We start from the raw sequence: 57,671 nt of genomic DNA on the forward strand, positions 1-57,671 counted from the left end.
AGGTAATGGCCTAGCGCGACATCTCGGTATCCCTATGGATACTAAAGCTGCCATCCAAAAACTCAATCACTGGGAAGACATTCAAATAGACGCTGGTCAGGCCAATGAACATATATTTTTTTGCACAGCGGGACTAGGCTTTGATGCGTGGATAGGTAAAGTTTTCGCAGATATGCCTCATCGTGGCTTGAGTAATTATGTGAAAGCAGTATTGAAGGAGTATCGCTCTTACCAGCCAAGTACTTATCAGCTAAAAATTGCAGATCAGGTATACCAAGAAAATTGCTTGCTGATGACTTTTGCCAATACGACTCAATGGGGCAATAATGCACATATCGCACCTCAAGCCTCTGTGGAAGACGGTATGCTTGATCTCTGTATCATACGCAGTTTCCCCTTATATAAAGCACCCAAACTTGGGCTGGATCTCTTTGGTAAAAAACTAAAACCAAGCACCATTATGGAATATAAATTATTCCAATCCTGTGAGTTATATGAGCTGCCTATGTGCTGGTTTCACACAGATGGTGAAGTGCATCAAGTCACCGATAGACTTCATATAAAGTGTATCGAAAAAGCCCTTCGGGTTATTATTTAAGCTAAATTAATGGTACATTCATTTACGATATGAAAATCCAACTCGGCAAAGGAAAGAAAATATATTTCGCTTCAGACTTTCACCTAGGCGCGCCTAATGCTTCTGAAAGTTTAGAAAGAGAACATAGAATCATTCGTTGGCTAGATCAGGTATCCAATGACGCTGAAGCCATATTTCTAGTAGGTGATATTTTCGATTTTTGGTTTGAGTACAAGCGAGCAATTCCAAAGGGGTTTATCAGATTTCTGGGTAAAATCTCTCAGCTAAAAGATGCTGGAATCAAAATCTATTTTTTTACAGGCAACCACGACCTATGGATGTTTGACTATTTCCCAAAGGAACTGGGTATCCCTGTCTACAAAGAGCCGATCACTTTAGAAGTGAATAAGGCTAAATTTCTAATCGGACATGGTGATGGGCTAGGTCCAGGAGATAATTTTTATAAGTTTCTGAAAAAAATCTTTACTAGTCCTATTGCTCAATGGCTTTTTGCAAGGCTTCACCCCAACTTTGGCATATGGTTGGCTACTTCTTGGTCTCAGAGCAGTAGAGCCTCGAATCTAGAGAAAAACGAAGACAGCTTCAAAGGAAATGATGAATGGCTCTGGGCCTACAGCAAAGAAGTAGAACTCAATGAGCATCATGACTACTATATCTTCGGACACAGGCATCTGCCTCTGGACCTACAAGTAGGTGATACTGCACGCTATGTCAACTTAGGCGAATGGATCAGGTTCAATACCTACGCTGTATTTGATGGTGATCAGCTCAGCTTAGAAACTTTTGAAAAATGAAAGCCTTTCTCTCTCTTTTCTTGATGATTTCCTCCATTGGGAGCTTCGCTCAAGACAGTAGCTGGAAACTATTGAAAACTCATCCCATAGATCGCGTATCTGCCGTATCTATCAGCAATAAAGGCAATGTCTATGCTGCAGATAGTCAGGGAAATATCAAGCAATTTGACGCTAAAGGAGAAGAATTACTCAGTATCTCCCCCCAAAGAGTAGGCAAGGTATCGAGTATAGAAGCTTGGCAAGAGATGAATATTTTTGTCTTCTACAGAGATTTTCAGTCTTATACAGTATATGATCGGTTTTTGAGAGCACTGTCAGAAGTCAATCTCAATCAAAATAATCTCATCGATCTCGCCAGTCAAATCAGTCCCGAGCCTAATGGTAGAATCTGGATGATCGATCAAGTAAGTTTGAGTTTAAAAAAAATAGATCCTCTTTATCAAAGATTGATGGTAGACAATCCACTCAATCTGCAAATCCCTCAAGATGAAATCAATCCGCTCTATATGCGAGTGTATCAAAATTTGATTTTTATAAGTACAGAGGAAAATAATATCTTGATTTTTGATCAGTTTGGCAATTACATCAGAAGTATAGCTACAGAAGCTCCAGTAAGCTACTTCAACTTTGAAGGAAATACACTTTACTTTGCTTTAAAAAATCAACTCATCAAACAAGATATCTACAGTAAAGAAGTAACTAGATTAAACTTTCCTGTAAATGGCATCAACTTCTATCTGCAAAATGGGAAGTTTAGCTATTTATTCACTGAAAAGGCCTTACTAATCTATCAGTTAGATTGATCAAAAAGAAGTCTCTCCAGGCACTTGCATGCCATCAAACAAATGCAGTTTTTTATTAGCCATCAAAGTGTCAGAAGCCGTATGTGCGGTCAATAAGATGGTCATTCCCTCTTCATTTAACTTTACTAAGCTATCTCTCACAAAATTAATTTCAGCCCAACTCAGCTTTTCGAAGGGTTCATCAATGATCAAAATTTGAGGCTTATGAACGATCGCTCTTGCCAAACTAGCTTTTACCAAGTGATCTACAGTCAGATTACTCACCTGCTCATCCGCTTTGTGAGCGATCTTAAAACATTCTAAAACTTCCTTAACGCGATCTACTCTTTGACTTAAAGGCAATCCTGAATAAACCAGTGGTATCTCTATATTTTGGCTGAGTGTCAGTCCTGAAATAAGATTGAAGTTTTGAAATACATATCCAAAATATTGCGATCTAAATCTAGCCAATTCATCTTCACTGTATGTCGTAACATCCCTACCCAAAAACAGTAACTTACCCTGATCAGGGATCTCCAACAAACTCAATAAACTAAGCAAAGATGATTTACCTGCTCCTTCAGCACCTGATATCACTAGAAAATCTCCTTCCTGCAAAGTAAGATTAACTCCTTTGAGATCATGCTGTAAGTGAGCTGTAGATTTTCCCAATCCACGTGCCTCTATGAGTGTCTGCTTAGTGTACATAAACTGTTTTATTCAGATAGCGACAAGCTAAGTGCCAAGATAGCAATCTTCTCTAAATCAGCAGCATGAAGTGAAGCATGAAAATTTAGCGAACGAATACGAACGCTGCACGTACATGTAAACGGGCACTTTATTTGACATGCTTTTTGAAGTCGTTCCTCAAATTTTGTTTAACTTGCGCCTCGATTTGGATAAATGAAACATATTTTAACTCATACTACAACGATTTTTTTTAAATTGGGCGTTTTAATAGCCTGCTTGCTCCTGTTGCAAGTGACTTTATTCGCACAAACCAAGTCAACTAATACGCAAAAACCTGTTACACTCACTGAAAAAGGACTGTATTATCCAAATGAAATGCTAACCACTGAGGTGGATTTCAAACTAAAATCTCAAGGGAAGCGGAAGTTTAGCTTGGAGTTTAATAATACGCAATCTAGACCTATCGTCATTAGAATCTACGACATCATAGGAAATCTCATACATGAAGAAACTGTTCTCAAAAAAGGAGAATTCAAAAAAACCTATGAGATGGACAAAGAAAAGACTGAGCTTTTTGTAGTCAAAGTGAGTAACGGTAAGATAGACAAAGCTAAAAGTATCTTTGCTATACCCGTCAGCTCAGCCAATGTCAAAGATCAGTGAGATTTGGCACTCCAGCTGCCCAGTAAAGCGTAGCCCTCGCTTTTTGATATTTTGTGTTGAGATCTAGAAGCTTCATACGTGCTGATAGCAGATTGTTTTCACGTGTATTGACTAAGAAAAGCGTACTCTCACCATTTCTAAACTTCAAAAGTTCTCCTCTAAGCATTGCTTCATTATTGATTACTACTTGCTGTTGCATCTCCGTCAAGCCCTTCAGTGTCAGCAGCTCATTATATACTGCATTGATCTCGTTGAGGATTTCTCTGTTGAGAATATTACGATCATAGGAAGTCTGCTGTAACTTCACATTGGTGAGTTGCATCTTAGCACGCTCCTTTCTCATAAAAAGCGGTATGTAAACTGAAAGTCCCCATTTATAATCCTCTCTAAAAAAACCTTGATTAGGAAACTCAGGACTTCTAGTATACTCTTGCAGAAAGTTATAGTTTGCCTTAATAGAAGGGAGTAGATTATTCTTAGCCAACTGCCTTTCTATTTCTAACTGCTTCAGTACGGTATTTACTCTGATCAACTCAGGATGGCTGACAGCTGCTTGATTTCTCAAGCGCTCCAGATCTGATAGTGTCAACTCAAAGAAATTAAGACCACTCGGAGCGGGAAATATTTCATTGAGTTCAAGGGGTTCTTGATTTTCTGACCATATAAAGTTAGATACTCTAATGCTCGCATTTTGATACTCCAGCTGTGCTTGCTTGAACTCTATCTCTCTAGTCTGCAAAGTGATAAGTGCCTCCACAGTATCAAGAGGCGCATTATCTCCAGAGATCATATTTTGTCTCAAGAGCTTAAATCGCTCTCTAGCCAAGTTGATTCCTTCCTCTTGTATAGTGAGATTTTGATGCGCAAAATACCAATCCCAATAGAACTTAGTGGCATCTAGCAAAAGTTTGTTAATCAGCTTAATACGATCCGCCTCAGCTAGCTCAGGCAATAGCTGCGCTTGTCTCAAGGCAGCCCTCCTGCCATCAATGATGAGGTCTCTACCTAGTGGGACAGAAAAACCTGCGGTCAGTAGCCCATTGTCAGGAAAAGTTCGCTCATCGCTCAAATAAGTACCATCAGCTCTATCATAACCCAATTTCAAATCAGTCCCAAACCAAACGGGGATCTTTAACTCAGAGCTCAAAATATCCCAATACTCAGTGTTGCTGAAATTTTTATAATCATAATCGCCTCCCAAGACAGGATCAAAAGCACCTCTTGCCAATCTAATCTCCTGTCTTGCGATCTCTTCATATAGCCTCGCTTGTGAAGCCACTGGGTGGTTGGCCAATATGATGGTATAAAAATCCTCTAAACTTAAAGTTAGCTTACCATCTAGATAGACATAATCTAATCCTGCCTTAGTCTGCACAGTATCTCTCTCCTGTGCTTCGATAGCATGGACTAGACTTAGGACTAGAGCCAAGGTCAATAAGATATATCTATTTATCAGTGTCAAAATGGTATTACTTAATAGGTGCTGAATCTGTATAAGCTTTCTTTCCTAAGGCTGATTCGCTAGGCTCCGTCTCTAAGCTTGGAGGGAAGCCATTGAGTTGACGCCAGATCTCGTACCATACAGGCACTTCATCAAGCATCGCCCAGCCATATACTCCTGAGCCAAGTCTTAATTGATTTGGCCATGGTTCTTCCGTAGGATCAGGCCTAACGAGTATTCTGTATTGACCAGCTTTACTATCTACAAAATCGATCACTTCTATTACACCACCAAAAGTACCAACTGCTACTTGTGGCCATCCACTAAACTGTAAGGCTGGCCATCCGTCAAATTCAAGTCTAACTTTTCTTCCTTTAGACAAAAGCGGCACGTCCATAGCCTTCACGTATAGCTCTACAGCCACATCTGGATTTTCAGGCATGATAGTCGCTACCGGCTCGCCTTCTTTGATGGTCTGACCCAAACCTGCTTTCAATGCTTTGACCACATAGCCATCCTGAGGAGCAAGTATCGCATATTGACTGGTTCTTATACGCACATTGGCATACTGGTTAGTTAGCTTTGATAGCTCTGCTTCAGATTCAAAGAGTGTCGAACTAGCCTTACTTTTGTCAGACTCAGCCTTACTGATTTTGTCCATGAACTCAGCCTCAGTAGCAGAAATATCTACTTCTGCGATGACTCTTGCGTTTCGACTAGCGTCTAGATTATTAGCAGCTGTTTCTTGATCTGCTTCCGACTTTTGTCTAGTAAGATTTATTTGTTGGAGCTTATTAAGCGAGATAGTACCAGAGTCATACATCACTTTGAATCTTCGGTACTGATCATTGGCGATTTGGTAATTCAGCTTTGCTGCCTCTAGCGCTGCACTGTCTGTTTGTACTTTGAGTATTGCCTGTTGAAATTTATTGTTTGCTTGCTCAATCTTGAGGACCATACTCCTTCTCATAGCAGTTAACTGCTGCTCTAGCGCTGCTATTTCCGCAGTTTTCGCACTGATTGTCCCTCTTTTAGCAGATATCTGCTCAGAAAGCCTAGTGAGGTACTCAGGATCGAAATAAGCATCCTTCACCTCAGAAATAACCATGATAGTATCTCCTCTAGTCACATACTGACCTTCCGCTATACCCCATTTCTCTATTCGACCTGCGATCACAGTCTCTATAGTCTGAGGCCTATTGGCTGGAGTCAAGGCAGTTAGTGATCCGTATCCTTGTATATTTTGCTGCCAAGGCAGAAAGAGAATAATGAACAATACCAAAAATATTCCTGATAGCCACCTAGCCAAAAGCTTTCCAGCCTTGGGTGTTTTCAACACTTTCAAGGAGTATAGTCTTTCGTTTTCTTTAGACATCTCAGGCGCTACCCTTCTATTAGATAAATTCAGCATAGTTATTTGCTTAAAATAGTATCTGCAAATCTTTCGTTTTTCACTAATTCTTCAAATGCTCCCTCAACAGCTATTTTGCCATCTTCCATAAAGCCAATATGGTCACATGCGGCTAATATCATTGGGTCATTTGTTTCGATCAAGACAGTCCAGTCATACTTTGCATCAAAAATATTACTGATCAGATTGAGTTTTTCTGATTTACCAAATCTGTGGAAGATATCCCCGAGTAATAACAGCTTTGGACGCTGAACGAGACACCTTGCGATGACTATCTTGTAGTTGACTGTAGAAGAAAAATCCTTTCCTGCTCCTACTAATCTAGTCTGTAGACCATCTGGTAATCCATTGACAAAGTCCTTGATACCTACCATCTCCATAGCCCAAAGGATATCTTCATAGTTGACATTTGGTCTGCCGCAAGTAAGGTTTTCTAGGAGTGTGCCTTCGAAAATCTCATACTCTGAAGTAGTCTTCGAGATATGGTCTCTTAGACTCATCAGATTGATATCTCTCAGAGGAAGTTCGTTGATCGATACACCACCCTTATAGTCAAAGTAAATACCTGATAGCACACTTAATAAAGTGGATCTTCCAGAATTAGACCCACCAGCTAAACCTACTCTTTGCCCTGGCTTTAGCTCAAAATCTACTCCATCAAGGGCTATTTTACCGTTTTCTTTGTAGACATAGCGTAAGCCTTGCATTTTGGCTGAGAAACCTTTGGTAGTCATACGCTTTGGCAGCATGATGCCTCGCTTATTTTCAAGCTCTAGATCAGTCACTGCACCGAGCTTTTCTACCGCTGCTAGCATGTCATAGATCACATCCATGTAGTTGATCACCTTTTCTAGCGCATTGAGTATCGTAATGATGATGATCTCAGACGCTACAAATTGCCCTAGTGTGATCTCTCTATTGATCACTAGGATACTACCGATGATCAAAAGCCCCCCAGTTACGATCGTTTTAAAGAGAATAATATAGCTATACTGTCTTACTAGTACATTGAAATGTTCTTTTCTATATTTTAAATAGCCATTGAGTAAAAAATCGGACTTCTTAGTTGGTAGATAGGTACTTCCTGCCATTTTGAAAGACCGTATATTTCTACCTAGCTCTTGTAGCCAATAGGCCATTTTATACTTATAGCTAGACTCTTTGATAGCTGTCTCCTGACCTCTGCGACCTGTGAAGTAAAAAAGTATAAACATCACTAGCAGCAGTAGAATCGCAAAGAAAACGAAAAACTCATGATAGAAGGCTAATAGAATCAAGCCAAATAAGACTTGTAAAAAGCCAGCCAATAGGTCAATCAAAATCTTTGGAAGACCTTTTTGAATAGTCAAAACGTCAAAGAAGCGATTGATCAACTCTGGTGCATAATTTTTCAAAATACCTTCCATCTTGATACGAGGAATTCTGAAAGAAAACTCATATGCTGCTTTGGCAAAAACTCTCCTTTGCAAAATCTCCACTATAGTGATCTGCATGATCTGAAGCCCTCCAGAAACTAGCACCCCGAGTATCACAAAGGCAATCAAAAGACCTACCTGAGTGAACAAAAATCCACTCGAGATCAAATTGATAATCGCCTGAATACCTAAAGGAAGCGAGAGACTGACCAAACCAATAATGATGGCATATACATATATATAGGTGATGTCTCTCTTCTCTAGTGAGAGTATCCTCATCAGTCTTTTGAAAGGTGTCGGCTTAACTCCGTTTTCTATATCCTGCTCGTCTGAAACAAGACTATTGTATCTGAAACTTGTCAAAAATGAGATCCCATCTTCGTCTGCTACCAGATCTTCGAAATTTGGAAATTCACAAGGAACGGAATTCTCTATATCCCTATCAAATTCGTAGGCTTTTACTTCCCCCTTTTTATTAGGAGTCAGGATGATAGGCGCTATACCAGCGTCTGTTTGTTTAAAAACAATAATGGGGAACTCCAGTACTTCTATAAAATCTTCTAAAGACTCTCGACTTGTCTTGTTCTCCAAGATGACAATCTTGAACTTACTGGCTATCTCCGTGATATCATGAAGGAAAGAGTTAAAATCATCTCTCTCATAGACAGTATCATTGAAATCAATATTATTGAGTTCAAATTGACTAAATGGCTGCTCCAGCTCTTCAGAAAGGTGCTTTATGATCCACTTGATCTGCTTTTTATTCATAAAAGTTTGGTCGAAGTGTTATTCGATTTGGCTGTATTAGGTTTGGATAGTTAGCACACCAACTAAGTGCAACTTAACTGCAAACGGACAAAAACGGCATTAGTTTCAAGAATTGGCAATTTAGTCAGTATAAAGCATAAAAAAAATTACATAAAAAAATGCCCCAAATCATACCATTAGGCAGATCGGGGCAAATTACGTTTGGATCTATACCAATAACTTGCTAAAAGCCTTAGTCTACAGACACTAGCTCAATATCAAATATCAGATCTTTCCCCGCAAGAGGATGATTGGCATCCAAAGTGATCTTAGCATCATCTACATGTGTGATCACTACTGGTACTTGCTGTCCATCTGGCTGAGATAGACTAAGCTGCATACCTACTTCAGGCGTGATATCAGCAGGTACCTGCTCTCTAGGTACATCTAAGATCATGTCTGCTCTCGCTTCACCGTAAGCTTCCGCACTTGGGATATTGACTGACTTTTTATCTCCGATAGTCATCCCATTGACTGCAACATCAAAACCTTTGATCATCTGACCGCCACCTACTGTGAACTCTAAAGGCTCTCTGTTGGCAGAACTATCAAATACCGTCCCGTCTTCAAGTCTTCCTGTGTAATGTACTTTTACTTTACTTCCGTTTGTTGCTTTTGACATTGCTTATCTCTTTTGTTGTGATGAATGCTTGAAGGTAAGGCCTTTTGATAAAAATTGAAAAAATAGCCCCTCTATAAAGCTAATTTGTATAAAAACGTGACACTTTTTGTTCACTTCCGAACATTTTTTACTTAAATTTCCTCATCAATCAGCCATCTTATCCATTTCAAGCGCTTGGCATGATTTTGACCTCCATTTTAGAAATTTTATACTCATGGAAAATACGTTAGGTAAAATACTCATCATAGATGACAATGAAGACTTGCTCTTCGCAGCAAAGATGCTCTTGAAAAAGCACGCTAAGGAAGTCATCATAGAAAAGAATCCTAAGAAAATACCTTTTTTGATGAATAATGGCACCTATGACATCATCTTATTAGACATGAATTTCAGCCAAGATACTACCAGTGGCAAAGAGGGCTTTTATTGGCTCAAACAAATTCATGAAATGGATCCAAAAGCAGTAGTGATTCTGATCACAGCATTTGGAGATGTAGAGATGGCTGTACAAGCACTCAAAGAAGGTGCTACTGACTTCATCCTCAAACCTTGGCAAAACGAAAAACTCATCGCGACTCTCTCAGCTGCTATCAAGCTCAAAGACTCTTACAATAAAGTAGATAAGCTGACAAAAGCTAAAAAAGTCTTAGAAGAAGATGTCAATAAGCCCTTCAATGATATCATCGGTTCGAGTGCAGCCATGAAAAACGTCTTCTCTATCATAGACAAAGTCGCCAAAACTGATGCGAATGTTCTGATCCTAGGGGAGAATGGTACAGGTAAAGAGCTAATCGCTCGTGCAATCCATCAGAGAAGCTTAAGAAAAGATAATGTCTTTGTCAGTGTGGACATGGGAGCTATCACTGAGTCACTTTTTGAAAGCGAACTCTTTGGTCATAAAAAAGGATCCTTCACAGATGCTAAAGATGACAGACCAGGAAGGTTTGAAATCGCTAATGAAGGCACCTTGTTTCTAGATGAAATAGGCAACCTTAGCATGCCTCTTCAATCTAAACTTTTGACTGTATTACAAAGGAGAGAAGTCACTCGAGTAGGTGCCAATAAGAGCACCAATATAGATATCCGACTAATCTGTGCTACTAATATGCCTTTGCATACGATGGTGTTAGATAACTCATTTCGTCAAGATCTACTCTATAGAATCAACACAGTAGAAATCTACCTTCCTCCACTCAGAGAGCGCCAAGATGATATCCCTACACTTTGTGATCATTTCTTGAAAATGTACTGCCAAAAATATCGTAAAAATCAAAAGGAATTCTCTGTCTCTGCTCAGAATCTACTGCAAAAGTACCCTTGGCCTGGTAATATCAGGGAGCTTCAGCATGCGCTTGAGCGAGCTGTCATCATGAGCGATGATGATGTGCTAGACAGTCGTGACTTCTTCTTTCTATCTGGAAAACCTGTGGCACAAGACGCCCCAGAAAGTAGTGCCAATAACCTAAACCTAGAAGATGTAGAGCGAAATGTCATCCAAAGAGCTATCGATAAAAATGGTGGCAATATATCCAAAGCTGCCAAAGAACTCGGTCTCACACGTGCTTCTCTATATAGAAGGTTAGAAAAGTATGGATTATAGAGTTGGGCTTTTATTGAGAATTGGCTTTCTTATAGTCAATACCATCATCCTAACTGCTGCTATCAGTGGATCAGCAGGAGTATTCAATATCTCCTTGCTATTGATCATCTTGATTGCGCAGATCGTCTATTTGATCAAGTTTGCAGAAAAATCTTATCGACAAGTAAGGGACTTTGTGAATACGATCAAGTTTGATGACTATGCACAGATGTATCCAGTCAAATTGGATGGATCAGTCGTAGATGAGCTAAACTTAGAGTTTAATAGTATCCTTAAAAAACTAAGAAACTCCAGAGAAGAGAATGAAGCTAACTATCAATATTTTCGTACTATAGTACAGCATCTTAGTATTGGTATCATCACGATCAATAACTCAGGAGACATTCAAATCATCAACTCCTCTGCCAAACAACTGCTAGGCATACAAAAGCTCAGCAATATCCGAGAACTTAAATTCATCAATCAAACGCTTCTAGACACCATACTAAATCTACGAACTGGAGGAAATGAATTGATCTCTATCAAAACTCCCGAAGGTTCTATACAACTATCTGTATATATCATAGAGCTTGCCCTGAGAGATGAGGTCTTTAAGTTAGTCTCTCTACAAAACATCCAAAGAGAGCTTGAGGAGAAAGAAATGGAGGCCTGGCAAAACCTCGTCAGAGTCCTCACCCATGAGATCATGAATAGCATCACCCCTATCTCATCACTTTCAGCGACTGTAGGAGAAGAATTGAGGCAAGCTAGATCAGGAGAACATGTCATGTCAGAGTCTGATATAGAGGATTTCTCCATGGCTATCCAGACTATACAGCGCAGAAGTGAAGGTTTGATTAGATTTGTAAGTGACTTTAGAAATCTAGCGCATATCCCACAACCAAAAATCACGGATGTCTACATCAAAGACCTACTTGACCACGTGGCGGTACTTTTCAGTGCGCAAATGGAGGAAGCTGGCATCACATTGACTTTGCACACTGAGCCAGAAAGCCTTAGAATAGCTGCAGATAAGTCACTTATCGAACAGGTACTTATCAATATGGTTCAAAATGCCATGTATGCAGTAAAGGACAAACCTGAAAAAAACATCACACTAAAAGGTGGCATGGAAGTGAGTGGCAAACTTTTTATCAGTGTGATGGACAATGGTGAAGGCATAGATGATGAAGCACTTTCTAAAATCTTCATTCCATTCTTTACAACCAAAAAAGTAGGCTCTGGCATCGGTCTTTCTCTATCCAAACAAATCATGAGACGCCACAAAGGCAATATCAATGTACGCTCTCAGATCGGGGAAGGAACTACTTTCAAACTTGTTTTCAATGGCTAATCCATGTTAAGCAAGGGTTAAATCCAAGCAAACCTATGCCAATTTCATGTTATTTTGATAATAAGCGCTTCATTATCAAGTAATACCCAGCACCTACCTTGTAGAAAAATTCAGCTATCTTGAAATTTCACTACAAAACTATCGTGATCTCAGACATTCATCTGGGCACTAAAGGATCAAAGGCAAAAGAACTTGTCAGATTTCTCAAACAGTATCAGTGTGAAAATCTCATCCTCAATGGCGACATTATCGATGGGTGGCAATTGAAAAAACAAGGGGCTTGGAAACGTAAGCACACGCGCTTTTTCAATAGAATCCTCAAAATGATCTCTGAGGAACAGACTAAAGTCACCTATCTCAGAGGGAATCATGATGACTTTCTAGATCAGATCCTACCTATCCAGATTGGCAATCTATCCATTCAAAAAGATATGATCTATGAGTCCCATGGAAAAAAATTCTATGTCACACATGGGGATATCTTTGACTCGATCACTACCAACCTCAAGTGGCTTGCTTATCTCGGTGATATGGGCTACACGTTCTTACTTTGGCTCAATGCTCGCGTCAATGCCTACCGCAGAAGCAAAGGTCTACCCTACTACTCACTTTCTCAAAAAGTGAAATCAAAAGTAAAGTCAGCGGTGACTTACATAGATAAATTTGAATCAGAACTAGCTCATGTGGCTCGAATCAAAGGCTGTGATGGCATCATCTGTGGGCATATACACAAAGCAGAAATCAGAGACATAGAAGGTATCAAGTACATGAACTCTGGTGACTGGGTCGAAACGATGAGTATTTTGGCTGAGGATTTTAATGGTGAGTGGAGTCTGATCCACTATGCGGAAATCGATCTCAATAGAACTGTCACTCCTAAGACTGTCAATTTGAAAAAAGGTACTCCTGAGCTAGACTATAAGATCGCCATGTTTAGTCAACTTCCTAATGCTATTGCCCCAAAAGGTTTTACAAGTCTAAATGGTCAATAAATGAAATTTGTCTTCTTAGTTCAAGGCGAGGGTCGAGGACATATGACACAAGCCATCACGCTTTGTCGCATGCTACAGCAGCACGGACATGAAGTATCTACTGTCATCATAGGTAAAAGTGAAAGACGCGTACTGCCCAAGTTTGTTTTTAAAGAAATACAAGCTCCCATCATACAACTAGACAGTCCTAACTTTGTGACTGATAAAAAAGCCAAAACCATCAACCTACCAAAAACCATCGCTTACAATGCATTAAGAACAAAGACTTTCAAGCAGAGCTTGGAGCAAATACACGAGATTATCCAAGCGGATCAACCAGATGTCTTACTCAATTTCTATGATTTTCTTGGAGGACTATACTGTTGGTTGTACAAGCCTGATCTTAAATATTATTGTATTGGACACCAGTATTTAGCTAGTCACCCTGATTTTATATTTGCGGAAAAAAGACACATACAACGTTGGCTTTTTTTATTAAACAATGAAATAACCGCACTACGGGCTGACAAAAGAATTACTCTTTCCTTTCAGTCGTATCATCCAAGCAGGATCAATAAATTAATAGTAGTTCCACCTCTAATCAGGTCTGAAGTCAAAAAGCAAAAAGTCAGCAAAGAAGATTTCTACCTTTGCTATATGGTAAATGCAGGTTATGCTGAGGAGGTGATCACATGGCAAAAAGCTCACCAAGATGTCAATATTATTTGCTTTTGGGATAATAAAGCCTTTCCTAAAGTCTATCAACCACAGCCTAATCTTACTTTTCATCAAGTAGACGATCAGTTATTTTTAGAAAAAATGGCTGCTTGTAAAGCTTATGTAAGTACTGCTGGCTTTGAATCTATCTGTGAGGCCATGTATCTGCAGAAGCCTGTCATGATGATCCCCGTAAAAGGTCAATATGAACAAGCTTGCAATGCACTGGATGCAGTTTCTGCTGGAGCAGGGATAGCTCATGATCAGTTTGACTTTAGCCAACTAACACATCATATAGACACCAAAAGCAATAAGCACTTAGGTTTTTTGAATTGGGAAGGAAAAGCGGAAGCCATCATACTGCATGTGCTGACAGGTCAGTATATACCTATACCTAGTGACGTATCCTTACGCGTGGCTGATTAAACAAATATGAGGCCTTCAGCGGGATTGCCATAGGCGATAGCATGACCATGTAAGTATCGATAGGACGCAAACCAAGCTAGCATAGCATCTACCTCATGCCAAGTTTTGACTTCTTGATCCACAGATATACCATATTTGGCTTTGAGCATGCCTATAAAAGCGGGAATAAGTGATTTATCCTTTTTAGAATAGCCCTCGAGTTGAGCTATCTTCACTAATCCACCTGGATAAACTTCTATCCAATCAACTGAAGAAAAAGATGCTTTGAGCTGCATAGCTCTGGCAGTTAGTCCCCCTAAAAACATTGGAGACATGGCATTGATCGCTTTGTCTGCTTGTCTGTAAAAAAAACTAGCCCCCGATAGGTCTGGCTGCTGATAAACTAATGGTAAACTTAAAGGCGCATCAATCCCTATCAGGCTAGGTCGAAGCTCTTGTATAAGTTGCCCTATAAATGTATCCGCATCAGCATTCTTGCAGGAACAAAAAAACCTAAGTCGCTCAGGGTGGTCTCCCATGGCAATCACTGTTGTCCCCGCCAGCTTGCTCCCGTAGTCTATACCAAAAATCATACAGAGCCATAACCTTGAAGTACCCAAGTAGTTTAGATTTATTTTTCTAAAATGAAAACAATTCACTTCTACAATCTTTGAAAAAAAATAAAATCAAGGACTCGGTCTAATTGAGGGATATTTACTAAAAAATAAAAACTAAATTAATTATTTGATTATCAGACATTTTAGAGCAAACATGATAAATATCTTCCATAAAAGACATCTACTTTAGATATTAATCGTAATATTGCAATGTAACATTTATCAATCATGGGAATTACGAAAACTGCACTCTTCAATGACACTCAAAATGAACTTGCGCTATATGCCAAAGTAATTGGTCATCCAGCTAGAGTAGCCATCCTGCAACACCTAATACAAACCAATCAGTGCATCACTGGAGAACTAGTAGGCGAACTTGGACTCGCTCAAGCAACCATATCTCAACATCTCAAAGAACTCAAAGCACTTGATCTGATTAAAGGAACCGTGGAAGGTACTGCTGTATGCTACTGTATCAATCAAGCCAAATGGCTAGAAGTTCGTGCCTTATTTCTAGACTTCTTTGACACATTCCCTATTAATAACTGCTGTTAATCACATAAATAAACAAGACCATGACTACACGAGATTTTATCCAACTCCTCAAAAATAATCCTGACAAAGCCTTGTACTTTGAATATCAAAAGGGATTTTACGCAAGACCCGATTATCATATCACAGAGATCAAAAATGTATCTTTTGATACAGTCGACTGTGGTGGCCTACAAAACAAATGGGAAGAAACTCATATACAACTTTGGGAAAACGAACTACCTGAACCAAATCATCAAGTAAACACTACCAAAGCCCTTCACATATTTGAAGCTGTGGACCGTGTGAGACCTACTTTCTCTGATACTGAAATCATGTTCGAATATGGCAATTCAAACTTTCATAAAGCTCCTCTAGCCATCTCTAACATTATTAACTCTGATGACAAACTGATTGTTCAGCTATTTGCTACGGCTACTTCTTGTAAAGCACAAGATAGAGCAACTACTCCAGAGGAGAAAGCCATGGCTTGCTGTGCACCAGCGGAAAAGCCAAAAATGAAAATCAATTTGAAAGATTTCAGTACCGAAGGAGCAAGCTGTGCTCCTGGCTCAGGATGTTGCTAAAACTATTAACCATTTGACCATGACACTTCTGCTACCAGCACTCCAAAAAACAGCTAGTCGAATCCAATACGATCAGATCACAGCGGATAGACTAGCTGTAATGGAGCCTTTGATCCACTACATCCAGACTCAAGTAGATTTAGTAAAGCCTATATATCTCAACTTCATCTGCACACATAACTCTAGACGCAGCCAAATCTCTCAAATTTGGGCACAAACGGCTGCCAGTTATTTTGATATTCCAAGTGTTCATGCAGTTTCTGGAGGTACAGAAGCTACTGCATTTCATCCAAATGCTATAGAGGCTATGAGGAGCCTTGGCTACGAGATCACACAGCTTGATCAAACTGAAAATCCAATATACCAAGTGAAGTATAGTGCGGATAGTGCCCCTCTCCTATGTTACTCAAAGGTTTTTTCAGAAGCAGTTCCTAATGACACAAACTTCGCTGCTGTGATGACTTGTGATCACGCAGATGACAATTGTCCTTTCATACCAGAAGCGACAATCAGAGTTCCATTGCGCTACTTAGACCCCAAAGTATCCGATGGTACTGCTGAAGCCAGAGATACATATATAAATCGTGCATTGGAAATTGGCTCTGAAATCATGTACATCTTCTCTAGAATCAAAGTAAATGTCAAGTAGTTTATCTTCATGCACTTTTAAAACTACTTAATACCTAAAAATAGCACCCCTATTCATAAAAAAACCCTACTCATCAGAGTAGGGCTAGTAGTGACCTCGTCAGGATTCAAACCTGAAACCTCTTGAGCCGTAATCAAGTGCTCTATTCAGTTGAGCTACGAGGCCGTCTTTATGACTGCAAATGTAAGTATAAAAATACATTTAGCAAATATTCGCATTTCATCTGTCATGGAAATTATTAACTTTACATCGTTGTTGGAGGAATAAATAACTAACATTTTATCTCTGATTCTTATAAGTTTTTAACATATAAGACGTTAGCGAAAAGAGAGAATTTTAAAAATCAACAACCCGATAAGCAAATTATTTTTGGCCTTTCTAAGCGTTGATTGGCCATTTCAAACACTTTATAGTTAAAAGAACTAATCATAATCAGATGAAAAAACTGAATCTACTTGCCGTATTATTTTTATTACTATCTGTAAGTGCCTGGGCCCAAGAGTCTAGCGAGGATACTGGCGCCCCTGTAAACAGAAATGGAAGAGCTGACATACCAGGCTCACTATATTTTGACCTTGGGTTTAGCCTATTGCAGGGACGTCCTGCTGATATGGAAACCTCATTTTTTGGATCTAAAGTAGTAAATGTATACTACCAAAGAGATTTGAACCTAGGAAAGAATTCAGGTTTTACATTTGCTCCAGGAATTGGTTTAGGTCTAGAAAGGTATGCTTTTGATGGCCAACAGACACTTATTTTTGATCGTACAGAGGGGACATCTTCATTGGGAGAGCTTTCAGACATCTATGGCGCTGGCCTATCTGTCAATAAATCTAAGCTGATAGCAAACTATGTAGATATCCCGGTGGAATTTAAATACCACACTAATAAAAATGACTATTCCAGAGGATTTAGAGTAGCACTAGGCGCTAAGTTTGGTGTATTATATCATTCACATACTAAGTCGAAATTTGAGCAAGACGGTGAATCAAGAACTGTCAAAGATAGACAAGGATACGCACTAAATTCATTTAGATATGGTGCCTATGCTAGACTAGGCTTTAATGGCTTTAACTTCTGGAGCTACTATGGCTTGTCAGAAGTCTTCGAAAGCGGCAAAGGTCCCTCTCAAACAGAAGCTAATACTTTGAGCTTTGGTGTATCGATCGCTTGGTAAAAACATCTAATTTTGCGTCAAAGTCATCGTAGCAGCCCTGCGATGACTTTTTTATTTTAGTCTAAAACAAACCCTGAATGCCCTCAAATGGCTTTATCACTTCAAATATTTCAGTCTTTTGTTTTTATTTTTCAAAAAAGATAAACTTGATAATAATTGTCGTACCTTGCATGAAATTAAAATTACAATATAATGAACAAAGGAACTGTCAAATTCTTTAACGACTCTAAAGGATTTGGATTTATCAAAGAAGAAGGATCTAGCAAAGAGTACTTCGTACACGTATCAGGTCTTATCGATGAAATCAGAGAAGACGATGAAGTAACTTTCGACCTTCAAGAAGGAAGAAAAGGTTTAAATGCAGTAAATGTTAAATTGTCATAATTTAATTCTTTTACATATTTAAAGACCAAAGTCTCACTATTCGATAGTGAGACTTTTTTTATGTCCTGATTTATTTGCTGAGCGACATCTTTACTTTAGTGACTCGTACTGCGCCTCATCAAAGCCCAAGATGATATTTTTCCCAGTCTCTAAGATAGGTCTTTTGATCATGCTAGTTTTCTCCTGAAGCACTTTGATAGCAGTAGAAGGATTCATAGCGGCAGATTGTGTAGCTTCGTCTAGCTTGCGCCACGTCATTCCTTGTTTATTGACCACCTTTTCTATACCCAGCTCATCGATCCATTGCTTTAGCTTTTCTGCTGAGATATTTTCTTTTTTATAGTCATGAAACTGATATGATACGCCTAATTGATCTAATTTATCAAAGGCCTTTTTCATCGTGTTGCAATTTTTGATTCCGTAAATTGTCACCATAGCGATTTATTCATTTAAGTTATTCGTAAATTTAGATTTTAATCTTTAGTCATATAGTAGATGAAAATCAGAAGAAAAACAAATGCTTGTCTAAACTGTGGTCATACGCTCTCTGAAGTATATAACTTTTGCCCAAGTTGCGGACAAGAAAACAACGACAACAATGTCTCCATCAAAACATTAGCTTCTGATTTCATCGCTAACTATTTCGCCTTAGACTCTAAACTAATCGTCAGTCTAAAACCCTTCTTTTTTAAACCGGGATATCTGACCAATCGTTTCATCGAAGGTAAAAGAGTCACTTACTTTCACCCTGTTAGGCTGTACTTTTTCCTAAGCTTACTTTACTTCTTCACCTTTAGCTATGTCCTCAATGACACACTAGAACCTGATAATATCAAAGCAAATATCAATCAAGAGGCACTAGCTGATCTAAGTCCTGAAGAAAAAGCTGAACTAGATCAAATGCTCGAAAAGATAGATCCAAATGCCAATTCTGAACTGGCGCAGCGACTCAAAAATGATTCCACTCCAGAGCAAACTACAATCGCTGAAAATGGTCTGATCAAATGGACGAACTGGGCCAAAGATGAAAGCTTGTCAAATAAGGCATTTATGGACTCTATCACATCCAATGGTAAAAACAGCATTTGGCCAATCGATAATGAATTAGGTGCTGAAAAAGTTAGAAAAGCACTCAAAGACCGAAATGCGCTAAAGCAGCAAATTTTTAGAAATTTCTCGATCATGATGTTTTTCATGCTACCGATATTCGCTTTAATACTCAAGCTACTTTATATCAGATCAAGCTTCAAATTTATTCAGCACAGTGTGCATACACTTCATTTGCATGCTTTTGCTTATTTGATTTATAGCATCTCTTTGTGCCTGATGCTGATATCAGTCAGTGACGAGATCGCTGGATGGATATTCTTTATCTCTTTTATAGGAGTGAGCACTTATGCCTATTTCTCCTTTTTGAAAGTCTACAAACAAGGTTGGCTCAAGACATTGATCAAATTTAACCTACTTGGATTCATTTACATCAACGTACTTTTAGTAGCAGTGATTTTTGAGTTTTTCATCTCACTACTTCTTCTATAAAAGAAAAATGCGGATTCAAACTGGACCCGCATTCTTTGATTAATCAAAAATCTATTCTAAGCATGTAGTGCTTTCAAGACTTCATAATCTGCTTTAGTCAATTCATCGATCAATTCATCTGTGATAGCCGTAGATACGAAGAAAGACTCATACTGAGAAGGTGCTATGTATACTCCTCGCTCTAGCATCATCTGAAAGTACTTACCAAACATACCCGTGTCTGAAGTTTTCGCGCTTTCAAAGTCTGTCACTGGCTGTGTGGTAAAAAATCTATTGTACATACTTCCTACCTGATTGATCGTATAGTTCAGACCAAGTTTTTCTTGATTGATACGCATACCTGCTACGATCTTATCAGTGATCTCTACAAGCTTAGTATATACCTCAGGATGATCATTGAGATGATTAAGCATCGCTAAACCCGCTGCCATAGCTATAGGATTACCAGATAGCGTACCTGCTTGATAAACAGGTCCTGCAGGAGACACACAATCCATTATTTCCATTTTACCGCCATAGGCACCTACTGGAAGCCCTCCACCGATGATTTTACCTAGTGTAGTCATATCAGGAGTGACTCCATAGTATTCTTGCGCGCCTCCTTTGGCAAGCCTGAAACCTGTCATCACCTCATCAAAGATCAGGACGATACCTTCTCTCGTACAGATCTCTCTTAATCCTTCAAGATATCCTTTTTGAGGCGGGATACAACCCATATTTCCTGCTACAGGTTCTATGATCAGTGCAGCTATTTCATTCTTATTCTGACTTACAAGTCGCTCTACAGCTGCTAAATCATTGTATGGTGCTAGCAAAGTATCTTTGGCAGTTCCTTTAGTCACTCCAGGACTATCAGGCGTACCCATAGTGATGGCTCCACTTCCCGCAGCGATCAGAAAGGCATCTCCATGTCCATGATAGCATCCTTCAAATTTAATGATCTTATCTCTACCAGTGTAGCCTCTAGCTACCCTGATAGCAGACATCGTAGCCTCCGTACCTGAGTTAACCATCCTTACCTTTTCTACAGAAGGCACCATAGATATGATCAGTTCAGCGATCTCTACTTCCCTAGCTGTAGGTGCTCCAAAGGAGGTGGAATTAGGTATAGCTTCTTGGATAGCACTTAATATCATCGGGTGTGCATGACCTAGTATCATAGGTCCCCAAGAGTTGATAAGTTCTATATATTGATTACCGTCTTCATCTATGATGTAGGGACCCTTTGCCGATTTGATAAATATGGGATCACCTCCTACTGCCTTAAATGCCCTCACTGGTGAATTTACACCTCCTGGTATTAGGTTTTTTGCCTTTTCAAATAAGGCCTTACTTTTATTCTTGATCATTAGTAATGGATTGTTTTAAAACGACTAGTTTACCTGACTCCAACTTGAGCATTGGTACATATTGATTATCATTTCTCAATGAATAATCTAACCCTCTACTGATCTTACCTCTTCTAAATGGCATCCCTTGTAAAAAATTCTTCATGCCATTCACTTGATACTGCTCAGTGATGATATAAATCAAGTCATAACCAATAAAGGCGTATGGATTAGGGAATGCACCAAAGCGCTTTTTGTAGTTAATTCTAAATTCTTCTACTGCTTTATTTTCATAATCGAGAGAAGAATTACTAGTAAAGTAAAAGTTTAATCGCTCTAATTGTTCGAAACTAACAAAGTTAAAATTTAACCATGCATCTGAGGCGATCACAGGAATACGACTACTATTGATCTCTAAGGCACTAATGATCGGTGCAGGTAAGCGAGGATCCTCTGTAACGAAGTAAATATGATCAGCAGGGACATTTTTATCTTCCTCTTTAATAGGCTCTGCATTTTCTTCTTCTACTGGTAAATACCCAAGAATCACCTCAGTGATAGCATTCTTAACATTGTCAGTAGAGATACGTTTCTTATAAGCCACATTGATCCCTTTAGCCTCCAGCTCCCTAGCATAAATAGCAGCAATCAAAGAATCTCTACTTGAACTACCGTAGAGTATAGCTGCATTGGATCCTCCCCATGTTTCTGCTACAAAATCAGCCGTAGATAAAGCCACATTTTCAGATCCTGGCTTATATAGATAGGCAAAATTGTTATTTTCTATTTGCTTACTATTTGTAGAAAGTGGATTGACAAATGGAATCTCATGCTGAATGGCAAACTCTGAAACCTGCTGAAATTCATTTGGGTATAAAGGACCAAAAATCACATCAAGAGACTCTACAGCCTCATCTTGTAAGATAGTCCTAATGGCACGCTCATCTCTCTTCGTGTCAAATGGAATCAGGTTTACTTCAAAATCTCCAGACTTATTGATCTCTTCTTGAGCCAACTTAGCCCCTAAGTATAGATCTACTACAAAGTTTTCGCGTACTAATCTGGCTATCTGAGCAGAGTCCCTACCATACATAAATGGCAAGAAAGCACCGATATTGATAAGTTTGGATTGATTGACTGGTTGATATGTTTCTGAAGGATCTAAAGCAGCTAGCAACTCTAGCTCCTCTTTTGAAGAGGCTTCATATTTGAGTTTTTGCACCAAAGCATTCTTCAAAATAGATTCATCTCTGTATTGATCATACAGTTGCTTTAAATTTGCTTTATCAAGCTTTACTAGTGCATTTGTAAATGAAGTATTTGCTTGCTGCTTTAGTGAGCTCGATTTGATATCTGCTAGCTGATCTAAAGCGAGTCTGTATTCATTTTGAGCTAAATAGATATGAGCCATTAAGTAATTGGCTTCATCTATTTTATCAAACTTACCTGGCACAAGTAGTGGTCTGAGCGTAGTCTTTGCCAACTCATACTTACCATCTTCATAAGCTGACAGGGCAAAAAAGTAAGTGGCATAAGACGCATAAGGATTAGAAGAGGTAGCTCCTAAGACTGGTCTTAACAAATCCATCGCTTCTTCATAGTTGCCTAGCTCGATTTGAGTTTTTGCTTTTTGAAAATTAGCCTGATAGTTAGTCTGTGCAAAACCAACCTGTACAGACAGCATCACTAGGCAGAAAATAAAAGTAAAAATGTTCTTGTTCATGTGCTTCTCGATCAAGGTTTAATCAAAATTAAGGGTATGGCTTTCAAAAACCATACCCCATGCTCATTTATATAAGGAATTATTCCCATTCGATAGTTGCTGGCGGTTTGGAGCTGATGTCATACACCACTCTATTAACGCCTTTTACTTTATTTATGATATCATTTGAGACCTCGCCCAAAAATTCGTACGGCAAATGACTCCAATCAGCAGTCATCCCATCTACGCTCGTCACTGCTCTTAGAGCAATCACTCGCTCATAAGTTCTCTCATCTCCCATCACTCCTACTGATTGTACAGGTAGCAAGATAGCGCCTGCTTGCCATACTTGGTCATAAAGACCAGCATCTTTGAGTCCTTTGATCCAGATATGATCTACCTCTTGGAGGATCTGCACCTTATCAGGAGTGATATCTCCCAATATCCTAATAGCCAATCCTGGACCTGGGAAAGGATGTCTACCGATGATCGTCTCAGGAATACCCATCGTACGACCAACTTCTCTCACTTCATCTTTGAAAAGCGTATTTAGCGGCTCTACAATTTTGAGTTTCATGTAGTCTGGGAGTCCTCCTACATTGTGGTGAGACTTGATAGTAGCTGAGGGACCTTTGACTGATACAGACTCTATTACGTCTGGATAGATAGTTCCCTGACCAAGCCACTTCACATCCTCTATCTGATGAGATTCATCGTCAAATACCTCTATGAATACTCTCCCGATTGCCTTTCGTTTCCCTTCTGGATCACTGATGTTGGCGAGTGCATCATAGAATTTTTGCTTAGCATCTACTCCTTTTACATTCAAGCCCATGTCTTTGTAAGAAGCTAGGACTTCTTCAAACTCATTTTTGCGTAAAAGTCCATTATCTACAAATATGCAATAGAGGTTTTTACCAATTGCCTTGTGGATCAACATAGCTGCTACAGAACTGTCTACTCCTCCACTAAGACCTAAGACAACTTTATCATTGCCCAACTGAGCCTTAAGTTGTTCCACAGTGGTCTCTACAAAAAGTGATGAAGTCCAATCCTGCTTGCAACCACAAATATCTACTACGAAATTTTTGATCAGTGCTTTACCATCTAGTGAGTGCGTCACTTCAGGGTGAAACTGGATGCCATAAGTCATCTCATTTTTAACCTTGTAGGCGGCTACTTTTACCGAAGGAGTACTTGCTATGATCTCAAAGTCTTCTGGAAGAGCCGAAATAGTATCGCCATGAGACATCCATACTTGTGAGTTTGGAGTGAAGCCATTCATCAAGTCTGTATCATGATTGATTTCACTGAGTTTGGCCCTGCCATATTCTCTGATAGTAGAAGGTGTTACATTACCTCCATTTTTTTGCGCCATAAGTTGTGCGCCATAGCAAACACCTAGTAGCGGGAGTTTTTTTCTAAAAAGCGAAAGATCCACATCAGGTGAACCTTCATCTCTCACTGAGCAAGGACTACCAGACAAAATCACTCCCTTGATGTCAGAAGTGATTTCTGGGATTTTATTATAAGGGTGAATTTCGCAATAAACATTGAGCTCTCTCACGCGTCTAGCTATGAGCTGGGTGTACTGAGAGCCAAAATCGAGGATCAAAATTTGTTCTGCCATGTGCAAAATTAATACCTTAGAGGGCTATAGCAAACCTTTCTTCCAAATAAAATTTGGATCGCTAAAAATCAGCACTTCTCTTCAAAAAATTCACTTAAATTTAATACAGAATACCGTCAGATAATTGGCCAAACGAGGTAAATAGAAAGAAAAAACGAATGAAAAAATTTTTACGCATTGTCGGAATATTGGTAGTCATTCTTGGACTGATTTACCTAGCTGGACCTAAATCTAAAGTTGTCCAATTGGATGGTACCATTAGTGACCTCTCATTAGAGATTGACCAAGTGGACGAATTCCTCGCCCAAAAAGAAAGCGCAACAATAGGCGTGAAACCAGATAATCAAGCTCGAGTGATTTGGTATGACTCGACTCCTTCTAAAACTAAATATAGCATTGTCTATTTACATGGATTTGGTGCTAGCTGGGCTGAAGGCGAGCCAGTCCATAGACAAATAGCTGAAAAATTTGGTGCAAACTTGCTATTAGCTAGGCTAGATGAACATGGGATAGATCGAGAGAATTCCTTTGAAAACCTCAGTGCTCAAAGTCTAGTCGATTCTGCCAAAGAAGCGGTTGCTCTTGGACAAGTTTTGGGAGACTCCGTCATCGTCATGGGTACTTCTACTGGAGGAGCCTTAGCTACTTATTTGGCTGCCGAGAATCCTTCTATTACTGCAGTTATAAGCTATTCACCTATCATAGCTGCCTATGAAGATAGACTCGACTTCTTTTTCAAACCTTGGATGAAGCAGCTAGCCATCATGTCGCGTGGAGAAATGCTAGACATGAGTAGATCCGATAGCTTAGAGCAACGGTACTGGAGTACCCGCTATCATGTCAATGGCTATGAAGCACTAGCAGTATTTGTAAAAAGCACTATGACCCCCGAAACGTTCCAAAAAATTGAACAACCTTATTTCTTAGGATATTACTATAAAAATGAAGAAGAGCAAGACAAAGTAGTCTCCGTAGCCGCTATGCTAGAGATGTTTGAAGTCCTAGCCAGTTCTACTAAAGAAAAAGAAGCTTTCCCAACCAGTGGCAATCATGTAATAGCGAGCTTTATCAGGTCCCAAGACTATGAGACAGTCTATCAAAGCACTGAAGCATTCTTGATAGAAAAAGTAGGGTTGAAGCCGATAAAATAGTAGAGGCTACATCTTTTAAAAGTAGCCTCCTAAATACTTTCATTTTAATTCACAAAATAAAAACTACTTGGCACCAAGCCTACATTGGCAGAATCAAGTGCTATGCCTGCACTACTATAGATAACTATTTTACCATCTGAATTGAAATCAAGAGGATCTGATAAAAATAGTTGCCCTGTGCGGTTGTTGATTCCTAGTCCATAAAATGACCTCTCGATCAGTGGTGAATCATTCAAGGCACTTGCATTTATGGCGAAATCATAGACTCCTCCATTGTACAAATAGTACATTCTTTGACCATTTGCCGTGATGGCTAATTCACTTGGTGAACTAAATTCACTTTCAAAATCAAATCGCTCAACTATCTCACCTAGTCCTGGATCAACTTTGAGCAGAGCACCAGACACCTCTAAACGAGAAAAATCTGGAGCATATCTTCCACTACATGCTACCCAGATAAACCCCTCAGCATCCACGACCATACTATTTGGCCCATCCACCAAAGTAATTGTGTTTTCTACTTCATCTGTAGTAGGATTAATCACCGTCATGTTGTCATCGCTACCAAAACCTCCTGTATTGAGCACGTAGACGCTGCCATTAGCTAATATCATTTGTTTTGGCCCTTGACCCACAGTGATACGCTCGGTGATCGTTCTAGTAGATAAATTTACCACTGCTATCTGAGTTCCAAACCCATCTTCTCCCCACTCGCTGACATAAGCTTTATTATTGCCTACCACTAACAGTTGCTGGGGCTTAGCTAGATCATTGATCTGACCAGTCACCCTTAGATCTGCCATATCTATGATCTGAACTTGATTAGCATTATCTATAGCAAGATACCCAGTGTTATTAAACACAGTCAAACTCTGCAAAAAACTACCAGGCATCGCTCCACCATTCTGTGCGGCATAGACATTGTTTTGTACATCTTCCGTATCAAAACTATAAAAGGAAAGCTCGCCAGAGACGCTAAAGCCTCCTTCATTGATGACCCATACACCATTAGAAAACTCTCCTACCTCTATCTCAGGAGTTTCGTAATTATTACATCCAAAAACAGCTGATAGCAGCAGGATTAATAAGAATGACTTGAATTGGTTTAGCATTTTCATAATTCTATAGTTAAGTTAAAAGTATAATTTCTTCCAGGCATCGCTCTCAAATTCATATTTTGATACATGACATTTGATACATTATGCACATTGGCTTGCGCGGTGATCTTTGTCCCATTCCAGCTAAATTGATACGAGAGCCCTAAATTCAATTCATAAAAAGCAGGTAACATTTGAGCGTTATCAGCAGTGATGAAGCGCTCTCCCGTATATTGATGATTGATTATAGCTTGCCAACTGTTAAAATTGATTTTTTGAAGCAGTGCACCTGTGTGCCTTGGTGTGTAAGGCAAATCTCTGCGCTCAGTATTTGATAAGTTGACAGTTCGATTTAAATGATATTGAAGTGATTGATCTAGGACAAAATTGGCCAATCGTTGTGTAACAGAAATACTCATCTCTACTCCTGAACTATTCACTTTTTGGATGTTTTCTGGTGACCAAAAACTCCCTTTTGGCTGCCATAAAATCCAATTATCAACCAACATATCAAACACTGTTAAGCTAGCACCCCATGAGGAATTCTTTCTCTTTTTACTAAAGTCTACACCTGCTTCATAACTAATACCATCTTCGGCCAATAGATCAGGATTGCCACCAGGTCTCCAATATCTATCATTGAGCGTTGGCGTTTTGAAGCTTCTAGCCCAAGAAGCTCTCAATGAAAATCCTTTGTTCTGTAAAAAATCTGGACTCCAAGTCGCATTGACAGCAGGAGTCAGCGGAATAGTCCAATCATCTACCAGTGCTTGTCTCAAGCTCCCCACTAAGGTGAATGAGGATATAGGTTGCCACCTTGCGCTAGCAAAAAGATCAGTCCGAGACTCTTCCTCCTCATAAGCACTAAGGTCAGCTGTCACATAATTGTACAAAGCTCCATACTTTATAGAAAGCTTATCAGCTATGCTCCAGTCGTCCTCTAGCTTGATGATGTGTTGTTTTGTTTTTGAATCGTCTGATTCATTATAAAGTAATTGATCTGATAAATAAGCAAACTTGATCTGCCAAAAGTGATTATCTGACATCAGACTGTAATCAGCCATTAGTCTGAGGTTTTGATCTGCTTGGGTGTCTTTGGTATTACTCAGCATGGTAGGCTGCAATTCCCTATCTGTAGTCGTATACCACGCATTGACTGATATCTGAGACAAAGCACCAGGCTTCCAGGCGATAGATTGTTGGACATTATACTGTGAAATGGCTCCATGATCAAGGCGCTCTTTTGGTCGACCTATTTTTGCAGTATTGATATACTCAAAATCATTTTCTGCAGCCAACCGGTCAATGAGTGTAGAAATACTCCACTGATCATTACTCCAGCGATAATTAACCGAAGATCTCATCCTACCAAAGCTCCCCAGCATTTGGTCCAACCTGACTTGTGAACCCTGCTTGAAATTTGATTTTTGGCTAAGGTGAATTGCCCCACCAATGGCATCAGTCCCATAGAGCGCTCCAGTAGCACCATAGTGTATGGCTACTTGATCCACTCCTACAAGTGGCAAAAGCGCAAAATCACTTTGCCCTAAAGAAGGATAATTGATATTGATCCCATTCCAAAATACACCTGTATGACCTGCTCCTGTTCCTCTCAGACTAATGCTAGAGAGCATCCCAGGACCATAAGACTTGATGTAAACTCCAGCTTGTCTAGAAAGTAAATCAGAAAGATTACTACTCGGAAAAATACGTAATTGCTCTTGGTCAAAAGTTTGGATTTTAGTCCCTAGACCATATTTTTCCAAAGGCACGGATTTGATCTCCACAGCCTCCAGCAGCAGCGTATCTGATCCTAGCTGTGCATATGCAGTAGTACCAGATAGCAAAAATGCTATAAGTAAAACACAGAAACCTGTTTTCATTGTCTTTGAATTAAATTATGAATCATAACTTAACTCAAAGCTCACCAGCTAATAAAGTAGAGAAACCTCGTGTAATAAAACCTTTGGTCATCTCAGCCTTTCACCCGAAAGCTTTGAATTCAACGAATCAGGCAGGTCTCCTGGCTTTCCCGACATTTGCTGACCTTCTCATCCACTTAGGGACAATGGTGTTGCTGAGCAAACGCGCTTCCCGATCTAGACCGGGCGGGATTACAGTTGCGGGGACAGCTCTCGTTTCACACGAGATTCCCTTTTAATTTTTTCTCAGCAGGTATGCTGATCAAAAACCTGAATCGATACAAATGTACAGAAAATTTGGAATAGCCAAAATTTTTCGAACTTAGCGCAAATTATGAAGTCAATGAAAGCCTCCATCTTGAGTCCATTTAAATGTATTTTATCTACAGTTCTACTAGTAGGAAGTCTAAGCTGCGACCAAAATAATAAGACAAAAATAGATAATCAAGTAATTGATATACAGCATATTAGTAGAGAGCTTACTTCAATACCTTTGGACTATGCTGAAAATTTCAGTTTAAAAAAAGGAGAAGGCTTTTATTTGCTCACGATCAGCAATCCGTGGTTTGATGCTGATCAAAAGTTTCAGTATGTCCTCAAAGAAGCCACAGCAAACATCCCTTCAGCGCTTGAGAAAGTTCCTCAAATCTCAATCCCTGTTAATAAAATTGTTTGTACTTCTACTACTCATATCCCACTACTGGATGCGCTAGAAAGTAGTGAATCCTTGATTGGATTTCCCAACACTGACTTGATATCTTCTACTCAAATGCGTCAGCTGATCGATCAAGGTAAAGTTCAAGAAATAGGAAAAGGCGAAGCACTTAATGTTGAAAAAATCATAGCATTGAAACCTGATCTCGTGATGGCTTTTAGCATGAGTAGCGACCTTAGCAGACTAGAATTGCTCAACCGTGCTGGTATTCCTTATTTACTCAATGCTGATTTTTTAGAAAAAACAGCACTTGGCAGAGCTGAATGGATCAAATTTGCTGGGGTACTCCTAGGAAAAGAACAGTCCGCAGATAGTATTTTTCAGCAAATAGAGTCGAGCTATCTTCAAACTAAATGTAAAGTCGCCTCTGTAGTGGATAAACCGAGCGTTATCAGCGGTGTGATGTATAAAGATATCTGGTATGCCCCTGCAGGAGAAAACTGGTCTGCACAACTATTTGCAGATGCTGGTGCTGACTATCTCTGGAAAGATAAACAAGGTACTGGTAGCTTACAGATGAGTATAGAGCAGATACTTACTCAAGCTGATGAAGTGGATAAGTGGGTGAATGTTGCTTCCTTCCGTAGCTTAGAAGAAATGGAAAATGCAAACGCTCGCTATATCCATTTGAAACCCTTCAAAGAAGGAGAAGTCTATAATTATACCAAAAAAATAGGCGCAAAAGGTGGTTTTGAATACTTAGAGCTTGGCTATATGCGGCCTGATATCGTCTTGGCTGACCTAGCTAAAATTTTCCATCCAGAACAAATGACTGATCATAAGTTTTACTTTTACGAAAAACTACCCAGATGAGTCAAAAGTCTCCCATAGCCAAAGGAAAAATCATCTTGCTCCTGATCAGCCTAGTCTTCTGTTTTCTGGCTTCTATATCAGTTGGATCAGTTTATATCCCTTTTGGAGAGCTTATCGACACGCTTTTAGGAACTAGTGACAATATCGCTTGGCAACAAATCATTTGGCAATACCGCCTTCCAAAGGCACTAAGTGCATTATTTGCAGGCAGTGCGCTGGCTATCAGTGGACTGCTGATGCAGACACTTTTTAGAAATCCACTCGCTGGACCTTATGTACTCGGTATTAGCTCTGGTGCAAGTTTGGGAGTCGCCCTGCTCGTGATGGCTGGTTCGATGATTGGATTTGGTGCCACACAAATCTCCAATGCATGGGCTCCTGCGCTCGCTGCCAGCATAGGAGCATTTCTTGTCTTGCTCTTAGTCGTATTAATCGCTGGTCGAGTCAAAGATTCTGCCACGCTTCTTATCATAGGATTGATGTTTGGTAGTGCTACTGGAGCGATTGTGAGCTTGCTATCATATATCAGTGAAGCCAAAGACTTGCAAGCCTATGTCATTTGGACACTTGGTAGCTTAGGTGCCATCTCCTATCCTCAGCTACTCATTATCATCATTGCTTTTTTGATTGGTATTTCTCTTGCCTTTAGTCAAGTAAAAGCATTGAATGCCATGCATTTGGGAGAAAACTACAGTCAGAGTTTAGGGATTTCCATCAAGCAGTTCAGGTTAATAGTGATCTTGGCTACAAGTATACTAGCTGGCACTATCACTGCCTTTTGCGGTCCTATCGCATTTATAGGTATCGCAGTCCCTCATCTCACGAGACTATTCATTCCTACTTCAGATCATCGACTATCGATTCTACTGTGTGGGATAGTTGGCGCCTCACTTTTACTTGGTTGTGATGTGATCAGTCAGCTTCCAGGAAGTGACTATACCTTGCCTATCAATGCCGTTACTTCTTTATTTGGTGCACCAGTTGTCATCTGGCTCATCTTGAATAAAAAATCTTCTAGAGTCCAAGTCTAATGAAGCAGCCTATCCTGACAGCCGAAAATCTCACCATTGGATATGTGCATAAAAAAGCACAAAAGGTGATTTTATCCAATTTGAATTTTTCTCTTTATCAAGGAGAAGTTGTGGGACTATTAGGTGCCAATGGTGTCGGAAAGTCTACCCTACTCCGTACCTTATCAGGTGTCCAACCAGAATTAGCAGGAACTATCTCGATAGAGGGTAAACCATTGAGTAGTTTTAGTAAAAATGAGCTTGCTCAAAAACTTAGCCTTGTACTCACCGATAGTATAAGGCAAAGTCAGCTCACTGTCTATGACCTAGTGGCTCTTGGACGCATACCATATACCAACTGGACAGGACATCTAAGTCCTAATGATCACCAAAAGGTAGCAGAAGCGATCGCCCTCACACATATTCAATATATCCAAGAAGCTAATTTAGATGAACTAAGTGATGGTCAACTTCAAAAGGCTATGATCGCTAGAGCACTTGCTCAAGATGGTGAAATCATGATATTAGACGAACCAATAGCACATTTAGACATACCTAATAAGCTTGATATCATGAAGCTGCTTCAAAACTTGGCTAGAACTACTCAAAAAGCTATCATAATCGCTACTCATGAGCTAGAACTAGCACTTCAGATGAGCGATAAACTTTGGCTTCTCGAATGTGATAGTCAATTGACTGTAGGCTTACCCGAAGAGCTCGCCCTCAAAGGCGAGATTTCAAAGATATATGGAACGCACGCAGCTCACTTTGATATCTCTCAGGGAGTTTTTAAGCTACATACTGAGATAAAGCATCATATCCATGTCAAAGGAAATAGTGCTGAAACTTACTGGACAAGTCGAGCTTTAGAAAAATTAGGAATTGGTCTGAAAGATCAAGCTGAAAACTCTTTGAGCTGGCATGATGATAGGCTCACGCTAAAGTGGCAAGGAAATGAAAACACCTTTAACTCTCTCGGTGAGGTTGTGGCGTTTTTGACCCTCGATCAAAATGAAAAAACCTCCTCAAACTAGTCTGAATTAACCAGTTGAGAAGGTTTTAAAGATTTATTTTTAGAATCAATTCTCTACTCCTGTTATTTCAGCATCTCTCAAAACATACATGAGTTGCTCTGGATCAGCAGCATTGAGATAGAGTTTTCCTTTCACGATTACTTTCTTTTCTGTGTATTTCACATTGCCATTCAGATGTACTTCAGCAACTGTCTCTGGACCTCCAGATCCACAGAAAAAGCACTCCGCTAGCGGCAATGAAGACAGAATGATGTGATTTGGCTTAAATAGCCCTTCAAATGGAATAATAAATCCACTTAAAGTAACCTCTTTGCCTTCTATCTTCTTGATGTTGGGACTAAATACTGGTAGATAAACCTCTCCAAAATCATCCTGACCAATCTTAAAGGTCACCTCTGAGAGGGTTTTCCAAGTATTCGTTTGCGCTTGGATAGTGTTCATGATCACCAACCCTAAGCATATCAATAATAACTTTTTCATATACTCTTTTTCTACTCTTTAGATAATACTTTCGAAATATCTGTCTTATAAGCACTCCATGCAGGGATCAATGCAGCTAATATACCTACTACCAAACTCAGGCCAATAATCCAGAGCTCTTCAAAGATAAAAACAAAACCTGAAATGCCCGCAGCTGCTGACTGACTGTTAGACCAAGTTAACAAAAAGACCAAGCAATGCCCAAGAGCTATACCAGCTAGCGCACCAATCCCTGTAATCAACAAGCCTTCAAGGATGATGTGTAAAAATAACTTGCTTCGTGAAGCTCCCAAAGAACGCATAATCGCCAAGTCATATCTCCGCTCCTTAAGTGAATTTATCAAGGCAATAAAGATACTTAAGCCTGCAATGAAGATGATCAAATAAGCAAAGCCTTGAAATAAAGAGATGCCAATACCTAAAAGAGAAAATAAACGAGCAGTTTCGAAAGCTGGTGAAGCTGCTTGCATGTTGGTGTTGGCATTGATCTGTCTAGGAAGTTGTATAGCAGCCATCGGAGATCGATATTGGACTATCAGCGAAGTAACTTCTTGGAGAGAATCCCCTTTAGGCAAGCCTTTTAAGGTTATTTCATCGTGGTGATGGTGATCAGCATGTGTCTCATGTGACTCAGGATCAATTGCTTCATCAGTTTCATGTTCCTCATGCATGGCCCATACGGTCTCTACACTTGTTAGGATCAATCTATCAGGAACTGACTGACTAGCAGATAGTATACCTACTACTTCATAAGCTTGCTCTTCGTGCGTGTGGCTTTCATTTGATATACCATGCGCTCCCTCAAACAAATCGCCTACTTTAAGCCCTAAAACAGCTGCTACTTCAGCTCCTAAAACTGCCTCATTGACATTTTCCCAAAGTCTTCCTTCATTAAGCGTAAGTTGGTAAAGCGAAGGATAATCATGATTGGTACCTACTATGCGAAACCCCGAATAGCTATCACCCATAGCTAAAGGGATGATGTTTTTAACCAGCCTATTCTTGGCTAATTTCTCCGCTTCTTGTAGCTTAATATTTCCAGTAGGAAAGTCTACATGGTAAACACTCGACAGGATCAATTGTAGTGGGCTTCCTTTTGCTCCTACTACGAGATCAATCCCTTGAGCATTCTTTGACAGCTTCTCCTCCACCTGCTGAGATAATAGTAATAAAACCACTATAATAGATATCCCAAGCGCCATGAGCGTGATGTTCAAGAAAGTATTGAGCGGCTTGGACTTGATGTACTTCCAACTAAGTTGATATAAATTCATGACAGCTGCTGCATTTCTATGGTCTGTGGAATTAATGACTTGACACGCTGATCATGGGTAGCTATGATCAAAGTAGCTCCATATTGATCTGCTTGAGACTTGAGTAAGTCTATGACTTTAGCACTATTGAGGTCATCCAAGCTTGCTGTTGGCTCATCTGCTAAGATTAGTTTTGGCCTATTGAGTAATGCTCTAGCTATACTCACTCGCTGTGCTTCACCTTGGCTCAACTCATTGATTTGAGATTTGAGTTTATCAGCAAGTCCCAAGTTTGTCAAGACTTCCTTTATCCTTTCATTATCTTGTGGCAATCCGGCTAGATACTGAGTCAGTTTCAAATTATCAGCTACATTGAGTGCTTTGATCAGATGCGGCTTCTGAAAAACAAGGCCTATGTGAGTGGCTCTAAAAGTATCTAATTTGCTCCCGCTGAGTGCATAGATAGACTGACCTGCCAAAGACACCTCACCTCTCTCAGGTGCCAAAAGACCCCCGATGATATGAAGCAAGGTGGTCTTGCCACTACCCGATTGACCCAGTAAAGCGATGTGTTGACCTGAAGAAATCTCCAAGTCTTCTATTTCAAAAAGCTTACTTTTGGTATATCCAAATGCTAGTTTACTGATTTTTAACATAGTAGCAATTTCTGAAAATAGAAATAAATAGCACAGCAAAATTAGACGAGTGGCTACTAATTTTGCTGAGAATACTTACGATTTAATCACTGGGATTTTGACGAAAAATGTCGTCCCTTGGTTTTCCTTACTTTCAAAAGTAATCTCTCCTTTGTGGAGCTCAACACACTTTTTGACGATAGAAAGACCTAACCCTGATCCCTCGATCACACCTACATTGCTTGCCCTGTAGAAGCGATCAAAAAGTTTGTTTTGATCCTTTTGAGGAATACCTATCCCTTGATCTGATATGGTCGCACTGAGCATTCCATTTTCATAGATTAGTTCAAAGTTCACTTCTCCCTTATCAGGAGAATATTTACAGGCATTAGAAAGGAGGTTTTCTAAGATTTGATAAAGTAAATCACTGTCTGCATAGACATACTGATCGATATTTTTTGTTTTTAAATTGACATGACAAGTACTGGATGCGCCTGTCTTGACAATATCCATGATATCTTGAACGAAACTCCCAAGATGAAGTCGATTAGGGTTAAAATTGACCTTAAGTGCATCTGCTTTACCAAAAAAGAGCACTCCAGTCAAGAGATTATTCAAGCTTCGAACAGCAGTTTCTATTTTATTAGCATGCTTTTCGATCTTTTCCTTACTTTCAAGCCCCTTCTCCGTATAGCGCATGATGAGCTGTGCCGAAGATAAGATCGATGTTAATGGCGTCTTAAATCCATGAGAAACATTAGCCACTATTCGCGTTTTCAGCTCTCCTAGTTCACGCTCCTTCTCCAAAGATTTCTCCAACTCTTTCTGAGCTTTGATACGCTCTAAGACTTCTTTTTGAAGTTCTTCATTAGTTCTCTCCAGATCCGCTGTACGTTCTTTGACCTTTTGATCAAGCTCGTTATTGAGTTTAGTTAGCTCTTTTTCTTTTCGATCTTTGAAGATAGCGGTCTCGATCACCATAGAGAGCTCGCGCTCATTAAATGGCTTGATCACATAGCCACTTGGATTGAGGGCTGCTACCTTTTGTATAGTCTCGTCATCAGAAGAACCAGTCAAGAAAACCACAGGTATGCCATAGTTAGCATTGATGATTTCTGTCGTTTTGATACCATCCATACCACCTGGTAGACCGATATCCATCAAGACCAGATCAGGCACCTGATCAGATAGGCTATTGAGTGCTCCTTGACCCGTATCCTCTATTCCCGTGATGACATGACCCATCTTTAGAAGAGCCTTTTTCAGAACCATCACTGAGACATTATCATCTTCCGTGATTAATATTTTATAAGATTTCATTGCTAAAACAAAATGTGAAATGTAGCTTTAAAAAGCATAGAAATTAAAGATAGAGCTATTTTTAAAAATTCAGCTTAATGAAAAAGAAAATTTTAGTAATCGAAGACAACGAATCATTAAGAGAAAACATAGTTGAAATTCTATCTAGAGAAAATTTCGATGTGAAGTCTGCTGTCAATGGCAAAGTGGGCCTTGATCTCGCCAAAAGCTATCTCCCTGATCTGATCGTGTGTGACATCATGATGCCAGAAATGGACGGCTATGAAGTCCTAAGTGCTATCAAAAAATCTAATGCAACTGCCCTCATCCCATTTATCTTTTTGACTGTCAAAAATACTATGGCAGACCTAAGAATAGGTATGGGGTTGGGTGCGGATGACTACATCACTAAGCCTTTTAATATAGACGATCTTTTATCTTCAGTAAAAACCAGACTTAACAAACTCGAAACTATCAAAGAAAATGAGGGTAAGGAGCTCGCTTCATTCAAGAAAAAAGTAGGGATTCCAATCACTTCTAAAATAGATGGACCTGCGAAAAGCATCAGTCATTTGACAGATTTTATCCTCAAACAATACCTCGAGCTAGACAAAGAAGAAATCGCAGAAATAGTATCCCTCATCCGAACAACAGCCAACAACTTAAGCGATGTCGTTCGCAAAACGCTATATTATTACAAATTAGAAAGTCTGAAAAACAATGAATCTGAACTCTCTAAATATAAAATTGAGGTAACGGATTCGATAAAAAGAATCATCGAAGAATCTGCCATAGCCACTGGCGAAAAATACCATCGAGTAAACGATCTTTTCTTTCACCTAGAAAATGGAGAAATTAATTTCCCTGAAGAATTTTTCAAGCTAATCGTACACGAATTGATAGATAATGCTTTCAAGTATTCAAGTAAAAGAACTCAGATAAAGATAATCGGTGAGCAAGGAAAAGATGCGTACTATCACTTGACCATACAAGATGAGGGTGTCGGCATGACTGCTGAAAATATTGCCAAAATAGCTGCTTATGCGCAGTTTGAACCTAATAATTTACATACTTCAGGTCTTGGCTTAGGACTTTATATAGCACAAGGTTTTGTCGAGATTTTTGGAGGAGAAATTGAAATCAAGAGTAAACCCGGTATTGGCAGCATTTTCAAAATAGCACTTCCGCTCAATGGTCAGTCTTAAAAACAATCATGTTTGATTTGATCAAGTCTACTATACGATACAAAGTGGCTACAAAATAGGAAACTAACCGTTTTAACCTTGAAACAACTCCATAAGAAAGCGCAAAAATGGGTAAATAAAGTAGCGTAACCATGGACTCACGATCCTTTGCTACGATCAGGCTGTATAGACTCCAAATAACCGCTAGATAGAGTACATAAAAGAGGTAAATCATCCCTATCAAAAAAGGAAGAATCGCTGAACTAGATATGATAAGTCCTATCACAAAAATCAACCACAACAAATCAAAGAAATACTGCGCAAATATCTCCAAAACCACCTGAATCATCATTTTGAAACTAAAGTCTGACTTAGGCAAAAGCATCCCTATGTATTTATCAAATGCCCTCAAAAATGATTGTGATCTAATGGGTATAAAACCTTTACTCTGTGACCTGACTCGAGGATCAAATGTCACATGATAACCAATTTTTGATAGTTTCAAACCGATAGCTCCATAGGAAGCAGTATGCACATCCCAGCCTCCTACTCGATGAAGTAGCACCTTGCGATACAACACCAAACTGCTAGGATTTCCAGCCCATATACCTAAGTATGATCGTACGTATATACTGATATCTGCCGTTCGATTGGCAAGTCGATAGAGATGCTTCTCAAAAGTATTTGCCTCGAAATCAATTTGACCTGCTATAGCTCCCAAAGAATCATCTGCTCTCAAGTGGTCAAGCATGATCTTTATAGCCTCAGCATCTACAGAACGTGTATGATGATCTAGCGTCAACACATATTCTCCAGTACAGAAGTTCAGTGCATAATTTAGACATGCTTCCGAAGAGATGTTTTCATCGAGAAAATGTAAATCATTTATCCAACCCTTCTGCTTTAAATTGCGGTAGGATCCCTTTACGGCATCTGATACACCATGACCTATCATGATCGTCTCTATATGCTCATGACTTTGCTTACTCAATGAGTATAACAACCCTTGTATTTGATCTATATTGCCATTACCCAATATAATGACCGATACTTTATCGCTAGATGGAGAAAATAGGCGAGACTTAGTTTTTAAAATACGTTCAGATACGATGGCTCTATATGCCAAAGTGTAAATCATTAGAATACCAAGAGGCAGCTCTATGTAATAGATAAACCACAAAGATTGGGAAATCGAGGTCTGACTGATGAAACTTATCAGTTCAAAAATCGCTTCAGTGATCATTTTACACGGGTGTGTTGATGGATGCTATTGACCAATTCTTGATAGTCAGTATCAGCTGAGACTCGATAGCTCTGAGTCAAAATTCTGTTGTCTACATCTTTACCGATCACATCCTCCATGAGAAACTGCGTGCTGGATAGTAAACTTGCCAAAGACGCTTTTACCTTATCTACTTGACTATCAGGAGACAATATCAAATAGCACTTATCCTCTAGCATGCAAATCACTTCTTCTGTAGGTAAGTTACGCTGAATATACAGCGATAACTCTTTAGAAATCTGATCTACCCCCTCACCTAACTTATCGATAGTATCTGGTGAAAATATAAACCTAACTGAAGACAGTGTACTTTCTAAACCGAGAGAATTGGCACGCTGAACCTCAAGCTTTAGGATAGTCTTAAAAACTGCGTATGAAATAAACCCTTCTAGAACATCTGTATCTGCATTGACTTTGACCACTCCACTTGTGATGGCTTTGATACCAGCTGGCGTCAAAGAATAATGGTAAACGCTATATTCCTTCAAATCTTCAATCCCAGCAGTCTCACCGCAATGGTAACAGTAAGTTTGAATCGATGATTCTTGAAACGAATGCTGACAGGCTAGACAAACAGCAGTTTGTGTAGGCTGATCGTGGTCTATCCCTATATGCTTTAAAGGCTTAGCACACTTTGGACATACATGTTTCTCTGCAGCTCTAAAAGCTGATAATGGCGCTATATGGCCACAGGAAAAGTGATGAACTGATGGCTCTACTTTCAGATCAGAGTGACCACATTTTGGACATACTTCCCTGTAATTGATAAAACCCGAATGACATGAATGACAAAGATGCACCTTGTCCATATAGTCTCTCCATATCCATTTTTGTTCAAAAGCCGCATCCAAAAGTTGACGCTGAATCACAAACTGCTCAGCCCCAAAATGCGCCTCTAAAACAGGGTAAATGTACCCAGTATGGGAAGTGGAAGAAGGGATCGCTTGGATATTTCTTCCTCTAGAATAATAATATCTCAAGAGCTTGAGCAAAACTCCAGACCCTTGAAAACTTGTCTCAATTTGATCAAATTTATCTATAGTCGATAGGATCTTATCTATGAGCAATAAATAAGGTTCTATAGAAGTCGTAGCCAAAACTCCATCAGCCAGTTCTTCTAAAATTGGACTTACCTTTACAGGTTGTTGATAAAGTAGAAAAACTGGCTTTAGATAAATACGCTCATAATTGGACGACCTGAGCAGGTTTAAAAACTTAATGCTTGCATCTACTTGCTCACCGTCAAGGATCAAGACTTGATAGGAAACTGTCTCTAAAAGTGTTACTTCACTAAAGTCACTGATAAAAAGGACATCTTTATCAAACTGATAAAGGACCATCTTAGCTCCTTTTACGAAAGAGTCATTCGCAGAATCAAGATTTTGATTTGCTATCGATCCATCTTTGAGTGACACTTTACCTCTCATCACTCGCAATATTTAGATTGATTGCCTTTTGCTTGAATATCAATACTTTATCATCAAAAATAGAAGGATATGCCTCTTCTAGAGGTTTGATTAAGATCAGCAAATCATCAGCATCGACTTGGACATCAGGTAATTCAAAAGAAAGTTTCTCACCTTCTGAAATTTTCTTTTTCACTTGCCCCTGTATTATGACCTCGTCTGAAAACTTCAAACTTACCTCATCTCCTATTTCAAAATCATCCTGCTGACTAGGTGTTAAAGTGGCCACTACATAGTGGTCATCCTGCTCGATCTTGGCCAAAACCTCTCCTCTCAATCCCACTTCATTTACTGCAAAATACAAGTCTTTCAATGACCCTGATACTGGTGATAAGACGAAAGATCTCTCTGATCGGCTTGTCTCGTCTGATGGAGACTTGGCTACTCTATCTCTCACTTGATCATAAGAATCCATGTATGAAAACAAAGTATCGCCAACTTGAACCTGATCTCCCTCAGCTACATAATAGGTCTCTATCCACAAATCAAAAGGAAGTCTGACCTGATGCGTCTTAGAGACTACCCGGCCTTGGGTCTGACTAAAAAACACCTCACCTAGATAATAGCTAGAAAAAGTAATGCCTATAGCTAATAAAATCATCAGATAGATCAATCTATCCCAATTGATTTTTCTAGAAGTCTTTATGTTTGATGCGACATGCGAAGTGAGCTTAGGTCCAAATCTGATATTTCTCATATTACCTGACCTTAAAGTTTGGAGAAACTGTCACTTGAAAAAGGCATTCTAAATGATCTGATAAGCTTAAAAAAAATCTTTCACTTGAAAAACAAGCTTGCATACTGAGATAGCTCTCGCTCAATGAAAGACGAAAAACTTTTATCATTATTTGAAAATACTTTTTATGTATTCAAATATACTACATAAAAAATTCACCAACCTACAGATTGGTGAAATAAATTATGAGTTGAGAAAATGTGATAGGATAAAAAGAGTATTTCAACTCTTAAGCTTTAGAAGGTATGATGAGTCTGAATGTACTCCCTTGACCTTTGACTGATGACACCTCGATAGAAGCATTGATTAGATCTATCAATCTTTTGGCAATGGACAAGCCAAGCCCTGTGCCCTCATACTTTCTATCAAGCCCCATACTCTCTTGCATGAATGGCTTGAATAGATTTTTTTGAAACTCCTCACTAATCCCTATCCCAGTGTCCTTGATTTCAATAATGACATTTGCAGCGTTTTCGAATACCTGTACTTGCACCATACCTTCATCTGTATATTTGACTGCATTGCCGATCAGATTATTAAGAATCATTTCTAGTAAGTACCTATCTGTTGGGATTTCTATCGGCCTTCTTTCATACTTAGCTGATAGTAAAAGTCCCTTCTTAAATGCCAATGCTTTCATAGGCACCAGCACCTTAGCGACTATGTCTGTAATATCAAGCAACTCAAACTTAATACTCATCCTATTTGACTCGATTTTTGACAAATTGAGAATAGCATTGATGGTATCAAGTAGTCTTTCGCTACTTTGAATGATATCATTTAGATTGTCTTTCAGCTCAGGATTATGCTCATTTTTCACCAAAAGCAGTTCAGTCATTCCGATGATACCATTGATCGGAGTCCTGATCTCATGAGACATATTAGCCAAGAAATTTGATTTGAGTCTATTAGACTCTTCTGCACGATCTCTGGCTTCGATCAAGTCTGTTTCATAAGCTTTTCGTTCAGAGACATCTCTGATGACGGACATGACAAGCGGCTCATCAAAGCCTGGAATCTCCAAGATAGAAATCACCCCTTCTATGTATTTTTCTCCAGAGTGATATGGTGCTAAAGTCTGGAAAGCCACTTTAGCATCTACTTCTTTTCTATTTAACTCTGGGATCTGTATGGTTTTCGCGAACTCAGGATCCTTAAATATTATTTGATAAGGCTGACCAATGAGTGCTTGCTCGCTCAAACCAGTAAGTTCACAAAAAGAAGGGTTGACAGAAACATAAACTCCATCTACAGTTGAAAGACTGATCGCATCTTGTGTGGAATTCCACACTGCTCTGAATTGAAGCTCTTTCCCTTGTATCTCTTCTACTTTTTCAGAGATTATATATTTCAATTTTGACTCGTTCTTTTTCTGATTCAAAAGAGAGTTGGTAGCATAGCCTAGCAATAGGAAAAAACCAATCACACTAAGTAGAAACCAGGTCTGTAGATATACTGGTCGGGCGATTCTGATATTGGCAGATGAGACGACCTCACTCATGAGGTTATTATCCAAAGAGGCCTTGAGGAAAAACTTATAGTCTCCTGGAGGTAGGTTGGTGTACCTGACAAAATTTTGCTGTGGGATCTCGATCGTCTGCCAGTCTTGATCATACCCCTCCAACTTATAGTAGTATCTTAGCCTTCGCTCTGAGTCAAATGAGATGACATTGAAGTGAAAATCTAAACTATTCTCTTGATATGAAAGTCTTTGATTTTCATTTAGCGGGAAAATAGTCTTCGCATCTGTCTGCATGTATTTGATAGAAACATTAGGACTAGCATCTCCATCTAACTGCTCTGATGGATCATAAAGTGCTACACCCTTTTCTGTACCTATCAATACCCTTCCTTGACTATCTTCTATCAGTGCAGAGCGATTGACCTCATCGCCTATAAGTCCGCGAGAACCTGTATAGTGACTGATCCTGTTCTCTACACCTATGACATAAACTCCCCTATCAGTACCGATCCAGATCTCTCCACGTTTGGTTCGCATCAAAGCATAGACAGGTCTATCTACCGAAAAATCATTTAACCTAAACTCCTTTATTCCTACACCATTGTAAATGAATAGACCGTTTTCATTGCCTAGCAATATCCCATCATCAGTCTCCAAAAAAGTGTAGCCTTCCATCAAAATCAGTCCATTGTGAATAGTAGGACTCTCTTTGATGTTAATATTTGGACTATGGAGTAGGATGATCCTCCCATCTGATAGCACCCCCATCCTTCTGATGAAATTTCTAAAGTTTTCCTGTTGATCATTATATCCAGGAAAGACTATTGGCGTCTCAAAGAGCCTGTTAAGTTCATTTGGATTATCTACTAGATAGACATTATTTGAGGTGGCTATGTAGAGCTTACCATCTTTATAATCCACAAAAGACACCGGCTCATTATTGGCTGGTTTGTGCCAAGTGAGTTGTCTTTTCTGATTTATCCTTCCCAATCCACTATTATTAGCTGAAAACCAAATGACTCCATCGTCATCTTTGACAAAATTGATGATCCGCTTATCAGCTGATTGACTTGCAATGTCCGATATGAGCTGGCTTTCTTGAACCATCCCATCTTTCATAAACATATAGCCAAAGTTTGACCCTAATAAAAATTCATCAGGTCCCAACTCTAAGATCGCACTCACTTCATCATCTATGAGTCCATTGTCCTTATTGAAATACTGAAATCTAAAAGACTGCAACTTACCGATTCCTCTGGAAGTAGCCATCCAGAGGCTGTTTTCTCTATCAATAAAAAAGTTATTTACATAAGCTGCCTTCATGCTCGTGTAGAGCGAAACGAATTTTTTCTCATTAGTGACCAAGTTGTATTTCCGCACATAAGAATTATCAATGTAGTACAACTGATCATCTACCAAACTCAGTTTTGTATACGATCTGGTATTTAAAAAACTTTTGTAAAACCCTTGATCCAATATCCTGATTAATTCCCCATCTTTAAATTCACCCAACCAATCATTTCCTAAGACATACCATTTAGCAGATCTTTCATGGATTTTCCAGCTTTTGACAATTGTATTTGGTGTCTTACTTAGATCAAGAAGGGGCTTTGAAAGCTGACCATCTTTGATCTTAAAAAGCCCCTCATCTGTACCCAAGTACAGTTCTCCTCTATAAAAACTCAGATTTTTAAGAAAATCATTATTACTCACACTTCTATTACTGAGATCTACTCCATAAAGTAAATTACCCGCTGTATCAAAAACTTTGACTTCATCCGTTCGGCCTACAGCTATCTGCTTCTGTTCTCCCACATAGCCTACCGCAAACTCCAGATAATAGTAGTCTTTATACTTAAAATCTTGAGCTTCAAATGGCACCTCATACCACTTCCCACCCTTTAGATAAAAAGCCACTGGAAGTGATGACCCCGAGTACACCCAGATGATCCCGTCTTCATCTTCACGAATTTTAGAGTAAGCAGAAAGCTTGTTGTTGATAGAATCTGGGATATCAAAAGTCTGAAAACCATCAGAATATGACACACCGCGAGAAGTAGAAAACCAAATCTGTCCGATATGATCCTGCCCGATATCATAGACGAGATTTGACATAGGAAGTACCCCATTGATATCTGTCTCCACATAATAATTCTGAGCAGAAAGCCTTCCTCCTACTAAAATTAGGCAGAAAATGAGTGTGCAAAATTTAACTATGTGCATGTCGGGATCGTTGCAAAACGCTACAAGATAGAAAATCTCACTAAGCTATAAAATTACATGGATATTGTGATCGATGTTTTTGTATAAGAAGCATAATCTCCTATTTTTGTGCAAACTTAAAAATTCGAAACATGAGTGTTTTAGTTAATAAAAATTCAAAAGTCATCGTTCAAGGCTTCACAGGCTCTGAGGGCACTTTCCATGCACAGCAAATGATCGAGTACGGTACAAACGTAGTCGGTGGAGTGACTCCTGGGAAAGGCGGTACCAAGCACCTAGAAAGACCTGTTTTCAATACAGTACAAGACGCAGTAGAAGCTACAGGAGCAAATGTGACGATCATATTTGTACCACCAGCATTCGCTGCTGATGCGATCATGGAAGCTGCTGATGCGGGCATTCAAGTCATCATCACCATCACCGAAGGCATCCCTGTAAAAGATATGATGACTGCTAAAACTTACATCAAAGATAGAGGCGTCACACTCATCGGTCCTAACTGCCCTGGAGTAATCACTCCTGGAGAAGCTAAAGTAGGTATCATGCCTGGCTTCGTCTTCAAAACAGGTAGAATCGGTATTGTATCCAAGTCTGGTACTTTGACCTATGAGGCAGCTGACCAAATCGTCAAAGCAGGTCTTGGTGTATCTACTGCGATCGGTATCGGTGGTGACCCTATCATCGGGACACCAACAAAAGATGCCGTGGAGCTATTGATGAATGACCCTGAGACAGACGCGATTGTGATGATCGGTGAGATCGGTGGTAACTACGAAGCAGAAGCTGCTAAATGGATCAAAGCTAATGGCAATAAAAAACCTGTAGTTGGATTCATCGCTGGTAAAACAGCCCCAGCTGGTAGAAGAATGGGCCACGCTGGTGCGATCATCGGTGGTGCTGATGATACAGCCGAAGCTAAAATGCGTATCATGAGAGAAAACGGTATTCATGTAGCCGAATCTCCTGCAGAAATCGGTTCTACGATGCTAAAAGCGCTAGGCAAAACTGTTAATGCTTAAATAGCCTTAACTCATCATATAAGCTCTCCATTGATTTGGAGAGCTTTTTTTATGTTTACCCTATACTGTGGCGAGATAGATAATTCACTTATCTTTGCCCCTTCAAATAACCCTTTTATGATCTCTGTTGACAATATCACCGTCCAACATGGCGGCTCTGCATTATTTAGCAATGTTTCATTTTCCATCAATGAAACAGACAAAATAGCCCTCATGGGTAAAAACGGTGCAGGGAAATCTACCCTCCTTAAAATCATCGCTGGTGCTAGCAAAGCCACTTCAGGTGCTATCTCTGCTCCTAAAGATGCTGTCATTGCTTACTTGCCACAGCACTTGCTAACTGCGGATGATTGCTCTGTAAGAGATGAAGCCGCCAAGGCTTTTGCTTCCTATTTGAGTATGAAATCTGAGATCGATCGACTCAATGAGGAGTTGACAGTGAGAACTGATTATGACTCAGAAGACTACTACAAGATCATCGAACAGGTCTCCGAACTCAGCGAGAAGTTTTATGCTATAGAGGAGGTCAACTATGAAGCTGAAGTAGAGAAAGTTTTGCTAGGTCTAGGGTTTGAAAGGGCTGATTTGGATAGATCTACTGCTGAATTTTCTGGAGGTTGGCGCATGCGTATTGAGTTGGCCAAAATCCTGCTCCAAAAGCCCGACCTCATCTTACTCGATGAGCCTACCAACCACCTAGACATAGAATCTATTCAGTGGCTAGAAGAGTTCCTCACTGAGAAAGCCAAAGCTGTTGTAGTGATTTCTCACGATAGAGCCTTTGTAGACAACATCACTAATAGAACCATAGAAGTCACTATGGGGAGGATATATGACTACAAAGCCAAATACTCTCACTACTTAGAGCTGAGAAAAGAACGCAGAGAACAACAACAAAAGCATTATGATGAGCAACAGAAGTTCATAGCAGAGACCACTCAGTTCATCGAAAGATTCAAGGGTACTTATTCCAAGACTTTGCAAGTACAGTCCCGAGTGAAAATGCTAGAAAAGCTTGAACTAGTAGAAGTAGATGAAGTGGATACCTCTGCACTTCGATTGAGATTTCCACCAGCTCCTAGGTCTGGAAAATATCCTGTGAAAGTAGAAGGACTCTCCAAGTCTTATGGTGATCATATCGTTTTCAAAAATGCCGATATGACCATAGAACTAGGGCAAAAAGTGGCCTTTGTCGGTAAAAATGGAGAAGGTAAATCTACGATGATCAAAGCCATCATGGGTGAGATCGACTTTGAGGGGAACTGTGAAGTAGGTCACAATGTCAAAATAGGCTATTTTGCTCAAAATCAAGCTTCGCTTCTTGATGAAAGTTTGACCATATTCGAAACCATAGATCAAATCGCAGTCGGTGAAATCCGCTCTAAGATAAAAGATCTGCTTGGAGCATTTATGTTCAAAGGAGATGACATCAATAAAAAAGTAAAAGTACTCTCTGGAGGAGAGAAGACCAGATTGGCAATGATCAAACTCTTATTGGAGCCAGTTAACCTATTGATCCTTGATGAACCTACCAATCACTTGGATATGAAAACTAAGGACATCATCAAAGATGCACTCAAGGATTTTGATGGCACATTGATACTGGTTTCCCACGACAGAGATTTTCTAGATGGTCTTGCCGAGAAGGTGTTTGAGTTTGGTAATAAGCGCGTCAAAGAACATTTTGAAGATATTAATGGCTTCTTGAGAAATAAGAAATTGGAAAACCTAAGAGAAGTAGAAAGAAAAGCATAAACTCTCTTATCAAAAAGCTCCTGATAATTACTCATTATCAGGAGCTTTTTGGTTTAATGACTCCACTACTTTCTAGGCTCATACACACGCTTGGCATATTTTAAGACAGAGTCTTTATCAAGCGTCATAGGTTTGAGCTTCTGCTGTACAAAAAGCTCCATTTGATCAGCATAGTGGGGACTATTTGGTTGATTGGAGGCACCATAAGCATTGATAGTCTCTATGACAGGCAATCCTGCTCCAAAACGCACCATCATGATGTATGACTCCCCTTGCACACCTTTTCGCATTCCTGCTTGGTGAGGTTCAGACCTCATCGCTGACAAGACATCTTCTAATCCAAAAAGTGGGAGCTCTTTCTTTCCTCTGACTAATTTCTGATAGGTACCTAGATCGACCAATTCATTATCAAAATAAATTTCAAAATGTCTCTTAGCAGAAGTCAGCGCCTGTATAGCTTGTTCTTCTTTGAGTTTAGCATCTTGGATTTCTAGACTATCTCGCTGAAAATAGTACACATAAGCAAAAAGTGCCGCTCCTTTACTATCTGTACTTGCATTTTTATCCCAATGCTTCAAAGTTTCTATTTGCTGAGATATATCAGGATATTTGCTTACCTCTAGTTCAAAAAGTGTCTGTACATCCACCTTGAATGCTAAGGAATCTGGTAATTGCTTATCAAACTTGATCTTTTTAAAATCTTCATAAGAAAGCCTAGTCGTATCAGACATCCACTCTCTAAATCTCAAAGAGCGATTGTTATCACTTAGTAAATAATCCATCGACTTAGGATAGTCTGTGGGATGGAGATTATCTGCTAAACCACTGGCTTTAAACGGAGAGTGATTCGTGTTGTACAAATATCCTGATAGAGGATTGAGCTGCTGAGGAAGTGTGTCAAATGGATAATAACTATCCCAGAGTTTATCCTTTTTGTCACCTAACAAAACGCCTGTGTAATCATAAGCTTCATTCCTGATAGGCAGCAGCGCATTGCTCACAAAATATATCGTATCATATTTGTCCGCATAGACAGTATTGAATCCCGTCAGCGCCATCATGTCCATGGCCTTTTTGAATTCGGTATAACTCTTAGCCTTATTCATATGATACCACTGCTCTGGTGCTCTGATCTCCTCTAAAGCACCTGTTTTGATACTGTAAGCCCCTTGACTATTGATCAGTGTAGGGCCATAGATACTCTTCCACACCTTCTTAGGTACTGGAACTGTGATCATATCCCAGAGCTTTACCTTTAGCCAAACACGCCTCTCTTCAAGCGCAAGCCATTCACCATCTACTTCATAGAATAGGTCCTTTTCAGGATGCATTTTCAATTGAAATACATCTAGCTTATCTGGACGATTGACGGTATGCGCCCAACCCAAGTGTTCATTTACGCCATGAAAAATAGTCATTCCACCAGGAAAAAGTCCTCCAATAATGTTCCAACCTTCTTCAGATTGTAAATGTGCTTCATACCAAGCGACAGGTCCTTCTAGTGGCTGATGGGAGTTGATCGCTAAGAATGCTTCTCTAGTATCAGTCCTTGTTGGATGAATGGCGATAGCATTTGAGCCTTGATTGGGAGTCTGTTCTATCGCTTGGTCAATGGTCTCCTCTACGATAGCTTTTACAGCTTTGTCAGCCCCAGACATCTGAGCTAGTGACAAGATATAAGCACTCGTGATATCTTGTGTGCTGACTGGAAAAGCATCTCGCAACAATACCCTCTCAGGATAAGCCAAAGCAAAATCATTCATCCCTGCGGCATAGGCTTTCATCATACTACGAAACTGAGGACTAAAGTCATCAAATTTAGCAGCTGCTATCTCCCTAGTTTCTAATAAGTGAACAAAGAAATCAATGGCAGCACCTTCCTCACCAAAAGCTCTCCCCACCATGCCCTTACCAGCCAAAAGAGTTTTCTGAATAGTCTCAAAATCATCCTCTGCATGTGCCCAAGCCAAACCGTAAACAACCTCCACATCAGTCGGTGCAAAAATATGTGGGACACCAAAGTCATCTCTGACGATTTGAATCTCTGATGTATCAAAACCAGATGGTGCATATGTGTCAGCTGAACAAGCCACTAGCCATAAAAAAGCACCCATGCAGGCCGTATATTTTGATAGTTTCAAAATCATGTCGATTGGTGTTTAAATACTTCACTTTTACAGAGTCAAAAGATAAGCTTAAGCATCGCTCATAAAAAAAACCGCTCCATGACTGAAGCGGTTAGTATTTTTTATAAAAGATTACTTAGCATAATTGACTGCTCTCATCTCTCTGATCACTGTGATCTTGATCTGTCCAGGATACTGCATTTCTTTTTCGATCTTCTGAGAGATGTCGAAGGACAACTGACCAGCGCGCTCATCTGTTACATTTTCAGCATCTACCATGACTCTGAGCTCTCTCCCTGCTTGCATCGCATAGCACTTATTTACTCCATCAAAGCTCAAAGCCATATTTTCGAGTTCATGCAAACGCTTGATATAGCTATCCATGATCTCTCTACGTGCACCTGGCCTAGAGCCTGATACCGCATCGCAAGCTTGTACGATGGGTGAAATCATAGAAGTCATCTCCACTTCATCGTGGTGAGCACCGATGGCATTGCACACTTCAGGATGCTCTTTGTATTTCTTGGCCAGCTCCATACCCAATACTGCGTGTGGCAGTTCAGCTTCTTCTGGATATACTTTACCGATATCATGAAGTAGACCTGCGCGCTTAGCCAGTTTAGCATTGAGCCCAAGCTCAGCTGCCATCGTAGCACATAGCTTGGCTACTTCTCTTGAGTGTTGCAGCAAGTTCTGCCCATAGGAAGATCTAAATCTCATACGACCAACCAATCTGATCAACTCAGGATGCAAGCCATGAATACCCAAATCAATAGCAGTACGCTCCCCGATTTCGATGATTTCTTCCTCTATATTTTTTTCAGTCTTCGCTACTATCTCCTCGATTCTAGCTGGATGGATACGTCCATCCTGCACCAGTCTATGAAGAGATAGTCTAGCGATCTCTCTCCGTACAGGATCAAAACCTGAAATAATGATCGCCTCTGGCGTATCATCTACTACGATCTCTACACCTGTAGCAGCTTCTAATGCACGGATATTTCTTCCTTCTCTACCGATGATTTTCCCTTTGATATCATCACTTTCGATATTGAATACCGACACGCAGTTTTCAATTGCATGCTCTGTAGCTGTACGCTGAATAGTATCCAAGACTACTTTCTTGGCCTGCTTAGTAGCGGTGAGCTTAGCTTCATCTAGGATGTCTTTGATATGAGAAGAGGCTTTAGTTTGTGCCTCATCTTTGAGGGTTTCTACTAACTGATCCCTTGCTTCATCAGCTGTCAAATTGGAGATTTTCTCTAACTCAGCGATTTTGAGTTTCGTGACTTTATCTAACTCATCCTTCTTGACTTGTAGCGAGTGTAGTTGAGCCGAAAGATTTTCTTTCATACTCTCTAGCTCCGCCTCTTGTCTCTTCACTTGCTCCATCTGCTTAGAGATCACTTGTTCTCTTTGCTTGAGCTTATTTTCATTAGTGATGATGATGTTCTTTTTCTTATTGAGCTCTTCTTCGTATTCCGTTTTGAGTTTGAAATACTTCTCTTTAGCTTCTAAAATGCGGTCTTTCTTGATGCTTTCAGCATTGATTTCCGCCTCTTTCAAGATCATCTTAGCCTTCTCTCTGGCCTCTCTTTCAGATTTTTTATTGAATTTCTTGAGCAAAATACGCCCTACGAATACTCCCAGTCCACCTGCAATAACTGCCGTGATGATGACCACTAAAATATATTGTTCCATTTGTGCTTATAATTTGATAAACACCGGAGGAAATATGGCCTGCCTCTAAAAATAAGAAGGATATTACATTAAACTTGGGTAGCTATCAATTGACTCAATGCCTGTATTCTATCAGCGATGTAGTCCTGATCTTGGTTCGTATTTTCCCTTGCCTCTAGTACCGCCACTGTGCTATCGAAAGCGACCATGGCTAAAAGGTCTTGCTTATCATCCAACCCAAACTGCTCCCTATAATTTTTCAATTTCTCATTGATCAGCTTTCCGGCTTGGCGTATCCTCGCCTCTTCCTCGGCCTTCACCTTCATGGGATACTCTCTATCGCCTATTTTGATCCTAATTGAAAGCTGCTCCATAATGAGTTCCTACTCAGATAAGTAGGCTATTATATGATCGATTTCTTTAATGTATTGATTAATCCTTTTCTTAAGTTCAGCCGCTTCTATATTTTCAACCGGCATACTTTTTACAAGTTTAGTTATTTTTATTTGATTTTGAAAGTCATTCAAGAGCTGGTCTTTTTTATTATTTTCTGCCTTCAAAACAGCATTTTCTTGCTGAAGCTGAGCACAGGTAGCACGCAAAGTCTGATACTCCCCTAGGAGATGCTTGACTTTGGCTTCTAATATGTCGAGCTGTGCTGATGAAGACATGGCTTTCTATTACTTTCTGATATTAGCTCCTATTTCCTTTTCAAAGACTTGCATCAATCTGCTCATTGTCTTATCTATAACTTTATCCGTTAGGGTTTTTTCATTGTCTTGAAGGATAAAACTCAATGCATAGGCCTTCTTACCTGCATCGATTTTGTCTCCTTGATACATATCAAAAACATTGATCTGCTTCACGAGCGCACTACTCTCTCGCTCAGCGATCTCTCTAATTTGAGCAAAAGATACACTTTTATCAATTACCAATGATAAATCTCTTCGAACTTCCGGAAATTTAGAGATTTCTCTAAACTGCTCTATTCCTTGTGCATGCTTCGTGATCGCCTGCCAGTTGATATCTGCGTAAAAGACTTCTTGCTTGATCTCAGCCTTCCTCAAAAGCTGCTTATTCAATAGTCCATAAGTAGCCATTACTTCTCCATTGAGCTTTAGGACTGCTGCATACTCATACACTTCATTATGTAGAATGTCTATATCCTTTGTCTTTACATTAAACTTGTCTAAAATCAGCTGAACAGTCTTGTAAAGATCATGAAAGGCTACTTTTGCTGAAGGCTGATACCAACTCTCAGCTGTTAAGTCACCCGTTAGCCAAATTCCAAGTCTTTTAGATTCCTGATAGCCTTTACTTGACTTCTTATAAGTAGTCCCAAACTCAAATAACTTAAGATCAGTCTGCCTTCTATTGATATTATGCGCTAAAACTTCCAATCCTGAGAAAAGAAGGCTTTGACGCATCACTCCTAAATCCTCACTGAGCTTGTTTAATATTTCGACATCTTGTGAAGGATCCAAAGACTTCTCTAGTGTACTGTAAGCTGGCTTAGTCAGGGAGTTTGTGATGATCTCAAAATAACCATTGGCCACCAAAGTCTCTGTCAGTCTAAACTGCTGCTTATTCAGGTCTTTTTCAGGAAACTCTGCTAAATAATCTGCACTATAATGCTCCTTGAGTGCTACATTTTCAAAGCCATAAATCCTCAATATCTCCTCTACGATATCTGCAGGACGCTGCACATCTACTCTATAAGGATGTACTTCTACCGTAAAGCCCAAATCATCCTCATTCGTGATCTCGATGTCCAATCTTTCCAAAATCTGTTTGATCTCACTGGCAGCTAATTCCTTTCCGATAAGTTTTGCTACATAAGCATATGTGACGTGAATCTCAGTTTTAGAGATTGGATTAGGATAGATATCCACTATCTCAGAAGAAATCTCTCCGCCAGCCAGTTCTTGGATGAGGAGAGCTGCTTTTTTGAGTGCATAGATCACCATATCTGGATCTGTCCCTCGCTCAAATCTGAAAGAGGCATCTGTTTTTAATCCATGATGTTGAGCACCTTTTCTGATGATATCTGGAGAAAAATAAGCACTTTCTAAAAAGATGTCTTGTGTCTGATCATTCACGCCAGAGCCTTTTCCCCCAAAAATTCCAGCCATGCATAATCCGCCATTGGCATCACAGATCATGAGCTCCTCACCAAATAGTTGACGTTCTTTGTCATCTAGTGTGGTGAATTTAGTGCCCTTGGCTAACTTTTTGACTTGAATGTGAGACCCAGCTATTTTGGTCGCATCAAAGGCATGCAGTGGCTGACCCAGCTCATGCAGTATATAATTGGTCACATCTACCACATTATTAATAGGATCTAATCCAATAGATTTCAATCTATGCTGAAGCCATTCTGGTGAAGCACCTACTTTGACTCCTGAGATCGTAACCCCAGCATATCTAGGACAATCAGCCGCATTGTCTACAGTGACTTTGATAGGCTTTTTTTGATTATTGACCTTGAACTCCGCTACTGATGGAATGCAGATCGGTCGGCCCGTTACGGCCTTGATATCTCTCGCTACTCCTAAGTGTGAAGCAGCATCTGCTCGATTAGGTGTCAAGCCTATCTCTAGTACAACATCGTCTTTTATCTCAAAATAATCTGCAGCAGGCGTACCATTTGGCAAATCAGTGTCTAATACCATGATGCCATCATGACTAGTTCCTAAGCCTATCTCATCTTCAGCACAGATCATTCCTTCTGACACCTCTCCTCTGATTTTAGCTTTTTTGATCTGAAAAGACTCTCCATCAGCGGGATATAAAGTAGCTCCTACCGTTGCTACAACTACTTTTTGACCTGCTGCTACATTGGCTGCTCCACAGACTATAGGCACTATTTGACCACCTATATCGACTGTTGTTTTATTCAATCTATCAGCATCAGGGTGTTTTTCACAAGTCAAAACCTCTCCGATCACCAGACCAGCTAGGCCTCCAGGTATAGTCTCGTACTTTTCCACTCCTTCTACTTCCAAGCCCGTGTTAGTCAGGAGCTGAGCGAGTTGATCAGGTTGCTCTTTTATATCGATGAAGGTCTTTAACCAATCTATAGAAATCTTCATTTGTTCATTATTTAAGGCGCAAATTTAGGGATAAAAATCAAAGAGTACCGCTATTCAAACTTTTTCTCCCCAGCCTCTATAGCGACAGTGAGTAGGTTCTCTTTGGGAGGAAGCGGACATGCAAAATCAGCGTTGTAAGCACAGTAAGGATTGTAAGCCAGATTAAAGTCAAGCGTAGCTGACCTTTCGGTATCAAGCGTCACATCTAAGTATCTGCCTCCACCATAGGTCTCGCGAGCACTGGTCTCATCAGCAAAAGCCAAAAAGAGTTTACCTGGGATTTTTTCTTCAAAGTCCTGAAGCAGCAATAGCTCGTGTGTCCGACCACCTAACTCAAACTGAGCAATGGCATATTTGATATACTTAGCTTGACTACCATCGGTCATGGGCAGTTCCAGCAGTTTTTGATTTTGCACTGGTGTGAGTCTTGCCTTGACTTTATATCGGGTATTGATCGGATAATAGCTTAGTGGCTTAAACTCCGCTTTAGCATCCTCCACGTTGAATGGTGACTCACTATTAAATCTCAGAAACTTCTCTTGTCGCTGACGCTCGCTCATCACTCTCGACTCATAGTCATCTATCGACTCCCCACCTTGAAATGAGTAATACAAGATCACTATAGATACCACTCCAAATAGAAAGTATATCAGCGTTTTTTGCTTATTCTGCTTAGCCATTTATTCAATATTTCTCATCTAAAATTGAAAGAAAGTCATCCATTAGAGCATGCCTTCATCCGCAAAGCTAAAATAGCCATTATCTGCGAATATGAGATGATCCAAAACAGGTATTTCTAGAGATTTACCCGCTGAGACAAGCTTCTTAGTGAGATTGATATCGGCAGTACTAGGCTTGAGTTGCCCAGAAGGGTGATTGTGTACTAAAATAATTGAGCTGGCATTATGTTCTAAGGCGGATCTGAAGATCACTTTAGGATCTGCTACGGTGCCTGTCACTCCTCCTGAGCTGATCATGATTTTTCGCAGCACTTCATTTTTTCTATTTAGCATGATGGTATAAAAAAACTCCACTGGCTGATCCAAGAGCTCAGGCTTCATCAGATTATATACTATATTGGAGGAGGTGATTATTGGTCGCTCTTTGGACTGCATGTCCTTTTTTCGTCTGCCCAGCTCCAATGCGCTGACGATACTAATAGCCTTAGCTTCTCCGATTCCTTTAAACCTTTGCAGGTCCTTCACACTCTGTCGAGCGAGCAAATTGAGATCATAATCATTGGCTTGCAGGATCAGCTTGGCTACGTCTACAGCACTCATCGAGGTAGTCCCAGAGCCTATGAGTATAGCGATCAGTTCAGCATCAGATAGTGCTGCTTTGCCTTTGAGCAGGAGTTTTTCTCTAGGCCTATCTTCCTCAGCCCAGCTCAGGATTCGAGAAGGATGTCTTTGATCTTCCATAAGATAAAAAATTAATGGAAGATTAATATACAGAATATCAATGTATAAAAAAAGCCCTCCATGTGGAGAGCTTAAGTTGATATTATAGTACCCCTGGTCTGATTTCTATATTGTCTTTCTTTCGCTTACGGTTAGTAAAATCTAAATTATGATATATACTGAACCGAAGCATACTTCTACTCTTATATTCAAAACCACTGTTTTGGGGCTGCCAAGTCCATTGAAAACCGGTTTGGAGCTGAATATTTTCATTAACTATATAACCAAGACCAGAAAACAGTCGAATGTCTTCAAGATAGTTTGAAATGATCGGTTTTCCTGCTTGAATAAATACTTCTGCATACCCAGCATAAAAGAGGGTATTATTTTCAAGTCTCGTAGAGTTTAACGGAATGTAAGAAAGTATTTTATACCTAAATCTATGCGTCAGCTCCCAATCAGAATTTACTTCGTAGTCTCTTCTCCACCTTTGCTCAGTTCTGAATTGGTGATAAAGCTTTGCTACTCCTACAGGCTGAACGAATAGAAACTGTTGCCAAAATCTAAATTGAGGAACAATATTGTCATAAGTGCTAGGGTCTGCATCGCCAAAGTCAGCGCCTGGAGCCCAGTAAAATGGCGTCACGATACCACCAGTAATTTCCAAGTTTGGATTTACTATATACGATAGTCCAAACCTCAAATAAATCTGAGCCATCTCTCTGATGAGTCTATCTCTTGTCCTCAAGTGATACTCCCCATAATAGTAAAGTCGCTCTCCTATTTTGTATTTGGTATAAAGTCCCAACCAAAATCCAGACTCCTGCTCTACTATCCTCCTTTGTGCTGGGGTCGGTTCAGGTAAGGTTTCTTGAGCACGAACTGTTTGTATAGTCGATATGATAGCTAGTAACAATATCCCTGCTACTAGCTTTAAATTTATTGATTTCATAGGTCTAAAAGCCTTTCATATTGCGCGATATCCTCTGTTCTAGAAATCCTTCTTTCTAGCTTTCTTGTGTCCTCGTCTCGCAGTTCCTTCATGCGCTTATGCAATTTGTATATTTTGTTGAGCTGCTCACTTATGAGTGTGTAGTCTCCTTGAGTTCTCAGCTGATTCATGTATTCACTAAATAGTCGCTCTCCAGCCCTGTAAAGCCTAGGTTTTGTTCTTTTTTCTACTGTCTGATAAATAAATGGGTCAAAAGACTCCTCCATGTAATAAGTATCTAAATCAGCCTGATTTTTATAAATCACTAAAAATGGTGCATGAAGTTCTTCCATTTCCTCTAAAAACTCCATCATGAGTTCAAGCCTATTAAATCTGTCCTCGTACTTTTCAGCTTGGGCATAAGAGGCATTCAAGCTATCATAGTAATCCTCCAAAAATCTTTGATGCATGTCTTTAACCAATCGCTCAGTCTCTACATCTTCATATTCAAACTCTAAATAGAGTGTGTCTAATGTCTCTTTTTTATTCAGCAGTTCAGTTTCTAATTTTTGAAGAGACTCATCTTTCTCAATTTTCTCAAGTTCTAGGCTAACTTGCTTGATCACTTGGTCTACCACTTTATTCTCTTCTTTAAGATAAGAATTGATGGCATTGAGGAGTTCAGTCTCACTTTCGATCACTTGTCTGAATTCAAGTACTTTTTCCCTGTCCTCTCCTTGAAATCTATAGCGAATCGTATCATAAGCTGCTAGATAGTCCAAGCCATTTCTAGTGTAGATTGATTGGTCTACATACTTGATCCTGTCAGTAGTGATGATATCGATGATGTTGTCAAAAGCATCTAGCTTCTGATCCATGGTCTTGAAAAATGCCGCTGCAAACGCCAATGAGTCACTACGCTGTCTATTGATGTTAAGCGCATTGTAGTTGACATATTTATCAACTTTATCACTTAATGATTTATAGATCTTACCAGCTTCCTCTCCGATTTTCTTATCATCAGCCGCTACAGGATACTCAAATCTTTTGGTCTTAATTGGGAAGTTTTTAAAAGTGCCATTTTCTGAAAAATAAGACTCATCAAACTGCAACAATTGCTGTAAGATACGCTCTATAAAAGCATTACCCGAAAGCTGAAATTGAAACTCATCATCTCTTCTCCTGTAGCCATCATTGAACCTTAGATTAAACTCCCTGTCAGATATGATAAAACCATCATTCTTTTTGTCTGCTATAAGCTTTAACTTTCTTTTGCTCTCCACATAATCAACTCTCTGAGTAGTCGAGTCCTTTAGGTTAGTTTTACTCAACTCTAAGAGGATTCCATCTTGATAGAGTCTATTCTCTTGATAAAGAATGGAGTCTTCCATGTAACTCAGTCTCCATGTAGAATCCATGAATCCAGCGCTATTGGTGTAGCCTTCTATAGAGTAATTATTGACACCATCGAATCTCACTATACTGATGCGTCCGATGACATCTCCATTTTTGA

The 57,671-nt window shown here is 39.7% G+C and carries 50 protein-coding genes, 1 tRNA gene and 1 riboswitch (2 of these 52 cut by a window edge); of the genes, 21 read left to right on the top strand and 30 right to left on the bottom strand.

Features of this window, described 5'->3' with window-relative positions:
• The 3 genes in view from I5349_RS09105 to I5349_RS09115 are tightly spaced (at most 29 nt apart) and all read left to right on the top strand, a layout consistent with a single transcriptional unit that may run on beyond the window.
• Positions 1-598 carry the 3' portion of a diacylglycerol/lipid kinase family protein gene (locus I5349_RS09105; RefSeq protein WP_226390448.1) on the top strand. It extends 275 nt beyond the left edge of the window, so the window shows 598 of its 873 coding nt (coding positions 276-873); the start codon falls outside the window, past its left edge; it ends in the stop codon at positions 596-598.
• A 29-nt stretch (positions 599-627) separates the two neighbouring features.
• Positions 628-1,392 (top strand): UDP-2,3-diacylglucosamine diphosphatase, encoded by a 765-nt coding sequence (locus I5349_RS09110; RefSeq protein ID WP_226390449.1) that lies wholly within the window; start codon positions 628-630, stop codon positions 1,390-1,392.
• Positions 1,389-2,195 (top strand): hypothetical protein, encoded by an 807-nt coding sequence (locus tag I5349_RS09115; RefSeq protein ID WP_226390450.1) that lies wholly within the window; start codon positions 1,389-1,391, stop codon positions 2,193-2,195. The genes I5349_RS09110 and I5349_RS09115 overlap by 4 nt, the downstream gene beginning before the upstream one ends.
• On the opposite strand, the gene I5349_RS09120 is transcribed toward I5349_RS09115, so the two are convergent.
• Complete coding sequence (locus tag I5349_RS09120; protein WP_226390451.1) at positions 2,196-2,882, bottom strand: ATP-binding cassette domain-containing protein; 687 nt, start codon at positions 2,880-2,882, stop codon at positions 2,196-2,198.
• A 273-nt stretch (positions 2,883-3,155) separates the two neighbouring features.
• Between I5349_RS09120 and I5349_RS09125 the strand changes: the two genes are divergently transcribed.
• The gene (locus tag I5349_RS09125; RefSeq protein ID WP_226390452.1) at positions 3,156-3,527 is read left to right on the top strand and encodes a hypothetical protein; all 372 of its coding nucleotides are present in this window, start codon (positions 3,156-3,158) and stop codon (positions 3,525-3,527) included.
• Here I5349_RS09125 and I5349_RS09130 read toward each other — a convergent pair.
• The 4 genes from I5349_RS09130 to I5349_RS09145 form a co-directional block, all read right to left on the bottom strand.
• Positions 3,514-4,989, bottom strand: coding sequence for a TolC family protein (locus I5349_RS09130; RefSeq protein ID WP_226390453.1), 1,476 nt, complete (start codon positions 4,987-4,989; stop codon positions 3,514-3,516). The two genes, I5349_RS09125 and I5349_RS09130, sit on opposite strands and share 14 nt — an antisense overlap.
• Before the next feature lie 7 nt (positions 4,990-4,996).
• Positions 4,997-6,379, bottom strand: coding sequence for an HlyD family secretion protein (locus I5349_RS09135; protein ID WP_226390454.1), 1,383 nt, complete (start codon positions 6,377-6,379; stop codon positions 4,997-4,999).
• Between the two features lie 2 nt (positions 6,380-6,381).
• On the bottom strand, positions 6,382-8,562 hold the full coding sequence (locus I5349_RS09140) for a peptidase domain-containing ABC transporter (RefSeq protein ID WP_226390455.1): 2,181 nt from the start codon (positions 8,560-8,562) through the stop codon (positions 6,382-6,384).
• A 232-nt stretch (positions 8,563-8,794) separates the two neighbouring features.
• On the bottom strand, positions 8,795-9,223 hold the full coding sequence (locus I5349_RS09145) for an FKBP-type peptidyl-prolyl cis-trans isomerase (RefSeq protein ID WP_226390456.1): 429 nt from the start codon (positions 9,221-9,223) through the stop codon (positions 8,795-8,797).
• Between the two features lie 214 nt (positions 9,224-9,437).
• Here I5349_RS09145 and I5349_RS09150 point away from each other — a divergent pair, with 214 nt between their 5' ends.
• The 4 genes from I5349_RS09150 to I5349_RS09165 all read left to right on the top strand — a co-directional run bounded on the left by I5349_RS09150 (position 9,438) and on the right by I5349_RS09165 (position 14,270).
• On the top strand, positions 9,438-10,823 hold the full coding sequence (locus I5349_RS09150; protein ID WP_226390457.1) for a sigma-54-dependent transcriptional regulator: 1,386 nt from the start codon (positions 9,438-9,440) through the stop codon (positions 10,821-10,823).
• Entirely contained in the window at positions 10,813-12,156 is a 1,344-nt protein-coding gene (locus I5349_RS09155) for a sensor histidine kinase (RefSeq protein WP_226390458.1), read from the top strand. Before I5349_RS09150 ends, I5349_RS09155 begins: the two co-directional genes overlap by 11 nt.
• Before the next feature lie 119 nt (positions 12,157-12,275).
• Entirely contained in the window at positions 12,276-13,148 is an 873-nt protein-coding gene (locus I5349_RS09160) for a UDP-2,3-diacylglucosamine diphosphatase (RefSeq protein WP_226390459.1), read from the top strand.
• The gene (locus I5349_RS09165; RefSeq protein WP_226390460.1) at positions 13,149-14,270 is read left to right on the top strand and encodes a glycosyltransferase family protein; all 1,122 of its coding nucleotides are present in this window, start codon (positions 13,149-13,151) and stop codon (positions 14,268-14,270) included.
• Here I5349_RS09165 and I5349_RS09170 read toward each other — a convergent pair.
• On the bottom strand, positions 14,267-14,842 hold the full coding sequence (locus tag I5349_RS09170) for a hypothetical protein (RefSeq protein WP_226390461.1): 576 nt from the start codon (positions 14,840-14,842) through the stop codon (positions 14,267-14,269). The genes I5349_RS09165 and I5349_RS09170 overlap by 4 nt on opposite strands.
• 252 nt (positions 14,843-15,094) lie before the next feature.
• On the opposite strand from I5349_RS09170, the gene I5349_RS09175 reads away from it, so the two are divergent.
• Genes I5349_RS09175 through I5349_RS09185 form a run of 3 tightly spaced genes read left to right on the top strand, consistent with a single transcriptional unit; the run spans position 15,095 to position 16,633 of the window.
• Positions 15,095-15,421 carry an ArsR/SmtB family transcription factor gene (locus tag I5349_RS09175; RefSeq protein ID WP_226390462.1) on the top strand — a complete coding sequence of 109 codons (327 nt, stop codon included), beginning with the start codon at positions 15,095-15,097 and terminating at the stop codon, positions 15,419-15,421.
• Between the two features lie 20 nt (positions 15,422-15,441).
• Positions 15,442-15,984, top strand: coding sequence for a DUF6428 family protein (locus tag I5349_RS09180; protein WP_226390463.1), 543 nt, complete (start codon positions 15,442-15,444; stop codon positions 15,982-15,984).
• 19 nt (positions 15,985-16,003) lie between these two features.
• Entirely contained in the window at positions 16,004-16,633 is a 630-nt protein-coding gene (locus I5349_RS09185; protein WP_226390464.1) for a low molecular weight phosphatase family protein, read from the top strand.
• Between the two features lie 91 nt (positions 16,634-16,724).
• Here I5349_RS09185 and I5349_RS09190 read toward each other — a convergent pair.
• Positions 16,725-16,798 (bottom strand) — tRNA-Arg (locus I5349_RS09190).
• A gap of 271 nt (positions 16,799-17,069) precedes the next feature.
• Between I5349_RS09190 and I5349_RS09195 the strand changes: the two genes are divergently transcribed.
• The gene (locus tag I5349_RS09195) at positions 17,070-17,810 is read left to right on the top strand and encodes an outer membrane beta-barrel protein (protein ID WP_226390465.1); all 741 of its coding nucleotides are present in this window, start codon (positions 17,070-17,072) and stop codon (positions 17,808-17,810) included.
• A gap of 192 nt (positions 17,811-18,002) precedes the next feature.
• The gene (locus tag I5349_RS09200; protein WP_226390466.1) at positions 18,003-18,194 is read left to right on the top strand and encodes a cold-shock protein; all 192 of its coding nucleotides are present in this window, start codon (positions 18,003-18,005) and stop codon (positions 18,192-18,194) included.
• Positions 18,195-18,284: 90 nt separating this feature from the next.
• On the opposite strand, the gene I5349_RS09205 is transcribed toward I5349_RS09200, so the two are convergent.
• Positions 18,285-18,629, bottom strand: a complete 345-nt coding sequence (locus I5349_RS09205; protein WP_226390467.1) for an arsenate reductase — start codon at positions 18,627-18,629, stop codon at positions 18,285-18,287.
• 60 nt (positions 18,630-18,689) lie between these two features.
• On the opposite strand from I5349_RS09205, the gene I5349_RS09210 reads away from it, so the two are divergent.
• Complete coding sequence (locus I5349_RS09210; RefSeq protein WP_226390468.1) at positions 18,690-19,733, top strand: DUF3667 domain-containing protein; 1,044 nt, start codon at positions 18,690-18,692, stop codon at positions 19,731-19,733.
• 56 nt (positions 19,734-19,789) lie between these two features.
• On the opposite strand, the gene hemL is transcribed toward I5349_RS09210, so the two are convergent.
• From hemL to guaA, 3 genes are all read right to left on the bottom strand, one after another.
• A complete protein-coding gene (gene hemL, locus I5349_RS09215) occupies positions 19,790-21,082 on the bottom strand; it encodes a glutamate-1-semialdehyde 2,1-aminomutase (RefSeq protein WP_226390469.1) in 1,293 nt (430 codons plus the stop codon).
• Positions 21,069-22,784: an ABC transporter substrate-binding protein gene (locus tag I5349_RS09220; protein WP_226390470.1), complete on the bottom strand. Its 1,716-nt coding sequence runs from the start codon at positions 22,782-22,784 to the stop codon at positions 21,069-21,071. Before I5349_RS09220 ends, hemL begins: the two co-directional genes overlap by 14 nt.
• A 79-nt stretch (positions 22,785-22,863) precedes the next feature.
• Complete coding sequence (gene guaA, locus I5349_RS09225; protein ID WP_226390471.1) at positions 22,864-24,393, bottom strand: glutamine-hydrolyzing GMP synthase; 1,530 nt, start codon at positions 24,391-24,393, stop codon at positions 22,864-22,866.
• A 158-nt stretch (positions 24,394-24,551) separates the two neighbouring features.
• On the opposite strand from guaA, the gene I5349_RS09230 reads away from it, so the two are divergent.
• On the top strand, positions 24,552-25,544 hold the full coding sequence (locus I5349_RS09230) for an alpha/beta hydrolase (RefSeq protein WP_226390472.1): 993 nt from the start codon (positions 24,552-24,554) through the stop codon (positions 25,542-25,544).
• A 44-nt stretch (positions 25,545-25,588) separates the two neighbouring features.
• Here the strand turns inward: I5349_RS09230 and I5349_RS09235 are convergent, their stop codons facing one another.
• Both I5349_RS09235 and I5349_RS09240 read right to left on the bottom strand, forming a co-directional pair.
• Positions 25,589-26,662 carry a YncE family protein gene (locus tag I5349_RS09235; RefSeq protein WP_226390473.1) on the bottom strand — a complete coding sequence of 358 codons (1,074 nt, stop codon included), beginning with the start codon at positions 26,660-26,662 and terminating at the stop codon, positions 25,589-25,591.
• Positions 26,659-28,524, bottom strand: a complete 1,866-nt coding sequence (locus tag I5349_RS09240; protein WP_226390474.1) for a TonB-dependent receptor plug domain-containing protein — start codon at positions 28,522-28,524, stop codon at positions 26,659-26,661. The genes I5349_RS09235 and I5349_RS09240 overlap by 4 nt, the downstream gene beginning before the upstream one ends.
• Positions 28,525-28,637: 113 nt before the next feature.
• Positions 28,638-28,852, bottom strand: a riboswitch (cobalamin riboswitch).
• A gap of 54 nt (positions 28,853-28,906) precedes the next feature.
• Between I5349_RS09240 and I5349_RS09245 the strand changes: the two genes are divergently transcribed.
• From I5349_RS09245 to I5349_RS09255, 3 genes are read left to right on the top strand one after another with little or no spacing between them, the layout of a single operon-like run.
• A complete protein-coding gene (locus I5349_RS09245; protein WP_226390475.1) occupies positions 28,907-30,091 on the top strand; it encodes an ABC transporter substrate-binding protein in 1,185 nt (394 codons plus the stop codon).
• Complete coding sequence (locus I5349_RS09250) at positions 30,088-31,122, top strand: iron chelate uptake ABC transporter family permease subunit (protein WP_226390476.1); 1,035 nt, start codon at positions 30,088-30,090, stop codon at positions 31,120-31,122. The genes I5349_RS09245 and I5349_RS09250 overlap by 4 nt, the downstream gene beginning before the upstream one ends.
• Complete coding sequence (locus I5349_RS09255; RefSeq protein WP_226390477.1) at positions 31,122-32,135, top strand: ABC transporter ATP-binding protein; 1,014 nt, start codon at positions 31,122-31,124, stop codon at positions 32,133-32,135. The genes I5349_RS09250 and I5349_RS09255 overlap by 1 nt, the downstream gene beginning before the upstream one ends.
• A 45-nt stretch (positions 32,136-32,180) precedes the next feature.
• On the opposite strand, the gene I5349_RS09260 is transcribed toward I5349_RS09255, so the two are convergent.
• From I5349_RS09260 to I5349_RS09275, 4 genes are all read right to left on the bottom strand, one after another.
• Complete coding sequence (locus I5349_RS09260; protein ID WP_226390478.1) at positions 32,181-32,615, bottom strand: hypothetical protein; 435 nt, start codon at positions 32,613-32,615, stop codon at positions 32,181-32,183.
• A gap of 11 nt (positions 32,616-32,626) precedes the next feature.
• Positions 32,627-33,889: an ABC transporter permease gene (locus I5349_RS09265; RefSeq protein WP_226390479.1), complete on the bottom strand. Its 1,263-nt coding sequence runs from the start codon at positions 33,887-33,889 to the stop codon at positions 32,627-32,629.
• Positions 33,886-34,524 (bottom strand): ABC transporter ATP-binding protein, encoded by a 639-nt coding sequence (locus tag I5349_RS09270; protein WP_226390480.1) that lies wholly within the window; start codon positions 34,522-34,524, stop codon positions 33,886-33,888. Before I5349_RS09270 ends, I5349_RS09265 begins: the two co-directional genes overlap by 4 nt.
• A gap of 75 nt (positions 34,525-34,599) precedes the next feature.
• Positions 34,600-35,823 (bottom strand): hybrid sensor histidine kinase/response regulator, encoded by a 1,224-nt coding sequence (locus tag I5349_RS09275; RefSeq protein ID WP_226390481.1) that lies wholly within the window; start codon positions 35,821-35,823, stop codon positions 34,600-34,602.
• Positions 35,824-35,900: 77 nt separating this feature from the next.
• Here I5349_RS09275 and I5349_RS09280 point away from each other — a divergent pair, with 77 nt between their 5' ends.
• Positions 35,901-37,007, top strand: coding sequence for a hybrid sensor histidine kinase/response regulator (locus tag I5349_RS09280; RefSeq protein ID WP_226390482.1), 1,107 nt, complete (start codon positions 35,901-35,903; stop codon positions 37,005-37,007).
• Here the strand turns inward: I5349_RS09280 and I5349_RS09285 are convergent.
• The 4 genes from I5349_RS09285 to I5349_RS09300 form a co-directional block, all read right to left on the bottom strand.
• Positions 36,991-38,166, bottom strand: a complete 1,176-nt coding sequence (locus I5349_RS09285; RefSeq protein ID WP_226390483.1) for a glycosyltransferase family 2 protein — start codon at positions 38,164-38,166, stop codon at positions 36,991-36,993. The two genes, I5349_RS09280 and I5349_RS09285, sit on opposite strands and share 17 nt — an antisense overlap.
• A gap of 59 nt (positions 38,167-38,225) precedes the next feature.
• Positions 38,226-39,695 carry a TackOD1 domain-containing metal-binding protein gene (locus I5349_RS09290; RefSeq protein WP_226390484.1) on the bottom strand — a complete coding sequence of 490 codons (1,470 nt, stop codon included), beginning with the start codon at positions 39,693-39,695 and terminating at the stop codon, positions 38,226-38,228.
• Positions 39,685-40,431, bottom strand: a complete 747-nt coding sequence (locus tag I5349_RS09295; protein ID WP_226390485.1) for a biotin/lipoyl attachment domain-containing protein — start codon at positions 40,429-40,431, stop codon at positions 39,685-39,687. The genes I5349_RS09290 and I5349_RS09295 overlap by 11 nt, the downstream gene beginning before the upstream one ends.
• 268 nt (positions 40,432-40,699) lie before the next feature.
• Positions 40,700-44,155 carry a sensor histidine kinase gene (locus I5349_RS09300; protein ID WP_226390486.1) on the bottom strand — a complete coding sequence of 1,152 codons (3,456 nt, stop codon included), beginning with the start codon at positions 44,153-44,155 and terminating at the stop codon, positions 40,700-40,702.
• A gap of 131 nt (positions 44,156-44,286) precedes the next feature.
• Here I5349_RS09300 and sucD point away from each other — a divergent pair, with 131 nt between their 5' ends.
• Entirely contained in the window at positions 44,287-45,174 is an 888-nt protein-coding gene (sucD, locus tag I5349_RS09305) for a succinate--CoA ligase subunit alpha (RefSeq protein ID WP_226390487.1), read from the top strand.
• A gap of 117 nt (positions 45,175-45,291) precedes the next feature.
• The gene (locus I5349_RS09310; RefSeq protein WP_226390488.1) at positions 45,292-46,929 is read left to right on the top strand and encodes an ABC-F family ATP-binding cassette domain-containing protein; all 1,638 of its coding nucleotides are present in this window, start codon (positions 45,292-45,294) and stop codon (positions 46,927-46,929) included.
• A 65-nt stretch (positions 46,930-46,994) separates the two neighbouring features.
• Here the strand turns inward: I5349_RS09310 and I5349_RS09315 are convergent, their stop codons facing one another.
• From I5349_RS09315 to I5349_RS09355, 9 genes are all read right to left on the bottom strand, one after another.
• Entirely contained in the window at positions 46,995-49,076 is a 2,082-nt protein-coding gene (locus tag I5349_RS09315) for an acylase (protein WP_226390489.1), read from the bottom strand.
• A gap of 111 nt (positions 49,077-49,187) precedes the next feature.
• Entirely contained in the window at positions 49,188-50,756 is a 1,569-nt protein-coding gene (rny, locus tag I5349_RS09320; protein WP_226390490.1) for a ribonuclease Y, read from the bottom strand.
• A gap of 68 nt (positions 50,757-50,824) precedes the next feature.
• Complete coding sequence (locus I5349_RS09325) at positions 50,825-51,109, bottom strand: cell division protein ZapA (RefSeq protein ID WP_226390491.1); 285 nt, start codon at positions 51,107-51,109, stop codon at positions 50,825-50,827.
• A gap of 9 nt (positions 51,110-51,118) precedes the next feature.
• On the bottom strand, positions 51,119-51,406 hold the full coding sequence (locus tag I5349_RS09330; RefSeq protein WP_226390492.1) for a hypothetical protein: 288 nt from the start codon (positions 51,404-51,406) through the stop codon (positions 51,119-51,121).
• A gap of 9 nt (positions 51,407-51,415) precedes the next feature.
• The gene (pheT, locus tag I5349_RS09335) at positions 51,416-53,827 is read right to left on the bottom strand and encodes a phenylalanine--tRNA ligase subunit beta (protein WP_226390493.1); all 2,412 of its coding nucleotides are present in this window, start codon (positions 53,825-53,827) and stop codon (positions 51,416-51,418) included.
• Between the two features lie 50 nt (positions 53,828-53,877).
• A complete protein-coding gene (locus I5349_RS09340) occupies positions 53,878-54,507 on the bottom strand; it encodes a DUF1684 domain-containing protein (RefSeq protein WP_226390494.1) in 630 nt (209 codons plus the stop codon).
• Positions 54,508-54,549: 42 nt separating this feature from the next.
• Positions 54,550-55,248 carry a RadC family protein gene (gene radC / locus I5349_RS09345; RefSeq protein WP_226390495.1) on the bottom strand — a complete coding sequence of 233 codons (699 nt, stop codon included), beginning with the start codon at positions 55,246-55,248 and terminating at the stop codon, positions 54,550-54,552.
• 82 nt (positions 55,249-55,330) lie between these two features.
• A complete protein-coding gene (locus I5349_RS09350) occupies positions 55,331-56,179 on the bottom strand; it encodes a DUF2490 domain-containing protein (RefSeq protein ID WP_226390496.1) in 849 nt (282 codons plus the stop codon).
• Positions 56,176-57,671, bottom strand: partial view of a hypothetical protein gene (locus tag I5349_RS09355; RefSeq protein WP_226390497.1) — the 3' portion only. The gene runs 496 nt beyond the window's last position; only the last 1,496 of its 1,992 coding nucleotides appear in the window; the start codon falls outside the window, past its right edge; the stop codon is at positions 56,176-56,178. Before I5349_RS09355 ends, I5349_RS09350 begins: the two co-directional genes overlap by 4 nt.

The sequence above is a fragment of the Penaeicola halotolerans genome (assembly GCF_016464625.1).
In the GTDB taxonomy this organism is placed as follows: Bacteria; Bacteroidota; Bacteroidia; order Cytophagales; family Cyclobacteriaceae; genus Penaeicola; species Penaeicola halotolerans.

What these genes read in the sequence shown, in the direction of transcription:
- I5349_RS09290 (WP_226390484.1), bottom strand. Translation starts at nt 39,695, where the DNA reads ATGAGAGGTAAAGTGTCACTCAAAGATGGATCGATAGCAAATCAAAAT.
- I5349_RS09140 (WP_226390455.1), bottom strand. Translation starts at nt 8,562, where the DNA reads ATGAATAAAAAGCAGATCAAGTGGATCATAAAGCACCTTTCTGAAGAG.
- I5349_RS09260 (WP_226390478.1), bottom strand. Translation starts at nt 32,615, where the DNA reads ATGAAAAAGTTATTATTGATATGCTTAGGGTTGGTGATCATGAACACT.
- I5349_RS09330 (WP_226390492.1), bottom strand. Translation starts at nt 51,406, where the DNA reads ATGTCTTCATCAGCACAGCTCGACATATTAGAAGCCAAAGTCAAGCAT.
- I5349_RS09180 (WP_226390463.1), top strand. Translation starts at nt 15,442, where the DNA reads ATGACTACACGAGATTTTATCCAACTCCTCAAAAATAATCCTGACAAA.
- I5349_RS09205 (WP_226390467.1), bottom strand. Translation starts at nt 18,629, where the DNA reads ATGGTGACAATTTACGGAATCAAAAATTGCAACACGATGAAAAAGGCC.
- pheT (WP_226390493.1), bottom strand. Translation starts at nt 53,827, where the DNA reads ATGAAGATTTCTATAGATTGGTTAAAGACCTTCATCGATATAAAAGAG.
- I5349_RS09300 (WP_226390486.1), bottom strand. Translation starts at nt 44,155, where the DNA reads ATGCACATAGTTAAATTTTGCACACTCATTTTCTGCCTAATTTTAGTA.
- I5349_RS09195 (WP_226390465.1), top strand. Translation starts at nt 17,070, where the DNA reads ATGAAAAAACTGAATCTACTTGCCGTATTATTTTTATTACTATCTGTA.
- I5349_RS09115 (WP_226390450.1), top strand. Translation starts at nt 1,389, where the DNA reads ATGAAAGCCTTTCTCTCTCTTTTCTTGATGATTTCCTCCATTGGGAGC.
- I5349_RS09255 (WP_226390477.1), top strand. Translation starts at nt 31,122, where the DNA reads ATGAAGCAGCCTATCCTGACAGCCGAAAATCTCACCATTGGATATGTG.
- I5349_RS09110 (WP_226390449.1), top strand. Translation starts at nt 628, where the DNA reads ATGAAAATCCAACTCGGCAAAGGAAAGAAAATATATTTCGCTTCAGAC.
- I5349_RS09270 (WP_226390480.1), bottom strand. Translation starts at nt 34,524, where the DNA reads ATGTTAAAAATCAGTAAACTAGCATTTGGATATACCAAAAGTAAGCTT.
- radC (WP_226390495.1), bottom strand. Translation starts at nt 55,248, where the DNA reads ATGGAAGATCAAAGACATCCTTCTCGAATCCTGAGCTGGGCTGAGGAA.
- rny (WP_226390490.1), bottom strand. Translation starts at nt 50,756, where the DNA reads ATGGAACAATATATTTTAGTGGTCATCATCACGGCAGTTATTGCAGGT.
- I5349_RS09170 (WP_226390461.1), bottom strand. Translation starts at nt 14,842, where the DNA reads ATGATTTTTGGTATAGACTACGGGAGCAAGCTGGCGGGGACAACAGTG.
- I5349_RS09315 (WP_226390489.1), bottom strand. Translation starts at nt 49,076, where the DNA reads ATGATTTTGAAACTATCAAAATATACGGCCTGCATGGGTGCTTTTTTA.
- I5349_RS09235 (WP_226390473.1), bottom strand. Translation starts at nt 26,662, where the DNA reads ATGAAAATGCTAAACCAATTCAAGTCATTCTTATTAATCCTGCTGCTA.
- guaA (WP_226390471.1), bottom strand. Translation starts at nt 24,393, where the DNA reads ATGGCAGAACAAATTTTGATCCTCGATTTTGGCTCTCAGTACACCCAG.
- I5349_RS09340 (WP_226390494.1), bottom strand. Translation starts at nt 54,507, where the DNA reads ATGGCTAAGCAGAATAAGCAAAAAACGCTGATATACTTTCTATTTGGA.
- I5349_RS09210 (WP_226390468.1), top strand. Translation starts at nt 18,690, where the DNA reads ATGAAAATCAGAAGAAAAACAAATGCTTGTCTAAACTGTGGTCATACG.
- I5349_RS09145 (WP_226390456.1), bottom strand. Translation starts at nt 9,223, where the DNA reads ATGTCAAAAGCAACAAACGGAAGTAAAGTAAAAGTACATTACACAGGA.
- I5349_RS09135 (WP_226390454.1), bottom strand. Translation starts at nt 6,379, where the DNA reads ATGCTGAATTTATCTAATAGAAGGGTAGCGCCTGAGATGTCTAAAGAA.
- I5349_RS09265 (WP_226390479.1), bottom strand. Translation starts at nt 33,889, where the DNA reads ATGAATTTATATCAACTTAGTTGGAAGTACATCAAGTCCAAGCCGCTC.
- sucD (WP_226390487.1), top strand. Translation starts at nt 44,287, where the DNA reads ATGAGTGTTTTAGTTAATAAAAATTCAAAAGTCATCGTTCAAGGCTTC.
- I5349_RS09165 (WP_226390460.1), top strand. Translation starts at nt 13,149, where the DNA reads ATGAAATTTGTCTTCTTAGTTCAAGGCGAGGGTCGAGGACATATGACA.
- I5349_RS09240 (WP_226390474.1), bottom strand. Translation starts at nt 28,524, where the DNA reads ATGAAAACAGGTTTCTGTGTTTTACTTATAGCATTTTTGCTATCTGGT.
- I5349_RS09185 (WP_226390464.1), top strand. Translation starts at nt 16,004, where the DNA reads ATGACACTTCTGCTACCAGCACTCCAAAAAACAGCTAGTCGAATCCAA.
- I5349_RS09120 (WP_226390451.1), bottom strand. Translation starts at nt 2,882, where the DNA reads ATGTACACTAAGCAGACACTCATAGAGGCACGTGGATTGGGAAAATCT.
- I5349_RS09200 (WP_226390466.1), top strand. Translation starts at nt 18,003, where the DNA reads ATGAACAAAGGAACTGTCAAATTCTTTAACGACTCTAAAGGATTTGGA.
- I5349_RS09245 (WP_226390475.1), top strand. Translation starts at nt 28,907, where the DNA reads ATGAAAGCCTCCATCTTGAGTCCATTTAAATGTATTTTATCTACAGTT.
- I5349_RS09280 (WP_226390482.1), top strand. Translation starts at nt 35,901, where the DNA reads ATGAAAAAGAAAATTTTAGTAATCGAAGACAACGAATCATTAAGAGAA.
- I5349_RS09275 (WP_226390481.1), bottom strand. Translation starts at nt 35,823, where the DNA reads ATGAAATCTTATAAAATATTAATCACGGAAGATGATAATGTCTCAGTG.
- I5349_RS09150 (WP_226390457.1), top strand. Translation starts at nt 9,438, where the DNA reads ATGGAAAATACGTTAGGTAAAATACTCATCATAGATGACAATGAAGAC.
- I5349_RS09310 (WP_226390488.1), top strand. Translation starts at nt 45,292, where the DNA reads ATGATCTCTGTTGACAATATCACCGTCCAACATGGCGGCTCTGCATTA.
- I5349_RS09220 (WP_226390470.1), bottom strand. Translation starts at nt 22,784, where the DNA reads ATGAACAAGAACATTTTTACTTTTATTTTCTGCCTAGTGATGCTGTCT.
- hemL (WP_226390469.1), bottom strand. Translation starts at nt 21,082, where the DNA reads ATGATCAAGAATAAAAGTAAGGCCTTATTTGAAAAGGCAAAAAACCTA.
- I5349_RS09230 (WP_226390472.1), top strand. Translation starts at nt 24,552, where the DNA reads ATGAAAAAATTTTTACGCATTGTCGGAATATTGGTAGTCATTCTTGGA.
- I5349_RS09325 (WP_226390491.1), bottom strand. Translation starts at nt 51,109, where the DNA reads ATGGAGCAGCTTTCAATTAGGATCAAAATAGGCGATAGAGAGTATCCC.
- I5349_RS09175 (WP_226390462.1), top strand. Translation starts at nt 15,095, where the DNA reads ATGGGAATTACGAAAACTGCACTCTTCAATGACACTCAAAATGAACTT.
- I5349_RS09155 (WP_226390458.1), top strand. Translation starts at nt 10,813, where the DNA reads ATGGATTATAGAGTTGGGCTTTTATTGAGAATTGGCTTTCTTATAGTC.
- I5349_RS09295 (WP_226390485.1), bottom strand. Translation starts at nt 40,431, where the DNA reads ATGAGAAATATCAGATTTGGACCTAAGCTCACTTCGCATGTCGCATCA.
- I5349_RS09350 (WP_226390496.1), bottom strand. Translation starts at nt 56,179, where the DNA reads ATGAAATCAATAAATTTAAAGCTAGTAGCAGGGATATTGTTACTAGCT.
- I5349_RS09250 (WP_226390476.1), top strand. Translation starts at nt 30,088, where the DNA reads ATGAGTCAAAAGTCTCCCATAGCCAAAGGAAAAATCATCTTGCTCCTG.